The organism is Amycolatopsis sp. FDAARGOS 1241 (assembly GCF_016889705.1).
Taxonomy (GTDB): domain Bacteria; phylum Actinomycetota; class Actinomycetes; order Mycobacteriales; family Pseudonocardiaceae; genus Amycolatopsis.
Map to the genome: position 1 here is coordinate 3,950,777 of NZ_CP069526.1, position 55,897 is coordinate 4,006,673.

The 55,897-nt window shown below is 72.0% G+C and carries 51 protein-coding genes and 3 pseudogenes (2 of these 54 cut by a window edge); 22 read left to right on the top strand and 32 right to left on the bottom strand.

What is annotated here, in order from left to right; all coding sequences use genetic code 11:
* The 5 genes and pseudogenes from I6J71_RS19480 to I6J71_RS19500 all read right to left on the bottom strand — a co-directional run.
* Positions 1-705, bottom strand: the 5' portion of a protein-coding gene (locus I6J71_RS19480) for a glycosyltransferase (protein ID WP_204096005.1). 237 nt of this gene lie to the left of the window's left edge; only the first 705 of its 942 coding nucleotides appear in the window; its start codon is at positions 703-705; its stop codon lies off the left edge, out of view.
* A 306-nt stretch (positions 706-1,011) separates the two neighbouring features.
* Positions 1,012-1,278: a DUF4235 domain-containing protein gene (locus I6J71_RS19485; RefSeq protein WP_204097140.1), complete on the bottom strand. Its 267-nt coding sequence runs from the start codon at positions 1,276-1,278 to the stop codon at positions 1,012-1,014.
* Positions 1,279-1,314: 36 nt separating this feature from the next.
* Positions 1,315-2,131 (bottom strand): annotated as a pseudogene (locus I6J71_RS50845) (SDR family oxidoreductase).
* A gap of 63 nt (positions 2,132-2,194) precedes the next feature.
* Positions 2,195-2,920, bottom strand: coding sequence for a GAF and ANTAR domain-containing protein (locus I6J71_RS19495; protein ID WP_204096006.1), 726 nt, complete (start codon positions 2,918-2,920; stop codon positions 2,195-2,197).
* Between the two features lie 127 nt (positions 2,921-3,047).
* Positions 3,048-4,058: a DNA topoisomerase IB gene (locus tag I6J71_RS19500; RefSeq protein WP_239155047.1), complete on the bottom strand. Its 1,011-nt coding sequence runs from the start codon at positions 4,056-4,058 to the stop codon at positions 3,048-3,050.
* 197 nt (positions 4,059-4,255) lie between these two features.
* Between I6J71_RS19500 and I6J71_RS19505 the strand changes: the two genes are divergently transcribed.
* On the top strand, positions 4,256-4,657 hold the full coding sequence (locus tag I6J71_RS19505) for an STAS domain-containing protein (protein WP_204096008.1): 402 nt from the start codon (positions 4,256-4,258) through the stop codon (positions 4,655-4,657).
* A gap of 2 nt (positions 4,658-4,659) precedes the next feature.
* Here I6J71_RS19505 and I6J71_RS19510 read toward each other — a convergent pair whose 3' ends face one another.
* Genes I6J71_RS19510 through I6J71_RS19525 form a run of 4 tightly spaced genes read right to left on the bottom strand, consistent with a single transcriptional unit; the run spans position 4,660 to position 8,460 of the window.
* Positions 4,660-5,343: a glycosyltransferase family 2 protein gene (locus I6J71_RS19510; RefSeq protein ID WP_204096009.1), complete on the bottom strand. Its 684-nt coding sequence runs from the start codon at positions 5,341-5,343 to the stop codon at positions 4,660-4,662.
* The gene (locus tag I6J71_RS19515) at positions 5,340-6,617 is read right to left on the bottom strand and encodes a bifunctional PIG-L family deacetylase/class I SAM-dependent methyltransferase (RefSeq protein ID WP_204096010.1); all 1,278 of its coding nucleotides are present in this window, start codon (positions 6,615-6,617) and stop codon (positions 5,340-5,342) included. Before I6J71_RS19515 ends, I6J71_RS19510 begins: the two co-directional genes overlap by 4 nt.
* Positions 6,614-7,582, bottom strand: a complete 969-nt coding sequence (locus I6J71_RS19520) for an acyl-CoA dehydrogenase (RefSeq protein WP_239155049.1) — start codon at positions 7,580-7,582, stop codon at positions 6,614-6,616. Before I6J71_RS19520 ends, I6J71_RS19515 begins: the two co-directional genes overlap by 4 nt.
* 23 nt (positions 7,583-7,605) lie before the next feature.
* A complete protein-coding gene (locus tag I6J71_RS19525) occupies positions 7,606-8,460 on the bottom strand; it encodes an SDR family oxidoreductase (protein ID WP_204096011.1) in 855 nt (284 codons plus the stop codon).
* A gap of 159 nt (positions 8,461-8,619) precedes the next feature.
* On the opposite strand from I6J71_RS19525, the gene I6J71_RS19530 reads away from it, so the two are divergent.
* The gene (locus I6J71_RS19530; protein WP_239155051.1) at positions 8,620-9,357 is read left to right on the top strand and encodes an ATP-binding protein; all 738 of its coding nucleotides are present in this window, start codon (positions 8,620-8,622) and stop codon (positions 9,355-9,357) included.
* Positions 9,358-9,360: 3 nt separating this feature from the next.
* Here the strand turns inward: I6J71_RS19530 and I6J71_RS19535 are convergent, their stop codons facing one another.
* Positions 9,361-10,509: an NAD(P)/FAD-dependent oxidoreductase gene (locus tag I6J71_RS19535; RefSeq protein ID WP_204096012.1), complete on the bottom strand. Its 1,149-nt coding sequence runs from the start codon at positions 10,507-10,509 to the stop codon at positions 9,361-9,363.
* A gap of 28 nt (positions 10,510-10,537) precedes the next feature.
* The gene (locus tag I6J71_RS19540; RefSeq protein WP_204096013.1) at positions 10,538-11,164 is read right to left on the bottom strand and encodes a UdgX family uracil-DNA binding protein; all 627 of its coding nucleotides are present in this window, start codon (positions 11,162-11,164) and stop codon (positions 10,538-10,540) included.
* A gap of 100 nt (positions 11,165-11,264) precedes the next feature.
* Here I6J71_RS19540 and I6J71_RS19545 point away from each other — a divergent pair, with 100 nt between their 5' ends.
* Together I6J71_RS19545 and I6J71_RS19550 are read left to right on the top strand one after the other, a co-directional pair.
* A complete protein-coding gene (locus tag I6J71_RS19545; protein WP_204096014.1) occupies positions 11,265-11,498 on the top strand; it encodes a DUF2188 domain-containing protein in 234 nt (77 codons plus the stop codon).
* 102 nt (positions 11,499-11,600) lie between these two features.
* A complete protein-coding gene (locus I6J71_RS19550) occupies positions 11,601-12,605 on the top strand; it encodes a hypothetical protein (RefSeq protein WP_204096015.1) in 1,005 nt (334 codons plus the stop codon).
* 1 nt (position 12,606) lies between these two features.
* Here I6J71_RS19550 and I6J71_RS19555 read toward each other — a convergent pair whose 3' ends face one another.
* The 6 genes from I6J71_RS19555 to I6J71_RS19580 are packed head-to-tail and all read right to left on the bottom strand — an operon-like array spanning position 12,607 to position 21,651.
* The gene (locus tag I6J71_RS19555) at positions 12,607-14,352 is read right to left on the bottom strand and encodes a glycoside hydrolase family 15 protein (RefSeq protein ID WP_204096016.1); all 1,746 of its coding nucleotides are present in this window, start codon (positions 14,350-14,352) and stop codon (positions 12,607-12,609) included.
* Positions 14,349-15,359 carry an SDR family oxidoreductase gene (locus tag I6J71_RS19560; protein ID WP_204096017.1) on the bottom strand — a complete coding sequence of 337 codons (1,011 nt, stop codon included), beginning with the start codon at positions 15,357-15,359 and terminating at the stop codon, positions 14,349-14,351. The genes I6J71_RS19555 and I6J71_RS19560 overlap by 4 nt, the downstream gene beginning before the upstream one ends.
* 17 nt (positions 15,360-15,376) lie before the next feature.
* Complete coding sequence (locus tag I6J71_RS19565; RefSeq protein ID WP_204096018.1) at positions 15,377-15,688, bottom strand: hypothetical protein; 312 nt, start codon at positions 15,686-15,688, stop codon at positions 15,377-15,379.
* Positions 15,685-18,756: an FAD-binding and (Fe-S)-binding domain-containing protein gene (locus I6J71_RS19570; RefSeq protein ID WP_204096019.1), complete on the bottom strand. Its 3,072-nt coding sequence runs from the start codon at positions 18,754-18,756 to the stop codon at positions 15,685-15,687. The genes I6J71_RS19565 and I6J71_RS19570 overlap by 4 nt, the downstream gene beginning before the upstream one ends.
* Positions 18,757-18,769: 13 nt before the next feature.
* Positions 18,770-19,858, bottom strand: coding sequence for an enolase C-terminal domain-like protein (locus tag I6J71_RS19575; RefSeq protein WP_204096020.1), 1,089 nt, complete (start codon positions 19,856-19,858; stop codon positions 18,770-18,772).
* Positions 19,855-21,651 (bottom strand): thiamine pyrophosphate-requiring protein, encoded by a 1,797-nt coding sequence (locus I6J71_RS19580; protein WP_204096021.1) that lies wholly within the window; start codon positions 21,649-21,651, stop codon positions 19,855-19,857. Before I6J71_RS19580 ends, I6J71_RS19575 begins: the two co-directional genes overlap by 4 nt.
* A 70-nt stretch (positions 21,652-21,721) precedes the next feature.
* Here I6J71_RS19580 and I6J71_RS19585 point away from each other — a divergent pair, with 70 nt between their 5' ends.
* Positions 21,722-22,177 carry a MarR family winged helix-turn-helix transcriptional regulator gene (locus tag I6J71_RS19585; protein WP_204096022.1) on the top strand — a complete coding sequence of 152 codons (456 nt, stop codon included), beginning with the start codon at positions 21,722-21,724 and terminating at the stop codon, positions 22,175-22,177.
* A 99-nt stretch (positions 22,178-22,276) separates the two neighbouring features.
* On the opposite strand, the gene I6J71_RS19590 is transcribed toward I6J71_RS19585, so the two are convergent.
* Together I6J71_RS19590 and I6J71_RS19595 are read right to left on the bottom strand one after the other, a co-directional pair.
* Positions 22,277-23,617 (bottom strand): NtaA/DmoA family FMN-dependent monooxygenase, encoded by a 1,341-nt coding sequence (locus tag I6J71_RS19590; RefSeq protein WP_204096023.1) that lies wholly within the window; start codon positions 23,615-23,617, stop codon positions 22,277-22,279.
* Positions 23,618-23,628: 11 nt separating this feature from the next.
* The gene (locus I6J71_RS19595; protein ID WP_204096024.1) at positions 23,629-24,750 is read right to left on the bottom strand and encodes an LLM class flavin-dependent oxidoreductase; all 1,122 of its coding nucleotides are present in this window, start codon (positions 24,748-24,750) and stop codon (positions 23,629-23,631) included.
* Between the two features lie 162 nt (positions 24,751-24,912).
* Here I6J71_RS19595 and I6J71_RS19600 point away from each other — a divergent pair, with 162 nt between their 5' ends.
* A complete protein-coding gene (locus I6J71_RS19600) occupies positions 24,913-25,311 on the top strand; it encodes a DUF302 domain-containing protein (RefSeq protein WP_239155053.1) in 399 nt (132 codons plus the stop codon).
* A gap of 180 nt (positions 25,312-25,491) precedes the next feature.
* Here I6J71_RS19600 and I6J71_RS19605 read toward each other — a convergent pair whose 3' ends face one another.
* Positions 25,492-27,741, bottom strand: coding sequence for an FUSC family protein (locus tag I6J71_RS19605; protein ID WP_204096026.1), 2,250 nt, complete (start codon positions 27,739-27,741; stop codon positions 25,492-25,494).
* Positions 27,742-27,937: 196 nt separating this feature from the next.
* Between I6J71_RS19605 and I6J71_RS19610 the strand changes: the two genes are divergently transcribed.
* Entirely contained in the window at positions 27,938-28,960 is a 1,023-nt protein-coding gene (locus I6J71_RS19610) for an alpha/beta hydrolase-fold protein (RefSeq protein WP_204096027.1), read from the top strand.
* A 159-nt stretch (positions 28,961-29,119) separates the two neighbouring features.
* Here the strand turns inward: I6J71_RS19610 and I6J71_RS19615 are convergent, their stop codons facing one another.
* Complete coding sequence (locus I6J71_RS19615) at positions 29,120-29,608, bottom strand: hypothetical protein (protein ID WP_204096028.1); 489 nt, start codon at positions 29,606-29,608, stop codon at positions 29,120-29,122.
* Positions 29,609-29,691: 83 nt separating this feature from the next.
* On the bottom strand, positions 29,692-30,615 hold the full coding sequence (locus I6J71_RS19620; protein ID WP_204096029.1) for a helix-turn-helix domain-containing protein: 924 nt from the start codon (positions 30,613-30,615) through the stop codon (positions 29,692-29,694).
* A gap of 238 nt (positions 30,616-30,853) precedes the next feature.
* Here I6J71_RS19620 and I6J71_RS19625 point away from each other — a divergent pair, with 238 nt between their 5' ends.
* A complete protein-coding gene (locus I6J71_RS19625) occupies positions 30,854-32,053 on the top strand; it encodes an MFS transporter (protein ID WP_204096030.1) in 1,200 nt (399 codons plus the stop codon).
* 21 nt (positions 32,054-32,074) lie between these two features.
* Here I6J71_RS19625 and I6J71_RS19630 read toward each other — a convergent pair whose 3' ends face one another.
* From I6J71_RS19630 to I6J71_RS19640, 3 genes are read right to left on the bottom strand one after another with little or no spacing between them, the layout of a single operon-like run.
* A complete protein-coding gene (locus I6J71_RS19630; protein WP_204096031.1) occupies positions 32,075-33,133 on the bottom strand; it encodes a 4-oxalomesaconate tautomerase in 1,059 nt (352 codons plus the stop codon).
* A 34-nt stretch (positions 33,134-33,167) separates the two neighbouring features.
* Entirely contained in the window at positions 33,168-33,872 is a 705-nt protein-coding gene (locus I6J71_RS19635; protein ID WP_204096032.1) for a 4-carboxy-4-hydroxy-2-oxoadipate aldolase/oxaloacetate decarboxylase, read from the bottom strand.
* An 18-nt stretch (positions 33,873-33,890) separates the two neighbouring features.
* Positions 33,891-34,544, bottom strand: a complete 654-nt coding sequence (locus I6J71_RS19640) for a GntR family transcriptional regulator (RefSeq protein WP_204096033.1) — start codon at positions 34,542-34,544, stop codon at positions 33,891-33,893.
* Between the two features lie 163 nt (positions 34,545-34,707).
* On the opposite strand from I6J71_RS19640, the gene I6J71_RS19645 reads away from it, so the two are divergent.
* From I6J71_RS19645 to I6J71_RS19660, 4 genes are read left to right on the top strand one after another with little or no spacing between them, the layout of a single operon-like run.
* Positions 34,708-36,069 carry an MFS transporter gene (locus tag I6J71_RS19645; RefSeq protein WP_204096034.1) on the top strand — a complete coding sequence of 454 codons (1,362 nt, stop codon included), beginning with the start codon at positions 34,708-34,710 and terminating at the stop codon, positions 36,067-36,069.
* Entirely contained in the window at positions 36,066-36,962 is an 897-nt protein-coding gene (locus I6J71_RS19650) for an NAD(P)-dependent oxidoreductase (protein WP_204096035.1), read from the top strand. Before I6J71_RS19645 ends, I6J71_RS19650 begins: the two co-directional genes overlap by 4 nt.
* A complete protein-coding gene (locus I6J71_RS19655; protein WP_204096036.1) occupies positions 36,959-37,975 on the top strand; it encodes an amidohydrolase family protein in 1,017 nt (338 codons plus the stop codon). Before I6J71_RS19650 ends, I6J71_RS19655 begins: the two co-directional genes overlap by 4 nt.
* On the top strand, positions 37,972-38,859 hold the full coding sequence (locus I6J71_RS19660) for an amidohydrolase family protein (protein ID WP_204096037.1): 888 nt from the start codon (positions 37,972-37,974) through the stop codon (positions 38,857-38,859). The genes I6J71_RS19655 and I6J71_RS19660 overlap by 4 nt, the downstream gene beginning before the upstream one ends.
* Before the next feature lie 39 nt (positions 38,860-38,898).
* Here the strand turns inward: I6J71_RS19660 and I6J71_RS19665 are convergent, their stop codons facing one another.
* Positions 38,899-39,933 carry a LacI family DNA-binding transcriptional regulator gene (locus tag I6J71_RS19665; protein WP_204096038.1) on the bottom strand — a complete coding sequence of 345 codons (1,035 nt, stop codon included), beginning with the start codon at positions 39,931-39,933 and terminating at the stop codon, positions 38,899-38,901.
* 132 nt (positions 39,934-40,065) lie between these two features.
* On the opposite strand from I6J71_RS19665, the gene I6J71_RS19670 reads away from it, so the two are divergent.
* The 4 genes from I6J71_RS19670 to I6J71_RS19685 all read left to right on the top strand — a co-directional run bounded on the left by I6J71_RS19670 (position 40,066) and on the right by I6J71_RS19685 (position 44,903).
* A complete protein-coding gene (locus I6J71_RS19670) occupies positions 40,066-41,394 on the top strand; it encodes an MFS transporter (RefSeq protein ID WP_204096039.1) in 1,329 nt (442 codons plus the stop codon).
* Between the two features lies 1 nt (position 41,395).
* The gene (locus I6J71_RS19675) at positions 41,396-42,586 is read left to right on the top strand and encodes an enolase C-terminal domain-like protein (protein WP_204096040.1); all 1,191 of its coding nucleotides are present in this window, start codon (positions 41,396-41,398) and stop codon (positions 42,584-42,586) included.
* Between the two features lie 19 nt (positions 42,587-42,605).
* Entirely contained in the window at positions 42,606-44,264 is a 1,659-nt protein-coding gene (locus I6J71_RS19680) for an alpha-glucosidase (RefSeq protein ID WP_204096041.1), read from the top strand.
* 480 nt (positions 44,265-44,744) lie between these two features.
* A complete protein-coding gene (locus tag I6J71_RS19685; protein ID WP_204096042.1) occupies positions 44,745-44,903 on the top strand; it encodes a hypothetical protein in 159 nt (52 codons plus the stop codon).
* Positions 44,904-45,142: 239 nt separating this feature from the next.
* On the opposite strand, the gene I6J71_RS19690 is transcribed toward I6J71_RS19685, so the two are convergent.
* Positions 45,143-46,171 carry an LLM class flavin-dependent oxidoreductase gene (locus tag I6J71_RS19690; protein ID WP_204096043.1) on the bottom strand — a complete coding sequence of 343 codons (1,029 nt, stop codon included), beginning with the start codon at positions 46,169-46,171 and terminating at the stop codon, positions 45,143-45,145.
* 343 nt (positions 46,172-46,514) lie between these two features.
* Here I6J71_RS19690 and I6J71_RS49795 point away from each other — a divergent pair, with 343 nt between their 5' ends.
* From I6J71_RS49795 to I6J71_RS48435, 3 genes and pseudogenes are all read left to right on the top strand, one after another.
* Positions 46,515-46,928 (top strand): amino acid permease, encoded by a 414-nt coding sequence (locus I6J71_RS49795; protein WP_255570890.1) that lies wholly within the window; start codon positions 46,515-46,517, stop codon positions 46,926-46,928.
* A pseudogene (locus tag I6J71_RS49800) lies at positions 46,928-47,455 on the top strand (amino acid permease); the annotation flags it as partial. The gene I6J71_RS49795 and the pseudogene I6J71_RS49800, both read left to right, overlap by 1 nt.
* A gap of 76 nt (positions 47,456-47,531) precedes the next feature.
* Positions 47,532-48,110 (top strand): hypothetical protein, encoded by a 579-nt coding sequence (locus I6J71_RS48435; protein ID WP_239155659.1) that lies wholly within the window; start codon positions 47,532-47,534, stop codon positions 48,108-48,110.
* A 53-nt stretch (positions 48,111-48,163) separates the two neighbouring features.
* Here I6J71_RS48435 and I6J71_RS19700 read toward each other — a convergent pair whose 3' ends face one another.
* Entirely contained in the window at positions 48,164-48,565 is a 402-nt protein-coding gene (locus I6J71_RS19700; protein ID WP_204096044.1) for a hypothetical protein, read from the bottom strand.
* Positions 48,566-48,580: 15 nt separating this feature from the next.
* The gene (locus I6J71_RS19705) at positions 48,581-50,245 is read right to left on the bottom strand and encodes a right-handed parallel beta-helix repeat-containing protein (protein ID WP_204096045.1); all 1,665 of its coding nucleotides are present in this window, start codon (positions 50,243-50,245) and stop codon (positions 48,581-48,583) included.
* A gap of 97 nt (positions 50,246-50,342) precedes the next feature.
* On the opposite strand from I6J71_RS19705, the pseudogene I6J71_RS19710 reads away from it, so the two are divergent.
* Positions 50,343-51,548 (top strand): annotated as a pseudogene (locus tag I6J71_RS19710) (MFS transporter); the annotation flags it as partial.
* Between the two features lie 128 nt (positions 51,549-51,676).
* Here the strand turns inward: I6J71_RS19710 and I6J71_RS19715 are convergent.
* A complete protein-coding gene (locus I6J71_RS19715; RefSeq protein WP_370542163.1) occupies positions 51,677-52,612 on the bottom strand; it encodes a LysR family transcriptional regulator in 936 nt (311 codons plus the stop codon).
* A gap of 50 nt (positions 52,613-52,662) precedes the next feature.
* On the opposite strand from I6J71_RS19715, the gene I6J71_RS19720 reads away from it, so the two are divergent.
* On the top strand, positions 52,663-53,517 hold the full coding sequence (locus I6J71_RS19720; RefSeq protein ID WP_239155055.1) for a DMT family transporter: 855 nt from the start codon (positions 52,663-52,665) through the stop codon (positions 53,515-53,517).
* Positions 53,518-53,643: 126 nt separating this feature from the next.
* A complete protein-coding gene (locus I6J71_RS19725; RefSeq protein WP_204096047.1) occupies positions 53,644-54,270 on the top strand; it encodes a DsbA family oxidoreductase in 627 nt (208 codons plus the stop codon).
* Positions 54,271-54,301: 31 nt separating this feature from the next.
* Here the strand turns inward: I6J71_RS19725 and I6J71_RS19730 are convergent, their stop codons facing one another.
* The gene (locus tag I6J71_RS19730) at positions 54,302-54,799 is read right to left on the bottom strand and encodes an ATP-binding protein (RefSeq protein ID WP_204096048.1); all 498 of its coding nucleotides are present in this window, start codon (positions 54,797-54,799) and stop codon (positions 54,302-54,304) included.
* 238 nt (positions 54,800-55,037) lie between these two features.
* A protein-coding gene (locus I6J71_RS19735) for a M20 family metallopeptidase (RefSeq protein ID WP_204096049.1) crosses the window boundary here: on the bottom strand, positions 55,038-55,897 show its 3' portion. Its footprint extends 514 nt past the window's final position; the window shows 860 of its 1,374 coding nt (coding positions 515-1,374); the start codon falls outside the window, past its right edge — the gene reads right to left on this strand; the stop codon is at positions 55,038-55,040.

A 55,897-nucleotide genomic window follows, 5' to 3' on the forward strand; every position in this document is an offset into this window, starting at 1 on the left:
GTGCATCGCCTCGAGCAGCGACAGGCCCAGTGACGTCCAGCGGGCGGTGTGCACGAACACCCGGCGGCGCGCGATTTCGTCGTGCAGTGCGGGAGGGGGCACGTCGCCGTGCCCGCGCGCCCGGCCCCGCAGCTCTTCGGTACCCAGGCCGAAGACGTCGACGGGAGCGATCTCGGCGAACGAGTCGAGCAGGTCGGCGCCGGTCACGCGCCGGCGCCGGACCGGCTCGTTGATCATCGAGACACCGGCTGCCAGCTCGCCGGTGTAACGGTTTCCGGGGTCGGGGATGCCGTGGGGGATGACCTTCGTGGGCGCGCGGCCACAGTCCCACATCGCTTCGTTGAAGTGCGTCACGTGCACGACCGGGATGTCCGACCGCCCGGACAGCGGGTGCTCGCTCGACGCCGCGTACGGCCGGGGTGCGTTGTGCTCGACGTAGACCGCCGGCACGTTCAGCTGTTCGGCCACCGCGAATTCCTCCGGCCGCTGCAGCACGACGACGTCGGGCTCGGCCTCGGCCAGTCCGTCGAGCGGCACCTCGGACGCGGACGGCCAGTCCCGCCCGGCGAGCCCGAGGCCCCACGGCGCCTTCGCGGGTGACACGGGCAGAAGGTAGTGGTGGCGTCCGCGCACGAAGGCGTCGGTCCACGAGCCGTGGACGTGCCACAGCAGCACGCGCAGGCGCCGGGTTCGGGCTGCGATCATGGCCTCGTGGTTTCCCGGGAAAGGCGCGTTAAACGTCGGTCCTGGCGGGGTACCCGGCTACGCGCCTCGGCCGCGGGCGCGGGCGGCCGCCGGCCTCGGAGGCAGGGGTTCCGCAGGCCGCCGCTCAGTTCCCGCGGGAATGCTCGGGCGCGGCGGGGTCCCCGCTTCGCGGGTGGCCCTCGCCGTCTTCGCGGGGCGTGTCGCGACCGGCGCGCTGTGGCTCTTCCGCGGCGTCCGGTTGATTGCCGCTCGAGTCTTCGGGGCCGGCGGCGTGGTGCGGGGTGTCGCCCGCGGTTTCTCCGGGCATCAGTCGTCGCCGGGCCATTCGCCGCTCGCCTTCTCGTAGCCGACGGCGCCGGCGCGTTCCGCGGCGGCCTTGACCGCGCCGAAGATCGCGCCCTGCACCGCGGCGGCGATGAGGATCTCCTGCCACGTGCGGTGCTTGTCAGTGGCGTTGGGCGCGTCGCCCTCACCGGCGATCTTCTGCCACACGACCTTGAACACCCGGCCGGCGACGAGTCCGCCGAGGGCGCTGACGGCGAAGTTCAACGGTTTGTACAGCATCTTCTTCATGCCCGCCGGGTACCCGGGCGCACTCACGGGCGAACCTCAGGGCTTGCGCCAGCTCTGGTTCGGGAACGCGGTCCCGGCTTGCGCGCCCATCAGCATGAGCCCGCCGTCGACGACGAGTGACGAGCCGGTGATGTAGCCGGCGGCCGGCGTGGCGAGGAAGGCGACCGCGGCGGCCACCTCACGCGCGTCGCCGGTGCGGCCGAGCGGGATACCGGGCCGGTCCTGCTCGCGCGGGTCGGCGTCGGTTTGCCCGGTCATTGGCGTGGAGATCTCGCCCGGCGCGACGGAGTTGACCGTGATGGCGTGCTTCGCGAGCTCCAGAGCCAGCACCTGCGTGAGGGCACCGGCACCGGCTTTCGCCGCGCAGTAGGGCGCCGCGGGGCACGTGTTCGTGCACGCTCGTGATCGTGATGATGCGCCGGCCGTGCCCGGCCGCGATCATGTGCCGGGCGGTGCGCTGGGCGCACAGGAACACGCCGTCGAGATCGACGTCGAGCACCTGTCGCCACGTCGCGTAGCCCATCTCGAGCACCGGTTCGCGGGACCCGGTCCCGGCGCAGTTCACGAGCACGTCGACACCGCCGAGCTTCCCGGCGAGGTCGTCGATCACGTCGGCCGCGCCCGGCAGGTCGGTGAGGTCGAGCCGCTGCACCACCGCCGTCACGCCCTGTGCCCGGGCTTCGGCCGCGGTGTCCTCGGCTCCGCCGGCGTCGGAGTGGTAGGTGATCGCGACGTCGAGCCCGCCGCAGGCGAGCGCGACCGCGACGGCCCTGCCGATGCCGGAGTCCGAGCCGGTCACGATCGCGGTGCAGGGACCGTCGGTGTCGGCGGGCAGGGGCGCGGGGAAGGTCATCGGCTGCTAGCTCCGGGTCGGTGGCCCTCCGGCTACTCCGCGGCGCCGGCGGCAAACCCGGGCTCAGCCGGGGCGGCTACCTCGCGCGACGAACGCCCGCGCCACTTCGCGCAGCTTCACGTTCGTGTTCTGGGACTCGCTGACGAGCCGCTGCATCGCCTGGTCCGCATCGATCCGGTGGATCAGCATGAGCATGCCCTTGGCCTGCTCGATGACGGCGCGTGAGCGCATGGCCTCGTCGAGCTGGTCGGCGCGGGTACGGGCGAGCCGGTAGCGGTGCCGCGTGCGCAGCCCGAAAGCGACGATGGCCGTGTAGACCGAAAGCAGCCGGGCGTCGATGTCCTCGAACCCGTGGTCGGCGAATCCGAAGAGGTTGAGCGCTCCGGTGAGCTGGTCGTCGATGTGCAGCGGTGCCGCCAGGTAGCTGCCGACGCCGACGTCGCGGGCGGCGCGGGCGAACCCGGGCCAGCGCTCGCGCGCGGTGTGGATCGAGAGGCGCACGGTCTCCCCGGCCGCCGCGGCGTGCAGGCACGGTCCTTCGCCGGCGGCGTACTGGCCGCGGTCGAGCTCGAGGGCGCGCTCGTCGGTGAAGGCGGCCGTGTCGGCCTTGCCGTCCTGGATCGCGGTGATGCTGGCCATGTCAGCGCCGGGCACGGCCCGCACGGCTTCGGCGCAGATGGTGTCCAGGATGTCGGGTTCGAACTCGTCGGTCTCCAGTGAGCGCGTGAGGGCCGCCATCGCGGTGGCCAGCTCGTCGAGGTGATCGGTGCTGACGGGTCTGCCTGTCATCGTCTCCGGGGTTTCGGTCCCAGAGCGGCGCAGACCGCACGAACGCATGCCACGGCCCGGGCCGCTGCGTTCTCAACGGATGTTCCGGAAAGATTACCGTGGGCCCGCCGCGCGCGGGTGCAGGTGGTCAGCCGTGGTTGCCGAGCAGCCGCACGGTCGCGCGCTCCAGGACCGCCCGGGCTTCGTCACCGTCGAGCTTCGCGGCGCGCCGCGCGGCCGCGGCGATGGTCCGGCGGGACCGGTAGGCCGTCACCAGGCGCGGATTCACATAGGACGAGCGGCACACGGCCGGGGTGTTGCCCAGCGCCTCGGAGACCTCCCGCATCACGGCGGCCTCGGCGCGTTTGCGGCCGCGCTCGGACCGGGGCGGTTCGGCCGAGGCGAACGCCGTGGCCGCGAGCACGGTGGCGTTCCAGGTACGCAGGTCCTTGGCCGTGCAGTCGTCGCCGGCGAGCTCCTTGAACCGATCGTTGACGTCCGCGGCGTGGATCTCGTGCGGGCCCGCCCGCGTGCGGCAGACCAGCAGCCGGTCGCTGCCCGTGCGGCTGCGCAGCAGCGCGCGGATCACTTTCGCCAGGTCCGGGTCCTCGATGGACACCGTCCGGGCGAGGCCGCCCTTCGCCGGGTACTCGAACACGCAGGAATCGCGGCGAACACAGACGTGCTCCCGCAGCAGAGTGGCGACGCCGTGCGTGCCGTTCTCCTCCGCGTACTCCTCGCCGCCCGTGCGGAAAATGCCCCGGTCGAGCAGGCGCAGCGCGGCGCCCAGCACCCGCCGGCGCCCGAGCCCGCGCGTCGCGAGGTCCTCGTCCACACAGGCCCGCCATTCGGGCAAGCGCTTCGCCATCGCGAGCACGCGGTCGTGTTTCTCCTCGTCACGTTCCTTGCGCCACTGCGGGTGGTAGAGGTACTGGCGGCGGCCCGCCGCGTCGGTCCCGACGGCCTGGATGTGCCCGCCGGGTTCGGGCGAGATCCAGACATCGCGCCAAGCCTGCGGGATCACGAGGTCTTCGATGCGGGCGAGCGGGGCCGCGTCGGTGAGCCGCTCGCCGGACGGAGCGGTGTAGGAGAACCCGCGGCCACGGCGCCGGCGCCGGATGCCGGGCGAGGCGGGGTCGCCGTGGCGGAGCTTCGTCACTCGCGGCGGATACCCCTGCGCCACGATGAGCAACCACCGTCCGGCGATCACCGCGCCCAGGGCGTACGCTCGGTGTCCGCGGTTCAACCAGAAGCCGCCTGCCATCGTCTCTCCCGGGTGTGGCCCGGGAGACCGGAGACGGAGCAGGCCGGATCTGTGGCCCGCCGCCTCCCACGACGCGTCGAAGGAGGCGCGCCATGACCCACCCCGTGCCCAGCACGTCGTTCGTCCACCTCGCGCGGTCACCGAGCGTGCTGGTGATCACCACGGCCGAAGCGAGCATGGTGACTGTCCGCGGTGACGTCGACCTCACCATCACCGGCCGGCTCGCGGCACAGCTGGCCGAGGAGCTCGATCTCGCACCCAACGCGCTCATCGTCGACCTGCGCGAGGTCACGTTCTGCTCGTCCGACGGCCTGAGCACACTCGTCGGCGCGCACGAAGCCGCGCGCGCGGCCGGTGTGCCGTACACGATCGTCACGGACCAGCACGCCGTACTGCGCCCGATCCGGTTGCTCGGCCTCGACCGGCTGCTGCCGATCCACGGCACGCTGCGCGAGGCGCAGGAGTGGCTCGGTCTCGTCGGCCGGCTGCGCTGAGCTCAGCTGCCGGTCAGTTCCCGCAGCAGGTCGGCCAGACCGCCCGGCGCGCGGCCCTGCCGGCGCGGGCTCGTGAACACCACCGCCGCCGGTTCGTGGCAGCGGTGGAACCCAGCCTCGCCGAGGCGCTGCCACAGCGCGTGGTCCTCGCCGGTCGCGATCGGACCGAACCCGCCGACGGCGCGGTAGGCGTCCGCGCGGACGGCGAGATTGGCGCCGTAGACGTTCGGTTCGTCGCGGGCCACGATCCCGCGGTAGCGGGCGGCGGCGTCGCCGCTGCCCGGGAACGGCTGGGAGAGCCGGGCCGGACCGGCCGACGCGTGCCAGCCGCGGCAGGCACGATCCAGGTGGCGCCGCAGCCACGCGGGGGAGACTTCGGTGTCGGCGTCGGTGTTCAACAGGAGGACCTTCGCCGGGTCGTGCGCCGGTAGCGCGTCAAGGGCCGCGCGGCAGCCGAGGTCACGCACGGCACCGATCGCGGTGGGCTGGGAATTCGGCACGACGCGGGCGCCGCTTTCCCGCGCGATCACGGCCGTTTCGTCGGTACAGCGGTCGGCCACGACGACCACGGCGCGCTCGATCGTCGCGGGAAGCCTGGCGAGCGAGCGGCCCAGGGCGGCGAGGCAGCCGGGCAGGAGCAGGGCCTCGTCGCGAGCGGGCACGACCACGGCGACAGCGTCGATCACCGGCGCCTCAGCACGTGCAGGAGGAACTCCTCGTCGTCGTGCGCCACCACGGCTTCGAGCCGCGGGTGCTCGAGCAGGCGGCGATGGGCGGCCCGACCGTCGCGCGGGGCTTCCGGCGCCCAATGACGCCAGTGGACAGCGGCGATCTCCCCGCCGGGCGCGAGGGACTCGGCAGCGCGCTCGACGGTGCGGTCGAGGTCCGCGTCGCCGAGGTAGTACAGCAGTTCGCCGAACACCACGAGGTCCACCGGCCCGGCCGGTAGCACGCCCGGTGCGGCTCCCTCGTGGACGTCCACAGAGGACATCCCTGCCGTGGCTTCCCGCGTTCGCCGTACGGCCTCGGGAACCGGGTCCGACGCCAGCAGGCGAGTGCACCGGCCGGCGAGCTCGCGCGTGAGCGCGCCGGTCCCGCAGCCGGGTTCGACGACCGTGCCGTAACGCTCGCAGGGCAGCGAAGCCAGTAGGAGCCCCCGTTTGCGGCGTTCATACCAGCTGGTGGCCACCTCCCACGGATCGGGCGAGCCCGCGTACAGCTCGGCGAACCGGCGCACGGGTGCCGACCGGGCAGGCGGCACGCGGAAGAACGTCTCGTGGGGACGGTCGAAGTGGGCCAGCACCTCCGGGGCCAGGATCGGCTCTTCCCCGCGCGGTCCGGGTTTCAGCTGCGAGCCGAACTCCCGGATTCCCGCCGCTTTGGCGGCGCGCTCGCCGGCGGAGAGGCCGTACGCGCGGGCGAGGTGCCACGGGAGGCCTGGGGAGTCGGGGCGGCACCAGTGCCACAGCCAGATCGGGTACGCCCAGCAGTGCGCCGTGAGGGGTGCGGCGGCCACCGCCGCGCGCCCGGCGGCCTGGTGGTCGGGGTGTGGATCCTCCGGCCACGGCATCAGGCACAGCTCGCGCTCGGCCGCCCGCTCTCTCAACGCCTCGGTGAGCTCGCCGATGTGCCCGGCCAGCCCGGAATCCGGGAGCCCGAGCCAGATCGGCTCGACGCCGGTCAGTCCCTGGGCGTCGAGCGACCGCGCGAGTTCCACCCGCCGCGTGCGCCCGAGCAGACGGCGTTCGTCCGGCCCGGCGCCGGGAAACGCGGCCTCGCCGTCGGTCGCGACAACAAGCGTCACGGCGGTACCCGCGGCGTGCAGGTGCTGCACAAGGCCGCTCGCGCCGAGCGTCTCGTCGTCGGGGTGGGCCGCGACGACGAGCGCGCTGCGGAACTCCTCATCCCGCCACGGCTCGAACTCGCGTGTCCACTCGGCTTCGGCCACGATCTGCGTCACGGCCGCACCTCCAGCACCCGGCGGCCCAGCGCGGCGAGATCACGCTCGCCGTGGTGCTGGCGGACGAAGACCTGCAGGTCGGCCAGGCGCTGCGCGAACGCCCGGTCGCGGCCCAGCGGCCCGGGCCCGGTGATGCGGGGCGCGCGGTCGAGGACCTCGCGCGCCGCGTGCTCCACACTCGCCCGGCAGGTGTCGTTGAGCAGCGCGGGATCCGGTGCGTCTTCGAGGATCCCGGCGGTGGACCCCAGGAGGGCATCGGCCGATGCGACCGCGGCGTGCAGGGCGCCGAGGTGGGCGAGCTGGTGCTCGTCGGTCTTGCCGCGCAGGATTTCCCGCACCGAGTCGAGGATCCCGGCCGCACCACCGAGCCACACGGCCGCGACTCCGGTGCCACCGAAGACGAAGCCGGGCCGATCGACGTACCAGCCGGGCGGGCCGAGCACGGCCTCACCGGCCACCGGAACGTCGTGGATGACGACGTCGCCGCTGTCGGAGGCGTCCATGCCGAGCGCCTGCCACACCTCGGGGTGGCGTTCGACACCGGGCCGGCCGAGGTCGATCTCCACGAGCCGGTCCCGCGCGGCGACCAGTGCCCGGTCGAGTGTCGTGAGCCCGGAGCAGAACCGGACCGTCCCGGAGAGCCGGCCGTTGTCGAGCACCGCGCCGGTGCCGGCGGATTTCGCCGCCCACACGCCATACAGCGCGCCGGGTTCCGGTTTCCGGCCGGCCTCGGACAGGATCGCCACGGCGTCGGTGTGGCCCTCGGCCAAGCGGGCGAGGGCGAGGTCGCGGCGGCCGAACGCCGCCAGCGCGCGCCACCGCCGGAGCAGCCCGCCGTGGCCGGGCACGGGCAGGTCCAGGGCGCCGCTCGTGTGCAGTGCGCGCAGTTCGGCGGCGACCCACTCGGCGGTCCGGGACTCCGGAACCGGTTCCGGTGGCGCCGCGCCCATCAGCAAGGAGGTCATCGGGGTAGTCCTTGTCGCCGGGGTCAACCGGGCGTGGTCTCGCCACCGAGCGCGGCGATGACCTCACCGCTGTAGTACGAGGACAGCCGGTCGGCGGCCAGGAAGACGTACGAGGGCGCCAGGTCGTCCGGGTGCGCCGCGCGGTTGAACGGGACTTGCGAACCGAACTTCTCGACTTTCTCCGGCGGGAAGGTCGAGGGGATCAGCGGCGTCCACACGGGACCGGGTGCCACGCAGTTCACGCGGATCCCGCGGTCGGCCAGCGCCTGGGCCATCGAGTACGTCCACGCGTGGATCGCGCCCTTGGTGGCCGAGTAGTCGATCAGGGACTTGTTGCCGCGCAAGCCGTTGACCGATCCGGTGTTGATGATCGACGAACCCTCGCCGAGGTGCGGCAGCGCCGCGGCCGTCACGCGGAAGTAGCTGTGCATGTTCACGTCGAAGGTGCGCTGCCACTGCTCGTCGGTGAGGTCCTCGGGCGAGTCGACGGGCCACTGCACCGCGGCGTTGTTGACCAGCAGGTCGAGGCCGCCGAGCTCGTCGAGCGTGCGGGTGACCACGTCGTGGCAGTGCTGCGCGTCGGCGAGGTCACCAGGCAGCAGGACGCACTTGCGGCCCGCGGCCTCGACTCGGCTCGCGGTGTACTTCGCGTCTTCGTCCTCTTCGAGGTAGGCGATGGCGACGTCGGCGCCCTCCTTGGCGAAGGCGATCGCCACGGCCCGCCCGATGCCCGAGTCGCCGCCGGTGATCAGCGCGCGCCGGCCGGCCAGGAAACCGTGGCCCTCGTAGTCGTCCATCGTGTCCCGCGGCCGCGGCTCCATCTCCTCCGTAACACCGGGCGGCTCCTGCTGCTGCGGCGGGCGCTGTGTGTCGGACATGCGATCTCCTGTGCGGTCATGGGTCGTTGCGCTTTGTGGTTACCCCGGTGACGGCCGTCCCAAAGCCGCGGACCGCGCAGGCTCGGTGCGCGTGTTTGGTCCGCGGGACGGGGGGTTATCAGCAACGGTGCCCCCGGATGCCCGGAAGTGGGAGGCGGAGTGATCGCGGAGAACCTGCACGCGGTCCTGGGCCGGTGCGACCGGTTCTGGCTCCTCAGTGTCTCAGGTACGTTGGGTGCGGCTTCGCGACCGGATTTGCGCGACTCGCTGCTCAAAGCCGCCGCCGACGCGTCCGACGGTCTGATCGCCGACATCTCGGGGTTGGACATTTGCAACCCGGACCAGGCGGGCGTGTTCGCGCTCGTCGCGCGACGGATCGAGGAGTGGCCTGCGGTACCGTTCGCGCTCGTGTCCGAGCGGGCGGACCACCGGAAACTCCTGCGCGAGCGCTCGGTCGACCGGTTCGCTTGCCTAGCCCCGGATCTCGGCGCCGCGGCCGAACGGATGGCGCGCCCGCGGCGGCAGCGGGCGCGGTGCGAGATCGAGAGCTCGCAAGGCGCGGGCCACGACGCGCGCGCGTTCGTGCGGTCCACGTGCGCTGCCTGGGGCGTGCCGGAGCTCGCAGACGACGCGGCGCTGATCGCCAGCGAGCTGGTGGAGAACGTGGTCCAGCACACCGGCTGCGAGCCCTCGCTGAGACTGGACCTGCGCCGTGGTTGGTGCGCTGTCGAGGTCCCCGACGACGACCCGGCGCCCGCGTTCCTGCGCGAGAGCGTCGCGGCCGAGCCCGGCCTGGGGCTGCGGATGGTGGCGCAGCTGGCCCGCGTGTGGGGCAGCAGCCCGGCGTGGCGGGGCGGCAAAGTCGTGTGGGCCGTGCTGCCTGCCCGCGCCGGGTGAGCGCTACAGCGGCGGGATCGCGCGGTGCTCGCGGATCAGCTCACTGCCGCGTTCGTAGTCCTGGTCCGCGTTGCAGGTGAGCACGCCGACGGCCGTGCCGCCGCGTTCGTACCAGACGGTGAACCCGCCGTCGCGCGACGCCGGACAGGCGTGGTCGAAGCCGTCGCCCCAGGCTGCGTACTTGAGCACGTGGTCGCCGATCTCCGACCAGAAGCCGGGAACCGCGTCCCACGACGCGGCCTCGCCCGCTGCGGACCGGCCCGCGACTTCGCCCATGGCGAGGCCTTCGCCCCAGTGCTCGACGGCGAGTGCGCGACCGGCCGAAGGGTTGTGGGCGAAGGCGACGTCGCCTGCTGCGTAGACGCCGGGGCGGCTGGTGCGCAGGTGCTCGTCGGTGTGGACGCGGCCGCGCTCGACCGCCAGGCCGGCCTTCTCGGCGAGCCCGATGCGCGGGCGGATGCCGGTGGCGAGCAGCACGAGGTCAGTGTCGAGGGCCGGGACGAGTTCCGTGTGGACGCGGTGGCCTTCGGTGACGGACTCGAGCCGGGTTTCGCGCAGCACACTGACGCCCTCGGCCTTGAGCCAGTGCAGGATCAGCTCACCGGCGTCGCGGCCGAGGCGCTGCTGCTGCGGAACGGACTCGGGACACAACACGGTGACCTGCACACCCAGCCGCGCCAGCGAAACCGCCGCTTCGCAGCCGATGAACCCGGCCCCGACCACCACGGCGCTGCGGGCAGACCGGGCCGCCGACCGCAGTTCCCGCGAGCTGGCCAGGGAACGCAGGCAGCGGACGTCCGGGTGATCGGCACCGGGAACGGGCGGGCGCATCGGCTCGGCGCCCGTCGCGAGCACGCACCGGGTGAAGGGGTGGACCGCGCCGGACGCGGTGCGGACCTCGCGCTCGCCCAGTTCGACGACGGGATCGCCCAAAGTGACTTCGACGTCGTCGCCGGGACCCTCGAGCGCGATGTCGCCTTCCCCGGATTCGCCACGCAGGAAGTCCTTCGACAGAGGTGGCCGCGCGTACGGGGGGTTCGGGTCCGCGGAGAGCAGGCGCACCCGGCCCCTCCCGCCCGCTTCGCGGAAGGCCCGCGCGGCCGAGACGCCGGCCGGGCCGCTGCCGATCACCACCAGGGATTCGTTCGTCATGCCCTTCGGCTACCCGGCCACCAGGTTCTCACACCGCCCGCGCCGCCTCGAGATCGGCGACGAACTCCGCGCGGGCCGCCTCGCGGTCGGGTGCGCGCAGGACCGACGAGGGGTGCACGGTGACCACGGCGGCGTCGAACAACCCGGCCAGGTCGTCCGGCGGGGCCAGCGGCTCTCCCCGGTGCCGGGTGAGCCGGAACGAGGACCCGTACACCGACTGGGCCGCGGTCGCACCGAGCAGCAGCACCAGCCGCGGCCGCACGGCTCGCAGCTCCGCCACCAGCCACGGGCGGCACGCCACGACCTCGGTCCGCGACGGCTTCTCGTGGATCCGGCGCTTGCCGCGCTCGGTGAACTTGAAGTGCTTCACCGCGTTCGTGAGGTAGAGCGCGTCGCGCTCGAACCCGGCTTCGGCCAGCGCCGTGTCGAGCAGCCGGCCCGCCGGGCCGACGAACGGTTTGCCCTGCTTGTCCTCCTGATCGCCCGGCTGTTCCCCGGCGACGAGGATGTCCGCCCGGCGCGGCCCTTCGCCGAAGACAGTCTGGGTGGCGTCGCGGTGGAGCCCGCAGCCGGTGCAGTCCGCGGCGGCCCGGCGCAACCGGGTGAGGTCCGTCGAATCCGGGGGTGCGGCTCCGTCCGCGCGCGTAGTCGGCATGGATAGTGGATACCCGGCCCGGGCCGCGCCGACACGTCAGGTGTGTCGTCGCTCGCGGTGGGTACCCGTCGCATTCGGACACCGGGAGGAGGAGCGCCCCATGGACGGCGACGTCGAGACGTTCCGCGAAAGCGGCCTGTGGAAGAACAAGATCGACGGCCACCAGCGCGCGTCGAACACGTTCACCGACCGCGAGCGGGCCGTCACGACGGGCCGGCACATGGCGAAGGCGCGCCGGGTCGCGCACCGCGTGCGCGACGAACTGGGCGCGCTGGTCAGCCACGACGACTACCGGGCGAGCCGCAAGGGCGTCCGGATCGACCCTGGTGCGTGACTGTCCATCCGGGACGGTCGTGGCGGGGACGGCCGGCGGATAACGGTTCGGGGCCACGGGTGTGACGGGCGGGCGGCGGGGTACTCCGACCGGAGACTGGCTGTGCTGGACATCGGGTCGAGCTCGGCCCAGCTGCAGGTGGTGGACGTGTCCGCCGGAGCTCCGCCGCTGCCCGCGCACGCGGTGAAGAAGCCGACGTTGCCGGCCGAGGAGCTGATGGTCAACGGCGCGCTGAGCGAAACCGGGATCGAACGGGCGGCGGAGGCGGTCGGCCGGGCCGTGGACGCGGCGGTGCGGATGGGCGTCGACGAGCTCTACCCCTTTGTCACGGCGGCGATCCGCGACGCGGCCAACCGGGACGAGGTCATCGAGCGCATCGAGGCCGAATCGGGTATTCGCCCGCAGTTCCTTTCAGGCGAGGAAGAAGCCCGTCTGACCTACCTCGCCGCCCGCCGCTGGTACGGCTGGTCGGCGGGGCGGCTGCTGCTGATCGACATCGGCGGCGAATCGATGGAGCTGGTGCTGGGCCGTGACGCCGAACCCGAACTCGCGCTGTCGTTGCCGTTGGGCGCGGGCCGGCTGACCCGCGAGTTCATCACCGCCGACCCGCCGACGGGCAAGCAGGTCAAAGCTGTGCGCCGGTACATCCAGGACACACTGCCGGAGGTGCTCGATCGCCTGCGCTGGGAGGGCCGGCCTCGGCGGGTCGTCGCGACGTCGAAGACCTTCAAGCAGCTGGCCCGCCTCACCGGCGCGGCACCACAGCGCAAGGGCCCGTTCGTCGAGCGCGAGCTCAGGGTGGCGAAGCTGCGTGAGTGGATCCCGCGCCTGACCGAGGTCGGCGCGGCCAAGCGGGCGGGCTTCCGCGGCATTTCGCACTCGCGGGCGCGCCAGGTCGTGGCCGGCGCGCTCGGCGCCGAGGTGACCCTGTCGGCGCTGGATGTCAAACGGGTCGAGGTCTGCCCGTGGGCGCTGCGGGAAGGGATTCTGCTGTGCCACCTCGAGCGCGTGGCGGAAACGCCGTCCCTGCCGCTGACGCCGCTGTCAGGGCACCCGGACGCGAAGGTCCGGCCCTTGCACGCCGCCGAGGAGCAGACTTCGTCGTGACTCAGCCGGGATCGCCGGCCAGCCGGTGGGCGGTTTCGAGCAGCAGCGCGTGGACGAACGCCTGCGGCAGATTCCCGCGTAGCTGCCGCTGCCGTACGTCGTACTCCTCGGCCAGCAGGCCCGCCGGGCCGCAGGCGGCGCGGGTGCGTTCGAACCAGCGGAATGCGCGGACGCGGTCACCCTGGTGCCAGCAGGCGAGCGCCATGGTGAACCCGCACAGCAGGAACGCCCCTTCAGCCTCTCCGAGCGGTCGGTCGTCGGGCGCGAAGCGGTAGACGTAGCCGTCTTCGCACAGGTCCGCGCGCACTGCGTCGAGCGTGGCGAGCGTTCGCGGGTCGGCGGCGGGCAGGGCACCGCGAACCGGGGGCAGGAGCAGGGCCGCGTCCGTGCCGCGCACACCGGGGGAGCGCTGCCAGGCGCCCCGGTGGTCGATGCAGCGGCGGGTGGTCTCGCCGAGCAGCCGGTCGGCGAGCCCGGACAACCGCGCGGCGTGCGGTGGCGACCGGTGCCCGGCGATCGCGCGCAGACCCGCGACGCAGGCGAGCCGCGAATGGCTCCACCAGTCGTTGTGCAGTTCCCACACCCCGGCCTCGGGTTCGTCCCAGCGGCGGGTGATGAGGTCGACGCAGACGTCCACCGCGCGTTCGGCGTCGGGCGTCAGCCGGTCGTGCCGGGCCGCGGCCGCGTAGAGCTGCAGCAGCTCGCCGAGCGTGTCCAGCTGGAACTGGTCGTTCACGTGGTTGCCGACGACCGGGTTCCCGCCGGGGTAACCGGGCAGCCGTAGCGCGGTTTCGCCCGGTGGGGGCCGACCGTCGGTGCGGTACGCGGGCAGTAGGGCGTCCCCGTGCTCCAGCACCCGCGCGGACGTGAACGCCACCGCGTCGTCGAGCAGCGGGTGCCCTTCGGCGACCGACGCGGCGAGCCCGGCGTAACACTGGTCGCGCAGCCAGACGTAGCGGTAGTCGTAGTTGCGCCCGGCCTCGGCGCGTTCGGGCAGGCCCAGCGTCGCGGCGGCGACCATGCCGCCGCCCGCGGTGGTGAGGCCGCGCAGCACCGCGTACGTGTGCCTCGCGTCGCGCGGGGCGGCGGTGTCGTCGAGGCGCGGCACGGCCCGCCGCCACGTGTGTTCGGTCGCCGCCCACAACTCGTCGGCGCCAGTGGGGTCCGGCAGGCGATCCGGACTGATCTCGAGGATGAGGTCGTGGCTGGTCCCGCCCGGCAGCTCGAGGTCCAGGACCAGCCGGGCCTCGTCGTCGGGCCGGGCGTGGGCGCCACCGCGCCAGCGGAGGCGCAGGTCACCCGTGCGCGCGGTCCACACGCCGTGCGCGTCGCACGACAGCTCGCGCATCGACCGGCCGCCGAACCCGTCGCGCAGGTCGAGCTGCACCCGCATCCGGACGTCCCGCTCCACGGCCTCGATCCGCCGCAGCACCACGACGCGGCGCGGGTCGGCGGGATACGCGAGCGCGTCGCGGCATTCCACGACCGTGTCGGTGCCGACCCACCGGTGGTGCCAGATCAGCGTGCCGGGCTCGTAGTAGCCACCCCACACGCACGTGCCCGCCGGGCTGACGGAGTAGCTCCCGCGCCCGCCGACGAGTGCCGACACCACGGCGCTGTCGGACCACCCGGGCGCGCACAACCAGACGAGGTCGCCGCGGGGGCCGCACAGCGCCCCGCGCTCGCCGTCCGCAAGCAGGGCGTACTCACGCAGGACGTGCGGGGAGAAGTCCTGCCAGTCGCTCATGCCCGCGCCCACCGCCACACGCCCAGCGCCGTCGCCGCCAGCGTGCCGCCCGCGGCGGCGAGCAGGCCGTGGTGGCGGCTGGCCCACAGCTGGACGCTGCGCGGCGAGGACTGCTGGTCGAACTCGCCGTGGGCGCCGAAATCGTGGCCGCGCGGGCCGTCCGCGGGCTGCCACAGGTTCGAGGGCTGATCGGCGGGGGTGGGCTGCTGCGTCTGCTGGGACTTCACGCCGGTTCTCGCGAGGTACCGGTCGAGTATCCCCGGCGCCACGGCGTTCGCGACGAGCGTGGCGACAGTGCTGCCGCCGACCCAGTACTCGCGCCGGCGCGGGTGGTCGGCCGCGTACAGCACCGCGTCGGCCGCCACTTCGGGCTGGTAGATCGGCGGCACGGGCTGTGCGTGCCGCGGCAGCCGCGACAGCACCCACGAGAACTGCGGCGTGTTGACGGCCGGCATCTGCACCATCGTCACGTGCACACCGCTGTGCTCGGCCAGCAGTTCGCAGCGCAGCGCCTCGTGGAAGCCCTGGATCGCGTGCTTGGCACCGCAATACGCGCTCTGCAACGGGATCCCGCGGTAGGCGAGCGCCGAGCCGACCTGCACGACGGTGCCCCGGTCCCGCGGTTTCATCCGGTTCAGCGCGGCCATCGTGCCGTGCACGTACCCGAGATAACTGACTTCGGTCACCCGCCGGAACTCCTCGGGCCGGACGTCGGAGAACCGCGCGAAGACGGACGTGAACGCGACGTTGACCCAGGTGTCGATCGGGCCCAGCTCCTGCTCGACGCGCGTGGCTGCGGCGTCCACCTGGCCGAAGTCGGCGACGTCCACTTCGATGGGCAGCGCGGTACCGCCCGCTCGCCGGATGTCCTCGGCTGCCGCGCTCAGGCCCTTCCGTCCGCGGGCCAGCAGCGCGACCCGGGCGTGGCGTGTGCCGAACGCCCGGGCCACCGCCCGGCCGATCCCGCCGCTGGCGCCCGTCACGACAACCACGGGTTGGTCTGCCACGGGAAACCTCCGATCCGTCACTTGCTCGCGGCCCGGGAGGCGCTCGCCCACGCCGCCGCCACCACCGCGTTGACCACCGCCGGCCGCCGCCACCGCGTCGAGGCCGCGGCGAGCCCGGTCATGCTGAGGCTGTGCGCGCTGTCCGCGAGCCACGCCCACCGCGCGGCGACGCTGTCCGGCCACGTGAGCCCCACGGCTGCCTGCACGAAATGCCGGACCGCGAGGATCCGCAGCACCGCCGCCACTTCAGGCTGCTCAGCCACGCGCGAGGCGGCGAGCAGCACCGCGCCCCAGGCGATTCGCGAGGCCGCGACTCGGCGGACGCTCACCGTGGTTTCCCCCGCCGTGCCATCACGACCCCCGCCGCGGCGAGGGCGAAGGCGCCGGCCACCGCGGTTCGCTTGCCCCGTCGCGGCCGCTCCGGCTCGGGGACCTCGTCGAGGCCCGAGGCCAGCAGCTCGGCCAGGTGCGTCCCCTCGCGGCCGCCGCTGTCGAGTTCGTGGAGCTGGGTGCGGCAGCTGAAGCCGTCGGCGAGGACGACCGTGGCGGGATCGGCGGCGCGGACCCGGGGGAGCAACACCCGCTCCGCGCAGGCCTCGCTGACTGCCCGGTGCCCCTGCTCGAAGCCGAAGTTCCCGGCGAGGCCGCAGCAGCCGGAGCCGAGGTGTTCGGCGTCGACACCCGCGGCTTCGAGCAGGCCCTTGTCCGCGTCCCAGCCCAGGACCGCGTGCTGGTGGCAGTGGACCTGGGCGATCGCGGAGCCGCCGATCCGCGGCGGGCGGTAGCCGGAGGAGTGCTCGGTCAGCAGCTCGGCGAGCGTCACGGTCTGATTCCGCAGCCGCCGGACGTCCTGGTCACCCGGGAACAGGTCGGGGGCGTCCGAGCGGAACACGGCGGTGCAGCTGGGTTCGAGACCGACGACCAGCCCGCCTTCGTGCAGGTGCGGCGCCAGCTCCCGCACGGTCCGCCGCAGGATCCGCTTGGCCATGCCCAGCTGGCCGGTGGAGATCCACGTGAGGCCGCAGCACACCGGAGCCGTCGGCATCGTCACACGCCACCCGGCGTCCTCCAGCACGCGGACGGCAGCGCGGCCGATCCCCGGGTGGAAGTGGCCGGTGAACGTGTCGGGCCACAGCAGCACCGTGCCGCGCGCGCCGTCGCCAGCCGGGCGGTGCCGGGTGAACCACTGCTGCAGGGTTTCCCCCGCGAACGCGGGGATCTCGCGGTCCTCGATGCCGGCGGCCAGCGTCGCCAGCCGCGCGAGGCCGGGCGTGCGCGTGAGCGCGTTGACCAGCGGCCCGGCCCGCAAGCGGCTCACAGCCTGCGCCACCGCGGGCAGCCAGCCCATCGTGAAGTCCGACCGCGGCCGCCGCCACGGGCGGCCCTCGTAGTGGTGGGCGAGGAACTCGGCCTTGTACGTGGCCATGTCCACGTCGGCCGGGCAATCCGACTTGCAGCCCTTGCACGCCAGGCACAGGTCGAGCGCGTCGCGTACCTCCGCGGAGCGCCAGCCGTCGCCGATCGGGCTATCCCCGTGGCCGTGCAGCATCTCGAACAGCAGCCGTGCGCGGCCGCGCGTCGAGTGTTCCTCCTCGCCGGTCACCTGGTACGACGGGCACATCACCTCACCCGAGGACGTGTCGGGCTGCCGGCACCGGCCCACGCCGACGCAGCGGTTGGCGGCCTGAGCGAACGAACCGCCGTCGTCGGGGAAGCGGAAGTACAGGTCCTGTGGGTCCGCCGGCGACCACGCACCGCCGAGGCGGAGGTTCTCGTCGAGCCGGTACGGCGCGACGACCTTGCCCGGGTTCATGCGGTCGTCCGGGTCGAAAATCGCCTTGACCCGCCCGAACGCCGCCACGAGGTCGGTGCCGAACATCTTCGGCAGGAGCTCGCCGCGCGACTGCCCGTCGCCGTGCTCACCGGAGAACGAACCACCGAGTTCGGCCACCAGGTCCGCCGCGCGCTCCATGAACCGCCGGTACGTCGCGACGCCGTCGGTGGTGTAGAGGTCGAACGGGATCCGGGTGTGCACACAGCCTTGTCCGAAGTGGCCGTACAGACTGGGCCCGGTGTCGCTGGCGTAACCGAATTCCTCGTACAGCGCGGTCAGCCGGCGAAGGTACTCACCGAGCCGCTCGGGCGCGACGGCCGAGTCTTCCCAGCCCTCGAAGGTGTCGGCCCGGCCCGGCACGTGGGCCGTCGCGCCGAGCCCGGCTTCGCGGACCTGCCACAGCTCGGTCTCCCGCGCCGGGTCGTCGAGGAACGCGACGTCGGCTTCGTGGGGGCTGTCGTGCAGGGCGGCCAGCATCCGCTCGGCGCGGCGGTCGACCTCCTCCGTGGTGGCGCCGCCGAATTGCACCATGAGGAACGCCCGGCCCTGGGGCATCTCCGCCAGCGCCTGCGGGTTCATGTCCTTGAGTTGCTGGTCGCGAATCAGCTTGTGGTCCACGCCCTCCAGCGCGATCGGCTCGTGCGGCAGGATCTCGGGCACGGCGTCGGCGGCCGTCGCGATGTCCGGGTAGCCGAGCACGACCAGTGTCCGCTCGGGCAGCACCGGCACCAGTTTCAGCTCCGCGCGCAGCACCGTGACCAAAGTGGACTCCGAACCGACGAGCAGCCCGGCGACGTCGAAGTGGTTCTCCGGCAACAGGGAATCGAGGTTGTAGCCCGAGACCCGCCGGGGGATCTGTGGGAAGCGGTGGCGGATTTCGGCGGCGTACTCGTCGCGCAGCCGGCGCAGCTGCCGGTAGATCGCGGCGCGCGGATCGCCGCGGTGCTCGATCTCGGCGTATTCCTCGTCGGTGGTCTCGCCGCACCAGAACCGCGTGCCGTCGGCGAGCAGGACTTCGAGCCGGGCGACGTTGTCGACGACCTTGCCCGTGCGCTGCGCGGTAGCGCCGCAGGAGTTGTTGCCGATCATGCCGCCGAGGGTGCAGTTCATGTGCGTGGCCGGTTCCGGCCCGAACCGCAGGCCGGTGTCGGCGAGCTGCCGGTTGAGCTCGTCGAGCACGAGCCCCGGCTGGACCACGCACGTGCGGGCGTCCTCGTCGACCGACTCCAGCCGGGTGCAGTATTTCGACCAGTCGAGCACGAGTCCCGCGCCGGTGCATTGACCGGCGAGGCTGGTGCCGCCGCCGCGCGAGAGCACCGGCGCGCCGAACTCCCGCGCGACCGCGAGCGCCTCGACGGCGTCGTCCGGAGAGCGCGGCACGACCACGCCGAGCGGCACCTGGCGGAAGTTCGACGCGTCGGTCGAGTAGGCCGCACGGGTGCCGTCGTCGAACCGGACTTCGCCGCGCACGCGCGCCCGCAGGGCGTCGCCCAGCGCGGCGAGGTCGAGGTCGGGTGCCGGCGGGTGCCGGACGACGGGGTCCGGCACGTGCACTTGGGTCATCGGCGGTCCTCCTTCAGACCGGGTACTCGGCCGCGACGTCGGCCCGGTAGGTCAGGCCGTGGCCGGGGGCGGATCGAGACGGGGTGACGGTGCCGCCGCCGGGATCGAGGCAGCCGTCGAACAACAGGTTCTCGACGCGGTCGTGGTCGGCGAACCACTCGAGGTGCCGGAAGTTCGGCGTCGCGACGGCGGCGTGCGCCGCGAGGTTCGGCGCGCAGTGGCCGGACACCTCGCGGTTCGCGGCGGCCGCCAGCGCGGCGGCGCGGCGCCACTCGGTGAAACCGCCGCAGCGCGTGACGTCAATCTGCAGGCAGTCGACGACCGGCACCAGTCGCGCGAAACCCGGCAGGTCGTAACCGTATTCGCCCGCAGCGATGTCGGGCCCGCCAGAGCTGCGCAGGCTCGCGAGGCCGGCGAGATCGTCGCTGGAAACGGGTTCCTCGAACCACGTGACGCCTGCGTCCCGCAACGGTTCGAGCAGCCGGCGCGCCAAGCCGGGGGAGTACGCGCCGTTGGCGTCGACGTACAGTGCCGCGTCACTGCCGAGGACGTAGCGCGCGAGCTCCACGCGCTTGAGGTCCCGGTCGACGCGAGTGCCCCACGCCTCGCCGATCTTGATCTTCACGCGTGGGATCCGCTGCCCCGCGACCCAGCCTTCGAGCTGGTCGGTGAGCTCCTCGTCCGTCATCGAGGTGAATCCGCCGCTGCCGTAGAGGTCGACCTCGTCGTGCACCCGTCCGAGCAGGCCGCTCACCGGCACGTCGAGCGATCGCGCCGCAGCATCCCACAGCGCGATGTCCACTGCGGACAGTGCGCACGACACCAAGCCGGGCCGGCCGAGGTTGCGGATCGCGCGCTGCATCGCCGCCCAGCACGCCGGGACGTCGGCGAGCGGCGCGCCCAGGACGGCGGGCGCGAGGGTGTGCTCGATCAGCGGCACGCAGGCCGCGTCGGCGTAGGTCCAGCCGAGCCCGCGCACGGGGCCGGCCGCCACGTGGACGACGACGATCGTGGTGCTGTCCCACGACAGTGTGCCGTCGGCTTCCGGCGCCGGGGTCGGTACTTTGTGCGCTCGCGCGGTGACGCGTTCGACCGAGGTCATCGGTTCGGCCCGCCCGGCAGGAACTCCTGCACCTTCGTCTTCACGCCCTGCACCACGAGGTGCAGCGCCTCCGGATCACCCTTGAGCACGGCCTCGGTGGCGGACTTCATCTGCTCGAACGTCACGTGCGGCGGGATCGGCGGCACCTCCGGGTCGCACCGGACGTCGAGGACCGCGGGCTTGGCCGCGCTGAGCACGGTGTCCCAGGCCGAGCCCAGCTGCCCGGGTTTGTCCACGGTGACCGCGGTGAGGCCCAGCGACAGCGCGAAACCGGCGTAGTCGACGTCGGGCAGGCTCTGCGACTCCTCGAACTTCGGGGCGCCGGTCATCGCGCGCAGCTCCCACGTGACCTGGTTGAGGTCATTGTTGTGGAAGACGCAGATCACGCAGCGCGGATCGGTCCACAGGTGCCGGTAGCGGGCGATGGTGATGAGCTCGGCGAGGCCGTTCATCTGCATTGCGCCGTCGCCGACGAGCGCGATCACCGGCCGGTCCGGATGCGCGAACTTGGCGCCGATCGCGTACGGTACGCCGGGACCCATCGTGGCGAGCGTGCCCGACAGCGACCCGCGCATGGTGCCGCGGATGCGGAGGTTGCGCGCGTACCAATTGGTCGACGAGCCGGAGTCGGCGGTCACGATCGCGTTGTCCGGCAGCCGGCGCGAGAGCTCGGAGACCACGGCCATCGGGTTCACCGGCACGGCTTCGACGGCGGCTTCGCGGTCGACGGTCTCCCACCACGACGCGACGCTGCGCTCGATCTTCTCGCGCCACGAGCGGTCTTCGCGGCTCGCCAGCTTCGGCAGCAGTGCGCGCAGGGTCTCGGCGGCGTCGCCGACGAGGTTGACCTCCGTCGGGTAGCGCAGGCCGATGAACCGGCCGTCGAGGTCGATCTGCACGGCCCGGGCCTGACCGAAGTCGGGCAGGAACTGCGAGTACGGGAAGTTCGAGCCGACGATCAGCAGCGTGTCGCAGTCACGCATCAGCTCGTAGCTCGGGCGAGTGCCGAGCAAGCCGATGGCGCCCGTGACCCACGGGAGGTCGTCGGGCAGGACATCCTTGCCCAGCAAGGCTTTCGCCACGCCCGCACCGGTGACCTCCGCGACCTGGCGGACCTCCTCGGCCGCCCCGCGCGCGCCCTGCCCGACCAGGATCGCCACCTTCGCGCCGGCGTTGAGCACCTCGGCCGCTGCGTCGAGGTCGCCTTCGGGCGGGACCGGTCGCGGCCACGAGGTGCCCGGTGGCGAGGAGGGCACCTGCTTGAACACGTGCTTCGGCGGGCTGTACGGCTCTTCCTGCAGGTCGGCGGGGATGATCACCGCCGTCGGACAGCGCCCCGAGACCGCGGTGCGGAAAGCCCGGTCGAGCGCGTTGGGCAGCTGCTCCGGCACGGTGACCTCGACGAGGTATTCGCTCGCGACGTCCTTGTACAGCGCCTGGAGATCGATCTCCTGCTGGTAGCTGCCGCCCCTCGCGCTGCGCGCCGTCTGCCCGACGATCGCCACGACGGGCACGTGGTCGAGTTTGGCGTCGTAGAGGCCGTTGAGCAGGTGGACAGCCCCCGGCCCGGAGGTCGCCAGGCACACGCCGGGCCGGCCGCTGAACTTCGCGTAGCCGACCGCCTCGAACGCCGCCATCTCCTCGTGGCGTGCCTGCACGAACCGCGGGTGGTTGTCCGCCTTGCCGAACGAAGCGACGATGCCGTTGATGCCGTCGCCCGGATACGCGAACACCTGCTCGACGTCCCACTCGCGCAGCCGCTGCAGCACGTAGTCGCCGACAGTCTGGGTCATGACAGCTCCTCGGTGCGTCGGATTCGCCTGTGAGGTCGCTGTACCCGTTTTCGGGCCCTACCATGCTTGCGTGCCGCAAAGTTTCTCCAGCGATTCCGCCGCCGCGCTCGCCGCGTTGCGGGCGATGGTCACCATCGCCGACTCCAGCGTCGAGCACGCGACCGGGCAGCTGACGCTCACGCAGTTCCGCGCCCTGCGCGTGGCGGCCGACCGCACGCCGGTCACGATGGGCCGCGTCGCCGACGAGCTGACGATGAACCCGTCGACGGTCACTCGTGCGTGTGATCGCCTGATTTCTCTGGGATTGCTCCAGAAAGCGCAGAACCCGTTGAACAAACGCGAGATCTTGCTCGCGCCGACGGCGAAGGGCCGCCAGGTCGTGGAGCGCGTGGACGAGGAACGGCGCCGCGTGCTGGACGCGGTGCTCGACCAGCTGGCACCCGAGGTGCGCGTGGCTGTGGTCTCGGCGTTGGGACGATTCGCGGAAGCTGCCGACGGTGCAGGAACAGTTGCGTCAAGCAAATGACCTTCGGCGCTCGCGCCGAACGCACGGAGGGAGGTACCGTCACGGCGACGGCACCTCCCTTCGACTCACGCCCGTGCGGGATCCGCGGCGAGCGCGGGCTCACGGCTGCGAAAGCCCCAAGTGATCCCGCAGCGTCGGCCCGGAGTACTCCGTGCGGAACACTCCCCGTTCCTGCAGCAGCGGCACCACCTTGTCCGCGAATTCGTCCAGCCCGCCCGGCGTCACGTGCGGCACGAGGATGAACCCGTCGGCCGCGTCCTGCTGCACGAGGTCGTTGATGGTGGTGGCGACGGTGTCGGCGGAGCCGATGAAGTTCTGACGGCCCGTGACCTCGATGATGAGCTCCCGCGATGTCAGGTTCTTGGCCTCCGCGAGCTGCCGCCATTCGTGCGCCGTGGCCACGGGGTCGCGGTACTGCCGCACGCTCGCGCGGCCTTTCGAGAACAGCTCCGAGCCGACGACCGGGTCGAAGGATGGCAGCGGGCCGTTCGGGTCGTGGTCCGACAGATCGGTGTTCCAGAGCTGTTCGAGGAACTTGACCGCGGTCGCCTCGCTGACCTGGGCGAGCCGCACCTCGTGAGCCTTTTCGTGCGCGTCGGCGTCAGTGTCGCCGAGGACGAAGGTGGCGGCGGGGAGGATGACGAGCTGCTCGGAAGTGCGGCCGTACTTCGCGAGGCGGTCCTTGACGTCGCGGTAGAACGGCCGGCCGGTTTCGAGCGCGGCGTAGCGGGTGAAGATCGCGTCGGCGGTGGCCGCGGCGAACTCGCGGCCCTCGTCGGAGTCGCCGGCCTGGATGATGACCGGGCGGCCCTGCGGGCTGCGCGGCACGGGGAAGCGGCCGTCGATCGTGAAGTGCTCGTCCTGGTGGGAGAACGCGCCGGCGCGGGCGTCGGACAGGAAGCGGCCCGACGCCTTGTCGGCGAGCACTTCGTCGCCTCGCCAGGAGTCGAACAACTCCCACGCCGTGCGCATGAACGTCTCGGCGCGCGAGTACCGCTCGTCCTGCGGGAGGAACCCGCCGCGGCGGAAGTTCTCGCCGGTGAAGGCGTCCCACGACGTCACGACGTTCCACGCCGCCCGTCCGGCCGAGAGGTGGTCGAGCGACGCGAACTGCCGCGCCACCTCGAACGGTTCGTTGAACGTCGAGTTGATCGTCCCCGCGAGACCCAGCCGTTCCGTGACCGCGGCCAGCGCGGCGAGCACGGTGAACGTGTCGGGCCGGCCCACGACGTCGAGGTCGTAGATGAGCCCGTTCTGCTCGCGCAGCCGCAGGCCCTCGGCGAGGAAGAAGAAGTCGAACTTGGCGCGTTCGGCCGTCTGGGCGAGCTTGACGAACGAGCTGAACTCGATGTGACTGCCCGCTTCCGGGTCGCTCCACACCGTCGTGTTGTTGACGCCGGGGAAGTGCGCCGCGAGGTGGATCTGCTTCTGCTCCGTCATCGGGTCCCTCCTCAGGCGGCGTAGCGATTCGCGGGCCGCGGCAGGCCGAACCGGCCGCGCAGCGTGGCGGCGTCGTAGTCGTGGCGGAACCCGCCGCGCTCGCGCAGTTCGGGCACCAGGCCGCGCGTGATGGCGGTGAGGTCGCCGGGGATCGAGCCCGGCCGCAGCCGGAAGCCGGTGAGGCCGGCGGCGTGCCAGTCGAGCAGCAGGTCGGCCAGTTCGGCGGGAGTACCGGTGAAGACGTGCGCGTCGGAGGTGTATTCGGCCCCGGCCAGGTCGTCGAGGTGCGCCTTGCGGCCGGCTGCCGCGCCCGGCTTGTCGTCGAGGAAGACGACCAGGTCCGCGAACACCTTCAGGCGATCGTCGAGCGCGCCGACGATGTCGCCGGCCTGCGAACGGTCCCGCGGAGTCACGTACACCAGGTCCGCGGCACGCTCGGCCAGGCGATAGGCGACGTCGTTGTGCGCAAGCGCGGCGACGAGCGGCTGGCCCTGCGGCGGCCGCGGCGTGATCGACGGGCCCTTCACCGAGAACCAGCGCCCCTCGAAGTCGATGTAGTGCAGTTTGTCGCGGTCGACGAACCGGCCGGTGGCGACGTCGCGGATCTCGGCGTCGTCCTCCCAGCTGTCCCACAGGCGGCGCAGCACCTCGACGTAGTCGGCGGCCTCGTCGAACAGGTCCTCGGCCGGGCCGGGGGAGCGGCGCCCGAAGTTGGCGTACTCCTCTTCGTGACGCGACACCTGCACCCGCACCCCCGCGCGGCCGCCGCTGACGTAGTCGAGCGTCGCGATCGCCTTCGACAGGTGGAACGGCTCCGTGTGGGTGACCACGGCCGTCGGCACCAGCCCGATGCGGGAAGTCAGCGGCGCGACGCGCGAAGCGATCAGCACCGCGTCGAGCCGGCCCTGCACGACGTCGGTGCGGTCCTCGAACGGGCCGCGGGCGCCGGTGCGCAGCGACAGGAAGTCCTCGAACGTGACGAAGTCCAGCTTCGCCGCTTCGGCCTCCTGCACCAGGCCGCTCCAGTAGCCGGCAGTGAGCAGTTCGGCCGGCCGCGCGGCCGGTTCCCGCCACGCCGCCGGGTGCCAGCCCGCGCCCTCCAGCGCGATCGCCAGGTGTGGTCCTGCCGTCATGCGCCCGTCCTTTCCGCTCGCCCTGCCCTTCGAGTGTGCTCCCGGGCACGTCGGGCGGGCAGCCGTGATCAGCCATTGGGAAACACGGGGTTTTCCCGCCTGATCGGGAATAACGCGAGCGGGTAGCGTTCTGGGGGGAACGGCGCGCACGAGGGAGTGGTGATGGCCGGAGAAGGCGTGGTGACGGTCGCTAGTGGCCGGCCGGTGGGCGAGACCGTGGACCGGCTGGTGGAGCTGGCCGAGGCGGCGGGGCTGGTGGTGTTCGCGCGGATCGACCACGCCGCCAACGCGGTCGCCGCGGGCCTGACGCTGCGCCCCATGCAGCTGCTCGTGTTCGGGCACGGCCGCGGCGGTACCCCGCTGCTCGCCGACGGACCCACGAGCGGCCTCGACCTCCCGCTCAAGGCTCTGGCCTGGGAAGACGAGGACGGCCACACCCACGTCACCTACAACGACACGACCTGGCTGGCCCAACGCCACGGCCTCGGTGAAGCCAGTGCGGCCGCCGTCGCCGCCCTCGGCAAAGCCCTGCCGACGCTCGTCGCGAAGGCGACCGAGTAGCGCTGTGCCGGGCGGCAGTCGCTGCCCGGCGCAGCAGCTTTGCAGCAAGCCGGCAGGTTTTCGGCCTCCGGGAAACCGTGCTGGACCGGGCGGCTCGCTCGCTCGGCGTTCACGTGACCCGGGCCAACGGGGTCGCGGAGCGTTGTGCTGCTTCGCCAGGGCGGGCGTTCCGCCGGTTGCTCAGGTCAGCAGTGTCGAATGCCGCGCGGCCACCGTGACCGGGCCGGCCAGGCCCGGCTGGAGGCGGCGGGCCGCGTCGAGGTGGTCGGCGGTCCAGATCATCTTCACGGCGGCCGCGGTGCCCTGGTGGTCATCGCCGGCGAGGTCGCGGTGGACCGCGGTCAGGAGGCGTGCGTCGGCGGCCGGGTCGCGGGAGACGACGGCCGGGAGAGCGGCCGCACCGGTCAGGGTGCGCGCGGCGGCCTCGTACCAGCGGGCCAGGTCGTCGCTCGCCGCGAGGACCTCGGTGCGCGCGGCCGTGCGGTCGCCCGATGGGCCACCTGTGTCGCGGCGCCACAGGTCCAGCACCGCCTCCGCGGTCAGCCGCAGCACCGCGACGGCCGTGATCAGCGCCGCGACGTCGGCCAGCGGCACGTGCTTGGGACCGCGTTCGGTGAGGAAACCGCGGAACGCGTCGTCGAGGCGGCGCGCGGCCGCGGCGGCCCGGCGGTTCTCACCGGCGGGCTCAGCGGTGTCGGGCACGGCCTCGTCGCAGCGGCTCACGCCGTACTCGACGGCCACGCGCAGGTAGCGCGCGGCTTCGGCGAGCCCGTCGGCGACGGCGCGGCGCAGCTCCGCGGCCGCCCCGCGCGGCCAGAACACGATGCCCACCACCAGGCTCACGGCGCACCCGATGGCCACGTCCTCCACGCGCACCAGCCCGAGGCGCAGGCCCGCGGGCTGGATGAGCGAGAACAGGAGCAGCAGCGCCACCGTGAACCCGGCCTGCCCGGCGGCGAACGAGATCACCGCGGGCGCGAGCCCGGTGAACACCACCGCGATCGGCAGCAGCACCCAGAACACGGCCGTGTCGTGGCCCAGCAGCAGGATCAGCGCGCTGCCGACCAGGATCCCGGCGACGGTCCCGAGCAGCGCGCGCACCGTGTTCTGGCCGGTGCTCAGCGCGTTGGACCGCAGGACAGCCATGGTGCCGAACGCGACCCAGAACGAATGCTCCACGCCGGTCAGCCCGGCGATGAGCACGGCCAGCCCGAGCGCGATGCAGCCGCGCAGGCTGTTGTGCATCGTGACCGAGTTCCACACGACGTGCGCGCCGGTGCGCTCCTGCAGGGACGACAGCGCCGAGCCCGCGCCGTCGGGCCGCCGTCCGATGAGGTGCTCCCACCAGCTGCGCCGCCGCGCCGCGACGGTCAGTTCGATGTTCTGCGCGATCGCCGTGATGGCGAAGCTCATCTCCTGCGCGCGGAAGCTCGGCTCGAGCGAAGTCACGAACTCCGCGGTGTCCGGGTCGGGCAGCGCGGACGTGACCGCGCGCTCCATCGCCGCCCGGGCTTCGCGAACGCGCGCCAGTTCGCCCGCCAGATCATCGGGGGCCGAGGGCGCGGACTGCAGCAGGCCGGCCCCGTGGTCGAGCAGCAGTGCGGCCGCGAGCTTGACCTCGGCGACTGCGTCGCCCGCCACGCCGTGACCCTCGGCGACGGGCATCCGCGCGAGGATCGAGTCGAGCCAGATGACCTCGTCGATGAGCCGCACGAGCGTGCGCGTCGAGGTCGTCAGGCCCGTCGGCCGGTAGGGCGTGCCGAAGAACGAGCGGCGCAGCGCCGTGACCGCTGCGGTCGACTCGGCGACGACGTCGTCCACCTCGGCGACCAGGTTCGGCAGGAACCCGCAGCGCACGCACTCGACCTCGGTCCGCAGCCGCTGCGCCAGCAGTGCGCACGCGCGGGCCGTCGCGATCCGCAACGGGTTGCGCACCGGGGAGGGCCACAGCACCGCGATCGCGGCCATCGACACAACGCCGGCCAGGGCCCAGCCGAGCAGCCGGTCGGGCAGCGTCGACACCGGTCCCGGCAGCGTCGCGGGCAGGATGAACGACACGAGCAGCGAGTTCGTCGCACTCGCCAGCACGGAGCTCACCACGGCCGAGAACAGCACGACGAACGCGACCACGACCGTCGTCGCCGCGGCGAGCCAGACGATCCGCGACACGAGCGTGCCCAGCGTGATGAGCGCGGCCCCGGCCAGCACCAGCGCGCCCTGGGCGAACACGCGGTCGCGGATCGGGCCGCCGAAGTCGACGAACAGCAGCAGCGCCACCGAGCCGACGGACGCGAACAGCGCCGTCACCGGGTTGCCGATGACCAGGTTGCCGATCGCGAACAGGCAGGGGAGCACGATCGCCGCGCGGCCGGTGCGGCGCAGCGCCGAAAGGTTGTTGTCCCGCTCCCGCAGCCACTCGAGAACCGCCATCGCGCCGTGCCTTTCCGTTGTGGGGCACAGCGCCCGCACGGGCGAGCATGGTCGGCGGAAACCGCGCGTGTCAAGAACCGGGGGGGGGGGGGGGGGGGGGGGGGGGGGGGGCACGCGCCCGGCCCGGGAATCCACAGTGGAACGCGCGCGCCGTGGATCTCCGCCGACGAATGCGCGAACCTGGTTGACTGTCCTCATGCTGCCCTGGGACGCCCCGCTCGCCGGCCGCCTCGACCGCCATCCGTTCACCTCCGAGCTGTTGCGCGGCAATCCGCTCGGCGACCCCCACGAACGGCCGTTGTGGGTCTACGTCCCGCCCGGCTACGACGATTCCGCTGAGCGGTACCCGGTGATCTACGTGATCCAGGGCTACACCGGCCAGGTGACGATGTGGGCGAACCGCACCGCGTTCCGCCCGTCCTTCCTCGAAACCGCGGACGCCGTGTTCGCCGCCGGTGCGCCCGCCTGCGTCGTCGTCTACGTGGACGCGTGGACGGCCTACGGCGGTTCGCAGTTCGTCGACTCCCCGGGTACCGGGCGCTACCACTCCTACCTGTGCGACGAGATCGTGCCGTGGGTCGACGCGCACTACCGCACCATTCCCGAGCGCGAGTCGCGCGCGATCAGCGGCAAGTCCTCGGGCGGGTTCGGCGCGATGATCACGCCGATGCTGCGGCCCGACCTGTTCGGCGCCTTGGCCACCCACGCGGGCGATGCGCTGTACGAGCTGTGCTACCTGCCCGAGTTCGGCAAGGCCGCCCGCGCGCTGCGCACCTACGACCACGACGTTTTCCGCTGGTGGGACGACTTCCGCTCGCGCCCGGCGTTCACCAAACCCGGCGACGAGTCACTGCTGGTCGCCTTCGGCGTGGCGGCCTGCTTCTCCGCGCGTGCGGACGGCACGCCGGAGCTGCCGTTCGACCCGGTCAGCGGGGTGGTCGAGCCGCAGGTGTGGGAGCGCTGGCTCGCGTGGGACCCGGTCCGCATGGCGCCCGGCCACGCCGCCACCCTGCGCGACCTGCGCGCGGTGTGGATCGACGCGGGCACCCGCGACGAGTGGTTCCTCGACCTCGGCGCCACGGCCTTCCGCGACGAGGTGCTCCAGTCCGGCCTGCCCCCGGACCGCCTCCACTTCGAACTGTTCGACGCCGGCCACGCCGCCGTCGACTACCGGTACCCGCTCGCGCTGAAGTGGCTCGCGGAACGGCTCGCCCGCTGACGCTCCCTGCTGCCGGCGTCCACTCTGGACGAATACCGGCCTCAGTGGGCCGGTACGACGGAGATCGGCCGGCCACACGGTGAGGTCTCTGGCGATCCGGTCCCGGTCGATGCCGGTGATGCGGCCGGCACGGTGAGCCGGCAATCGGTTGGCAGTGGGTCAGAACGTTTCGAGGGCCTGCCGGAGGTCGGCACCGTTGCGCACGACGATCGCGTCGCGCTGGGAGTCGTCAGGCAGATGCCGGCGCTGAGCCTCGGCTGTCAGCATCGCCGGCCCGCCGGGGGCCAGGATGACGGCGCCGGCCCGGACGGTGAACTCGGCGAGCAGGTCGAGCGGTTGCCCCGCGGAGAAGCGGCTGATCATGAAGCTGAGGAAGGTCCCCGGCGGCACGTCGGCGTAGATGTCGGCCTCGCCGCCGTCTGGGGTGTGCACCTGCCAGAAGTGATGCTCGGAGCCCGCCCGGTCGACGTGCGGGCGAAACACGTCGAAGGCTGACGAGGGCATCGGGGCCGCGTTGCCGGCGTCGAAGCCCTGCGCGAACAGGTCGTAGCTCACGGCACGCAGGCTGGCGGCCGCGCTCCAGTCGCTCTTGGCCAGAAGTTCGTGGACAGCGACGTGACCACCCGAGGTGGGGCTCTCGCGGAACACGGTGTTGAGGGGTAAGGCGTGGTTGCCGTGGAGCGTCTGGGGCACTTGGCCCCTGTACTGCAAAGGAAATGCGACTCAGAACGCTAATGCGCAGCGTCGGAATGTTCGGCGTGGACAGGGTCTTCCGGGGCGTCCGTGCCCCAGCTGGCCAGCAGGCGCAGCGCTTCCTCCGACGGCGTGGCCGGTTCCGCGTGGTAGATGGACAACGCCTGCTCCTGGTCACCGGGTAGCACGAACGTCTCGTAGCGGACGCTCAGCTCGCCCACGAGCGGGTGGCGCAGCCGCAGGGTGTCGTGGGTTTTGCGTTTGACGTTGTGCGCGGCCCACAGCGTGCGGAACTCTTCGCTCTTCACCGACAGTTCGCCGACCAGTTCGGTGAGCAGGGGGTCGTTCGGGTGCCGCCCGGCGTCGAGCCGCAGCTGTCCGACGACGTCGGCGGCTTTGGCCGGCCAGTCGGCGAACAGGGTCTTCGCTCCCGCGTCGAGGAACACCACGCGCGCCCAGTTGCGGTCCTGCGGAGCGCGTTGGGCCCAGTCACCGAACAGTGCCGACGCGGTGCGGTTCCACGCGAGCACGTCGGTGCGCCGGCCCCACACGTAGGCGGGCACGGTCTCGATCGCCGACAGCATCTCCTGCAGCACCGGACGGACCTGCTGCCGCCGGGGTGCGGCGGGCCGCCGGTGCGCCGGCTTCGGCTTGGCCAGGTGCAGCAGGTGCGCGTGCTCGGTTTCCGACAGCTTCAGCGCCGAGGAGATCGCGGTGAGCACCTCGAGCGAGACGTTGCGGCCGTTGCCCTGCTCCAGCCGCGTGTAGTAGGCCACGGACACCCCGGCGACCTGCGCCAGCTCTTCGCGCCGCAGGCCGGGCACGCGGCGCCGGCGGCCGTACTCGGGCAGCCCGACGTCGGACGGCTTGAGCCGCGCGCGGCGGCTGCGCAGGAATTCGCTGAGCTCGGCACGCGGGTCGAGGCGTCCTTCGTCCGGTCCGGGTCGGGAGTCGGTGGCCATGCCCTCAGTATCACGTCGGAGCCCGCCCGGCGCGGCTCGCAAGCCTGTCCCTGCCAGGGGTAGGCACGCGGGACGTACGAGAAGCCGGCATCTGGGTAACCCCGCGCGCGCGACGCACTCTGTGAACGTCCCCGGAGGAACCCCCCGGGACACCCGACCGCGGAGCGACGGGGCTCCGCGGCCCGTCCACCCGTTCGCCCGGGGCCAGCACGCCTCGTCAGTAGCTCCTGGAAAAGTGATGACCGAAACGACAGCCTCAGCTTCGCCCGCCGCGGTGCGCGGACGGGACCGCCTTCCGGGCAGGGCCCTCTTCGGGCTCTTCGTCGCCGGGTTCATCGGCATCCTCACCGAATGCCTCCCGGCGGGTTTGCTCCCCGAGATCTCCCGGACCCTGAATACCAGCGTCGCCGCCACCGGCCAGATCGTCACGATCTACGCGGCGGCGACCGCGGTCGCGGCGATCCCGCTGTCGCGGCTCACCGCGAAGTGGTCGCGCAAGTCCGTGCTGCAGGTGGCGCTGGGCATCGTCACCGTCACCAACGCGCTGACTGCGCTGTCCACCGCCTACACCCTCACGATGATCATCCGGTTCGTCGCCGGCCTCGGCACCGCGCTGGTCTGGACCCAGCTGGCCGGTTACGCCGCGCGGCTGTCGCCGGCGAACGTGCAGGGCCGCGCCATCGCCATCGCGCTGGCGGGAACGCCGATCTCGCTGGCCATCGGTGTCCCCGTGGGCACCTGGCTGCGGACCTTCGACGGCTGGGAGACCGCGTTCTGGGTCTCGGCCGCGCTGGCGCTGGTGAACATGCTCTGGTTCGTCGTGTTCCTGCCCGACCTGCCGGGGCAGGCCGACCACGAGCGCTTCACCCTGCGTCAGGTCGTGGCGATGCCGGGGCTGCGCACGATCCTGTTCGCGCTCACCACGTACATGGTCGCGCACAACATCCTCTACACCTACGTGACCGATTTCCTGAGGTCGGCAGGCATGGCAGCGCAGGCCGGCTGGGTGCTGTTCGCCTTCGGGGTCGCGTCGGTCCTGAGCGTGGTCGTCGTCGGCGCGCACATCGACCGGCACCTGCGCAAGCTGATCGTCGCCAGCACGCTGCTGTTCGCGGTGAGCGTGCTCGTCCTGGCCGTGCTGGTAGGGGTGCCGGTGCTGGTCTACGTCGCCGCCGCGGCGTGGGGCCTGGCGGTCGGCAGTTCGCCGAGCCTGTTCATCGGCGGCGCGATCAACGCCGGCGGCGAGGCGGCCGACGTCGCCCAGTCGATCGTGATCTCGTTCTTCTCGGCGTCGATCGCCCTCGGCGGTCTGGTGGGTGGCCTGCTCATCGACGGCCTGGGGACGGGTTCGCTGACCTGGTCCTCGCTGGTGCTCCTGATCGCCGCGGCGATCGCGGTGCTCGGCGGCCGCAAGCACGCCTTCCCGAAGGGCGCCTGAGCGGCGCCCCCCGGGCCGGCGTCAGCGCGGGAAAACCGTGCCGTCGAAGAGTTTCCGGGCCGTGCGCACGACCCCGCTGCGGAGCACCCGCGGCGGGGTTTCGCTCGTGTCCACCTCGACCTCGACCTGCAGGTGCCCGGTCGGGTGCTCGACGTCGATCCTCGCCGAGGGGGGCAGCTTCGCTAGCTCGTGGCCGACCGCCCCGTCGATCAGCAGCGCCGTGGCGACGCTGACCGCGCCGAGGACACCGATCGACGTGTGCGGTTCGAGCGGGATGAACGTGCGAGTGCAGATCGTGCCGCCGTCCACGGGCGGGGCGACGAGCGTGGTCTTGGGCACGGAGCTCTCGCGCACGTCGCCGAGGCCCATCAGCTCGCCGGCGTGCAGCCGCAGCGATTGGATCCGCTCGCGCAGGGCGGCATCGGCTTTCAGCTGCTCGACCGGTTCATACCCGGTGAGCCCGAAGTCCGCCGCCCGCGCGACGACGACCGGCATACCGTTGTCCACACAGGTCACCGGCACACCGTCCACAGTGTCCACCAGGCGGCCGGTCGGCAGCAGCCCGTGGCCCGTCGACCCCGCCGTGTCGGCGAAGTCGAGCACGACCGGGGCGGCGGTGCCGGGGACTCCCGAGATGGCGGTGTCCCCGCCGTACTCGACGACCCCACCGGGGGTGGGGAAACGCGCCACGGCCGTGCTGCCGGAGTTGACCATCCGGATCCGCACGATCGTCTCGCCGTCGGAAGCCGGCACGAGCCCGCGTTCGACCGCGAACGCCCCGACGCCCGCGAGCAGGTTGCCGCAGTTCTGCTTGTCGGTCACGGTCGCCTCGGCGACGCCCAGCTGCAGGAACAGATAATCGACATCGGCGCCAGGGGACTGGCTCGGCGACACCACCGCCACCTTGCTGGTGAGCGGGTGCGCGCCGCCGATCCCGTCGATCTGGCGGGGGTCCGGGCTGCCCATGATGCGCAACAGCAGGTCGTCGCGCGCTCGCGCCTCGGACGGCAGGTCCTCGGCGAGGAAGTACGCGCCCTTGGACGTGCCGCCGCGCATCAGCAGGCAGCGGACCCCGGTCATGCCGCCACCACTGACGGGAGTACGCCGGCCGTGCTCACGCCTGTTCCTTCGCGTACTCCTCGGCGGTCACATAGCGCACGCCCAGCTCGGCGAGCTTCTCGCGCAGGTGGTAGCGGTCCAGCCCCAGCTCGCCACCGGCCAGCGCGGCGCGGGTCGCCTCCTCCTTGGCCAGGCGCGCCTTCGACGCGGTGATGCCGCGCTCGACGTCGCCCTGGCGCACGCACAGTACCCCGTCGTCGTCGGCCAGGATCACGTCGCCGGGGCGGATGGTCTCGCCGCCGACGGTCACCGGCACGTTCACCGCGCCCGCGGTGGCCTTCACGGTGCCCTGCGCGCTGATCGCACGCGACCACACCGGGAAGCCCATCTCCTTCAGCTCCGCCACGTCGCGCACACCGGCGTCGATCACGAGCCCGCGCACGCCGCGCGACACCAGCGACGTGGCCAGCAGCTCGCCGAACATCCCGTCGGTGGACGGCGAAGCCGTGGTGACGACCAGGATGTCGCCGGGCCGGCACTGCTCGACCGCGGCGTGGATCATCAGGTTGTCGCCGGGCCAGCACAGCGCAGTCACGGCCGAGCCGCCGATGCGCGAGCCGCGGTGCAGCGGCCGGTGTTCGGTGCCCAGGTAGCCCGTGCGCCCGAGTGCTTCGTGCACCGTGGCGACTCCGAAGCCGGCCAGCTCGTCGATCTTCGCGCCGGGCGCCCGCGGGACGTCGGTCACCACCACTGTGTTCATTCGGCTCGCTCCATCGCTTCAGTTTTCGGTGTCGCGCAGCGCGGTGATCACGCTGCGCAGGTGCGCCCGGGCCGCCTGTTCGGCGGCGTCCGGGTCGCGGCGGGCGATCGCGTCGATGATCGCCAGGTGCTCGGGCAGCGACACGTGCGGCCGGCCCGCGCGCATGGCGAGCCGGAACTGGTGGCGGACGATCTGGGCGTGGAGCCGCTCGAGCAGCTCCGCCGCCACCGGCTGGCCGGCGATCTCCCGCACCGCGCGGTGCAGCTCGCGGTTGAGCTCCGAGTACTTCATCGATTCGCCGTCGTCGACGGCCGCCTGCAGGCGCACCGCCAGCTCACGCAGCGAGCCGATCTGGTCGTCGGTCACCTTCTCCGCGGCCTTGGCCGCACACAGGCCTTCGAGCACCATGCGGCACTCGGTGATGGCCACGGCCTCCTCGATCGACACCACCCGCACCCGGGCCCCGCGGTGCGGAATGCGCTCCACCAGGCCGTCGGCGGTCAGGTCGATCAGGGCGGCCCGCATGCTCGCGCGCGTGACGCCGAACGTGTCGGCCAGCTCGGCCTCCACCAGCCGCTGCCCCGGGACGACGTCTCCCGCCATCAGGGCGGCCCGCAGCGCATCGAGCGCGGCCTGCTTCCCGGCCTCCCCTTCCTTCGGCGTGGTGGGCATCCCGGCTCCTCTCTTCGATGGATGACGCTAAGCATCCCATACGAGATTGTCAACAATTTCGTAGACGACTCTTGTGACGATCGGGGCCTCCGGGTTACGTTCCCCGTGCCGACCCCCGCCGGCCGCGAAGATGCGCCCGGTACGACAGGAGATGATCACGACGATGTCCGGACCGGCAACGTCACCGCCCGCCGACACGGGGGCCAAGACCTCGACCCGCAACGCCGTCATCGGCGCTTCCTTCGGCTTCTTCGTCGACATGTTCGACGTGTACCTGCCGGTGGTCGCGCTCACCCCGGCGATGAACTACTTCCTCCCGCCGTCGGTGTCACCGGGCAGCCGGGCCGTGATCACGTCGCTGATCTTCGTGGCCACCCTGATCGGCAGGCCGCTCGGTTCGCTGATCTTCGGCCGGCTGGCCGACAAGGTCGGGCGCCGCCGCGTCACGCTGTGGTCGATCACCGGCTGCGGCATCTGCACCCTGCTGATCGCGCTGCTGCCCGGCTATCACGCCGTGGGCCTGCTCGGCGTCGTGCTGATGGTGGTGCTGCGCCTGATCGACGGCGTCTTCCTCGGCGGCGAGTACACCGGCGCCACGCCGCTCGCCATGGAGGCGGCGCCCACTGGCAAGCGCGGCTGGTACGGCGGCCTCGTGGGCATGGGTTTCCCCATCTCGTACTGCGCGATCTCGCTCGTGACCTTCGTGATGCTGCGCATCGCGCCTTCGGGTGGCCCGAACTCCGCCTACTCGCAGTGGGGCTGGCGGGTGCCGTTTCTCGTGGGCGCGGCGCTGTGCGCGGTGTTCTGCGTGTACTTCTCGCGCACCGTCGAGGAGTCCGAGACGTGGAAGTCGGCGAAGAAGTCGCGCACGCCGATCCGCGACGTGCTCGTGGGTTCTTCACGCAAGCAGTTCATTCAGGTGTTCATCATCATGAGCGGCATCTGGTTCGCGTCCAACCTCGCCTCCGGTCTGCTGCCGAGCGCCTTGCAGTTCCAGGCACACGTGTCGGCGACGCAGGTGACGGCCGCGCTCGTGATCGTGCAGGCGATCCACTCCGTGTTGTTCCCGTTCCTGGGCCTGCTCTCGGAGAAGATCGGGCGGCGCAAGTTCCTGGCCTGGTCCGGTGTCGGCATCGGCGTGGTCTGCTCCGCCGCGTTCGCCACGATCAGCCTCGGCTGGTGGTCCGGCTTCGGCGCGGTGCTGCTGCTGACGCTCGTGATCCGGCTTTCGGGCGGCAGCACGTTCGCCGTCACGCCCTCCTACCTGTGCGAACGGTTCCCACCCGCCGTGCGCGGCAGCGGCTTCGGCCTCGGCTACAGCATGCCGCTGATCCTGACCTCGTTCTACGCCTACTACCAGGGCTGGCTCGAGCACCTCATGCCGGCGGGCTTCACAGCCGCGGCGCTGCTCGTGCTCGGCGGCGCGCTCGTGCTCGTCGGTTCGCTGCTGGGCCCGGAGACCAAGGACGTCGACCTCGGGGTCACCACGGCCGGGCAGCCCGAGGCGAAGGCCGTGACGGCATGACGGCCACCGTCGCGCTGCTGGGCCTCGGTGAGGTCGGCTCCGTGCTCGCGGAGGACCTTGCCGGGGTGAAGCTGACCGCGTGGGACGTGGCGCTGGCCGACGGGGCGAGCGCCGCCTCCCGCACCGCGAAGCGCTTCAGCCTGGTGTCCGGTGTGGACGCTCACGATGCCGTGCGCGAAGCCGATCTCGTGATCAGCGCGGTCACGGCGGCCAACGACCTCGTGGCCGCGCGGTCGGTGGCCGACGGGCTGCCCGCCGGCTGCTGGTTCCTCGACCTCAACTCCGCCGCACCGGGCCAGAAGCAGGCGGCGGCCGAGGTGGTCGAGGCCGCCGGCGGCCGGTACGTCGAGTCCGCCGTGATGTCCCCGATCCACCCCAAGCGGCTCGCCGCCCCGATGCTGCTCGGCGGGCCCCACGCGGCCGAGTTCGTGGAGTTCGCGCGCCCGCTCGGGTTCACCGGGCTGGAGGTCTACGCCGACGTCGTGGGCCGCGCGGCGGCCACCAAGCTGTGCCGCTCCGTGGTGATCAAGGGCGTGGAAGCACTGCTCGCGGAGTCGCTGCTGGCCGCGCGGGAGTGGGGAGTGGAAGGGCGCGTGCTCGCGTCGCTGTCCAACCTGCTGCCCGCCGACGATTGGCAACAGCTGGCCGCGTACATGATCTCCCGCTCGCTCGAGCACGGTGTCCGCCGGGCCGAGGAGCTTCGGGAGGCCGCGGTGACCGTGGCCGAGACCGGCGTCGAGCCCGTGATGGCCGAGGCGATCGCGCGCCGGCAGGACTGGGCCGCGGCGCACCGGCCGGCGGACCTCGGCGAACTCGAAAAGCAGCTGCTGCCGTTGCTCGACGCCGTCCGCACGCGAATGTCCGAAGAAGACCCGAAAGGCGACCCTGAGTGATCATCGACTGTCACGGCCACTACACCACCGTGCCCGCGGCGCACACGAGCTGGCGCGAGGCGCAGCGCGCAGCCTACGACGCGGGCACTGCGGCCCCGGCCTACCCGGAGATCTCCGACGACGAGCTGCGCGAATCGGTGCAAGGCCAGCTGGGGCTGATGGCCGACCGCGGGGTGGACCTCACCGTGTTCTCGCCGCGGGCGTCGGCGATGGGCCACCACATCGGGGACGAGGCCGTGAGTGCCGAGTGGGCTCGGGTGTGCAACGACCTCGTTCACCGCGTCGCCACCCTCTACCCGGACGAGTTCATCGGCGTCTGCCAGCTGCCGCAGTCGCCGGGGGTGCCGATCGAGAAGTCCGTCGCCGAGCTGCGCCGCTGCGTCGAAGAACTCGGGTTCGTGGGCGCCAACCTCAACCCCGACCCCAGCGGCGGCCACTGGAGCGCGCCGCCGCTGGTGGACAAGAGCTGGTACCCGTTCTACGAGGCCATGGTGGAGCTCGACGTGCCCGCGATGGTGCACGTGTCCGCTTCGGACAACCCGAGCTTCCACGCCACCGGCGCGCACTACCTCAATGCCGACACCACGGCGTTCATGCAGTTCCTGCAGTCCGACCTGTTCAAGGACTTCCCGGATCTGCGCTTCGTGATCCCGCACGGCGGGGGAGCGGTGCCGTACCACTGGGGCCGCTACCGCGGGCTCGCCGACATGCTCGGCCGTCCCGAACCCGACGAGGGTGTGCTGCCGAACGTCTTCTTCGACACGTGCGTGTACCACCAGCCCGGCATCAACCTGCTGTTCGACGTGATCAACGTCGACAACGTGCTGTTCGGCTCGGAGATGGTCGGCGCCGTGCGCGGCATCGACTCGCGCACCGGGCACCACTTCGACGACACCCGCCGTTACGTCGATGCGCTCGGACTGTCCGATGAGGACAGGACCAAGGTGTACGAGGGCAACGTGCGCCGCGTCTACCCGCGCCTGGACCAGGCACTGAAGGCGAGGGGCCGGTGACCGCCTTCACCGCCGACGAGGGCTGGCTGTCCTACGACCCGGATCCGTCGAAGCCGGAGTTCTTGTTGCCACCGGGCACCGTCGACGTGCACACGCACGTCTTCGGCCCTGGCGACACGTTCCCGTACGCGCCCGAGCGCAAGTACACGCCGACCGACGCGAGCAAGGAGCAGCTGTTCGCGCTGCGCGACTTCCTCGGCATCGACCGGCAGGTCATTGTGCAGGCCACGTGCCACGGTGCCGACAACAGCGCGCTCGTCGACGCATTGGCCGCCGCGGGCGAGCGCGCCCGCGGCATCGCGACGATCCGCGGCGACGAGCCCGACGAGGAGCTCGCCCGGCTGCACGCGGCCGGCGTGCGCGGCATCCGGCTCAACTTCGTCCGCCGGCTCGTGGACCCGAAGCCCGACGCGTACTACCACGACCTCGCCGCCCGGATCACGCCGCTGGGCTGGCACCTCGTGGTGTACTTCGAGGCTGCGGACCTCGCCGAGAAGTGGGACTTCTTCACGTCGCTGCCGACCACGGTCCTTGTCGACCACATGGGCCGCCCCGACGTGACGAAACCCGTCGACGGCCCCGAGTTCGGCCGGTTCCGCACGCTGCTGCGCGAGCACCCGAACTTCCACGTCAAGGTCACCGGCCCGGAGCGGCTCACCGTCGCGGGCCCGCCGTACGACGACGTGGTGCCGTTCGGCCGGGCGCTGGTCGAGGAGTTCCCCGACCGCGTCCTGTGGGGCACGGACTGGCCGCACCCCAACATGAAGAGCCACATGCCCGACGACGGCAAGCTCGTGGACTTCGTGCCGCGGATCGCCCCGACGGACGAGGCGCGGCGGAAACTGCTGATCACCAACCCGATGCGGCTCTACTGGGGCGAGTGACGTGCGGGCCGGCCGGACCGTCCGCTGTGGACGGTCCGGTCAGCCCAGCCGCGTCGCCGCGCGCGGGGGAGCGGTGTCGCTCGTCCCGGGCGAGACCGTCATCGGCCAGACCTCCTGCACGGGTTCCCCTGGCGAGGCCATCCGCGCGAGCACGATCTCGCCGAGCCGCCGGCCGTATGCTTCCAATGACACTTCGAACGTCGTCAGCGCCGGAACGAGGTAGTCGCACACCGGGTTCTTGCGGAACCCGACCACGGCCAGGTCCTCGCCGGGACGCACCCCCGTTTCGGCGAAGCGCTTGTACAGGCCCAGCGCGAGCGTCTCCTGCGCCAGCATCACCGCCGTCGGCGCCGGGTCCATCGCGAGCAGCCGCTCCGCCAGCAGCCCGCCGCCCTCGGGCGTGTCGGGCAGGCGGATCTCGGCGGCCGGCTCGAGACCGTGCGCGGCGAGCGACTGCCGGTAGCCCCGCGTGTACTCCCACGTGCTGTTCACGTCGCCGTCGTCGTAGGCGAGCGCGATGCGCGTGTGCCCGGCCGCCACGAGCCGCTCCACGGTCTGCGCGGCGACGCCTTCGAAGTCCAGGTCCAGCCACGCGTGCCCCTCGGGCCCGCCGCGGCCGAGCGCCACGAACGGCACGCCGCGGTCGGTCAGCAGTTCCACGCGCGGGTCGACACGGTGGGTGTTGGAGATGATGTACGCGTCGGCGATGTGCCGGTCGACGGCGTTGACCAGGTACCGGTAGGGGTCCTTCGCCGGCCCGACCGGCAACAGCACGAGGTCCAGGGAGCGCTTGGCCAGCACCTGCTGCAGGCCGTTGCAGACGGTGAAGTAGAACGTCTCACCCATCTCCGTGCGGGCGGTGGTGGTCTGCATGACGAGCGCGACGGTGCCGGTCGCGCCGCGCCGCAGCGTGCGCCCGGACTGGTTCGGCTGGTACCCGAGGCGCTCGGCCGCGGACCGGACACGCTCGCGCGTGGCCTCGCTGACCTCGCCGCGCGAGTTCATCGCCCGCGACACGGTGCTGATCGACATGCCGAGCTCGGCCGCCAGCTCCCGGATCCCCACCCGGCCCATGCGTCCCCCAATCGTTTCCGTCGAGAGCACAGTATCCCGGTTCGAGCAGGCGGCTGGCATCCCGGAAACGTTTCCGGTAACGTTTCCGGTGGGCGCGCCGACGCGTCCGGTTGCCGCAAGGGCGGAGGATCCATGCTCGAATCACGGGTGGTGCGGAAGCTGTCGACGAGGCTGCTGCCCGTCCTCATCATCGGTTACTTCCTGGCGATCATCGACCGCGCGAACCTGGGGGTCGCCGCGCTCACGATGAACGCCGACCTCGGGATCGGCGCCGCGGCCTTCGGGTTCGCCGCGAGCGTGTTCTTCGTGCCGTACGTGGTGCTGGAAGTGCCGTCGAACCTGGCGCTGGCCCGGTTCGGCACCCGCTGGTGGATCGCCCGGATCCTCCTGACCTGGGGCATCATCTCCGCAGCCCACGCGCTGGTGTGGAACGTCCCGAGCCTCTACGTCGCCCGCGCGTTGCTCGGGGCGGCCGAAGCCGGGTTCTTCCCCGGTGTGATCTTCTACCTCACGCTGTGGTTTCCCGCCGCCTACCGCGGCCGCATCATGGCGACGTTCACCGCCGGCATCCCGGTGGCCCTGATCATCGGCACGCCCTTGTCCGGCCTGATCCTCAACCTGGAAGGCTGGATCGGCCTGCACGGCTGGCAGTGGGTGTACCTCATCGAAGGCATCCCCGCCGTGCTCATGGGCGTGCTGATCCCGTGGCTGCTGCCGAAGAGCCCCGAGACGGCGAAGTTCCTCGACGCCGAGGAACGCGCGTGGCTCACGGACACCCTCGCCCGCGAAGCCGCGGAACGCGAAGCGCTGGGCGGAGCCGGCAGCACGCGGCGCAAGGTCCTCAAGACGCTGCTGAGCCCGAAGGTGCTGATGTTCGCGGTGGCTTACTACGGTCTGACGAACCTCAACGGGGCGGTCAGCACGTTCCTCCCGCAGATCCTCAAGCCATTCGGGCTGAGCAACACGACGACGACGTTCGTCGCCGCCATCCCGTACGTGTTCGGGCTGATCGGCATGCTCGTGCTCGGCCGCCTGGCCGACCGTCCGGGCAAGCGTGCGGTGAGCCTGTACGTCGCGCTCGGTGTGTTGTTGGTCGGGCTGGTGGCGTCGGCGGCGTTCGACGCGCCGGTGGTGAAGCTCGTGGCGCTGTGCGTGGCGGCCTTCGGTGTGTTCGGGGTGCTGCCGACGTTCTGGGGGCTGCCGACCGCGATCCTCACCGGCGCGGCCGCCGCGGGCGGCATCGCGCTGATCAACGCGCTCGGCAACCTGTCCAGCGTCGTCAACCCGGCCGTGATCGGCGCCATCGACGCGAAGACGGGCAGCTTCGACGGGGGCCTGCTGTGGCTCGCCGCGATGGCGGTGGTCGCGATCCTCGCGGTCACGGCGATCCTGCTCGTGTGGCGCCCGCAGCGCCAAGCGCTGGTGTCCGCGCCCGGCTCCGCGCCGAAGCAGGAGGTCTGACGTGCGCATCACCCAGGTCCGGCTGCGCCGCCTGAAGGGGACGCTGCCCACCAACGGGGACCTGTGGGAGGAGCGGCTCGTCCGCCCCCTGGACGTCTACCCCGAGTACCGCACTCTCGACGACCACGAGGGCGGCGTGCAGCAGCCCGGCGGCTTCGCCATCACCACGTACTTCGTGGAGATCGAGACCGACGAGGGACTTCTCGGACGCGCGGGTCCCGTACCCGAGACCGTGGCGTGGCTGGTGGCGAAGGAACTGCGCCCGCGCCTGCTCGGGCGCGACCCCATTGCGGGCGAGAAGCTGTGGGACCAGCTGCACCGTTCGCAGGTGCACGGCCGCGGAGGCCAGCCGATGCTGGCGATCAGCGCGGTGGACAACGCGTTGTGGGACCTGCGCGGGAAGTGGCTCGGGCAGCCGGTGTACCGCCTGCTGGGCGGGCCGACCCGCGACGAGCTGCCGGCGTACGCGTCGATGCTCGGGTTCTCCGTGCAGGACCTCGACCGCGTGCGCGAGCGGGCCGTGGAGTTCCGCGACCGCGGGTACCGCGCGCAGAAGTGGTTCTTCCGCCACGGCCCGGCGAGCGGTTACGAAGGCCTGCGCGCCAACGTCGCGCTCGTGCGGACGCTGCGCGAGGCCGTCGGCGAGGACTACGACCTGATGTTCGACTGCTGGCAGGCCATGGACGCGACCTACGTGACCGAGCTGGCCTCGCGCATCGCCGAGTACCGGCCGCGGTGGCTCGAGGAAGTCGTGCTGCCCGACCGGATCGACGGCTACCGCCTGCTGCGGCAGCGCCTGTCGATCCCGCTCGCGGGCGCGGAGCACGAGTACACGCGCTGGGGTTTCCGGCGGTTCGTGGACACGGGCGCGCTCGACGTGCTGCAACCCGACCTGTACTGGTGCGGCGGGCTGTCCGAGGCGCTGAAGATCGCGGCGTACGGCACGGCGCACGACCTCATGGTCATCCCGCACGGCCACTCGGCGACGGCGACGCTGCACTTCTCGCTGGCGCAGTCGCCCGCGCACACTCCGTACCAGGAGGACCTGGTGAAGTGGAACCAGGTTCACCAGCTCTTCCTGGCCTCTCCGGTCAACCCCGTGGCCGGGCTGCTGACCCCGTCGGACGCGCCGGGACTGGGCATGGACCTGGACACCGGCCCCGCCGAGGCCGACGACATCGTTTTCGCCTGATCCTCGAGGAAAGCAGGGCATGAGCACACCTCGCTGGTGGCAGACCGCCACCGTGTACCAGATCTACCCGCGCAGCTTCGCCGACTCGAACGGCGACGGCATCGGCGACCTGCGCGGCATCATCGGCCGGCTCGACCACCTGAGCGCGCTCGGGGTCGACGTCGTGTGGCTTTCGCCGGTGTACCCGTCGCCGCAGGACGACAACGGCTACGACATCAGCGACTACTACGACATCGACCCGGTGTTCGGCACGCTCGCCGACTTCGACGACCTGCTGGCGCAGGCGCACGCGCGAGGCATCCGCGTGGTGATGGACCTCGTCGTGAACCACACCTCCGATGAGCACCCGTGGTTCGTCGAATCGCGTAACCCGGCGAGCCCGAAGCACGATTGGTACTGGTGGCGGCGCGAACCCAACAACTGGGGTTCGCGCTTCTCCGGCCCGGCGTGGGAGAAAGACGAGCGCTCGGGCGAGTACTACCTGCACCTGTTCTCGCGCAAGCAGCCGGACCTGAACTGGGAGAACCCCGAGCTGCGCCGCGAGATCCACCGGATGATGCGCTGGTGGCTCGACCGTGGTGTCGACGGGTTCCGCATGGACGTCATCAACTTCATCGCCAAGCCGGTGTCCCTGCCGGACGCGCACCTGGCCGACGGCGACCTGTACGGCGACGCGGAATCCCTGTACGCCAACGGCCCCCGGCTGCACGAGTTCCTGCAGGAGATGCACCGCGAGGTGTTCGCCGGCCGGGAGGACCGCCTGTTGACGGTGGGGGAGACACCCGGCACGTCCGTCGAGGAGGCGCAGCTGCTGACGGACCCGGCCCGGCGCGAGCTGGACATGGTGTTCCAGTTCGACCACGTGGAGCTCGACCAGGGCCACGACAAGTGGGACGTGCGGCCGTTCGACCTGGTGGAGCTGAAGCGCACCCTCGCCCGCTGGCAGACGGGCCTGGCCGAGCGCGGCTGGAACAGCCTGTACTGGAACAACCACGACCAGCCGCGCGTGGTCTCCCGCTGGGGCGATGACGGCGAGTTCCGGACGCTGTCGGCCAAAGCGCTCGCCACCGTGCTGCACCTGCACCGCGGCACGCCCTACGTGTACCAGGGCGAGGAACTCGGCATGACCAACATGCCGTTCACGTCCATCGAGGACTTCGCCGACATCCAGTCCGTCAACCACTACCGCGAAGCCACTTCCGTGCGGGGTCAGTCCCCGTCGGACGTGCTTGCGGCGCTGCGCCTGCGCTCGCGGGACAACGGCCGCACCCCGATGCAGTGGGACGCTTCGCCGCACGCCGGGTTCACCTCCGGCACACCGTGGCTGCGCGTGAACCCGAACCACACGACGATCAACGCGGCGTCCCAAGTGGACGATCCAGCGTCGGTGTTCTCCCACTACTGCGCGCTGATCGAGCTGCGGCACTCCGAGCCGCTGGTCCGGACCGGACGGTACGCGCTGCTCGAACCCGGCCACCCGGCGCTGTTCGCCTTCACCCGGGTCGACGGCGACCACGGGCTACTGGTGCTGGCCAACTGGTCGGGCGCGCTGCTGGACGTGCCCGCCGCCGCTGTTTCGGGCTGGTCGAACGCCTCGCTGGTCCTGGGCAACTACCCGGGCCCGGCCTCGGTGGGCGCCCGGTTGCGTCCGTGGGAGGCCGTGGTCTTCCGCCGCTGAACGCCGGTGGTGCCGGCGGCCGGCAGTGTCACGCCCGCCGGCACGAGCCGGGCGAACCAGGCGGGTCCGAGCGGGTGAGCCAGGACCACGGCGAGCGGCGTCAGAACCGTGGCGGTGCACAGCGCGCAGGTCCGGACCCGCTCCCGAACTCTTCGGGTGCTGTCTTCGTGCTTGCGGATCTGATGGAGCAGTTCGAGAAACGTAAGGCGCTTGTCTCGCGGCGGAATCGTGGTCATCGGCTGGCTCCGGCGTGGTCGAGCGTGCGCAGCGCGAGCACTGGAGCCTCGCCGTGCGCCCGCAGCCGCCCGGACGAAGCTGTCGGGTGTGGGGCTGCGGCTGACGATTCTCGCGAACGTCGTGCCCAGCTTGACCGCGCCTCGGGCAGGAGCGAGTGCCAGGCCGCCCCGGATCACCCCGGCGACCGGGTGGCGCAGGTCCTCCACCCAGGGAGCGCACCGACGGACCTCGTTCAGTTTCGGGGTGGAGGACCGTGCCGCCGAGCCCGCTCCGCACGTCGAGCGGGCGCGCGGTGGCGACGAGGCCGATGCGGCGCAGGATGGCGCTGCCGAGCACGACCGGGCCGCAGTGCTGCCCGTGGAAGTCGTAGCTGTGCCGTTCTCCCGAGCCGAGGTGCGGTGAACGGTCCGGGCGTGGGTCCACGCAGCTCCCGCTGTACACAGTGGACCGGATGGCCGCCAGGTGCGAGCCCAGGCACGCTCGCTGATCCCGCGGACGACCACGCGGCTGTCCGTCACGCGGCCGTCGACGTCGAGGATGGTCAGCACGAGGTGCTCAGAGGTGAAACGAGCCGCAGGCCGGGCACGCGGTCGCGCCTCTCGTACGGTTCGAGCGGTGCCGGCAGCGTTGCACCGAGTGGGTCACTCGGCCGGTTTCCACCCGAGTTCCGGACCGAGCCGGGTGGCGATGTCGGTCAGGATCTGGACGTAGTCGTCGTGCTCGAAGTCGAACGGGAGCGCGAAGACGACTTCCGAGACCTCCCGGAACGAACTGTCCGCGTAGAGGCGGTCGGCGATCTCGGCCGAGGTGCCCACCAGGTCTTGCGCGAAGGTCATGCGGGCGGGACTGTGGATCTTGCCGACGCGGGGCAGCCGGGCGGCGGCGTAGGCCTCGTACTTGGCGCGCTGCTCGGGTGTCGCGCTGTCGGTCGGGATGACGACGAGGCCCTGGGAAACGCGTGCGTCCGCGCCGAGCGGGTGGTGGGCGCGGAATTCGCGGATCAGGGACGCCTGGATGGCCGCGAAGTCGACGGGTTCGACCTGGTCGGCAACGCTGACGACGTTGCTGGTCAGGAAGTTCATGCGGTGCTCACCGGCCCATCGCGCGGACCGGAGGCTGCCGCCGCCGTACCACAGGCGGTCGGCCAGGCCGGCGGAATGGGGCTGGACGCGGTCGGAGTACTCCTCGATGCCCTCGGTTCCGCTGAATTCGGTGGCCTGTTCGCCGCGGATGAAGCGGAGCAGCCGCTCGACGCGTTCGTAACTGAAGTCCTCGGCGTCCGCCGTGTCCGGGTACAGGGCCGGCGCCAGTTTGTCGTAGTGGCGCGGCGGGCCGACGCTGAGGCCGGGCTGCAGCCGGCCGCCGGAGAGGACGTCGACGGTGGCGAGGTCTTCGGCCAGGCGCAGCGGGTTCTCCCAGCCGAGCGGGATCACGGCCGTGCCGAGGTGGATGCGGCTGGTGCGCTGCGTGGCCGCGGCGAGCACCGCGACCGGCGACGAGATGCCGAACTGCAGGTGGCGGTGGCGCACCCAGGCGCTGTCGAAGCCGAGCTGCTCACCCAGCTCGATGATCCGCAGCGTCGACTCGTGGCCGGCGCGGGGATCGGCCTCGTCGAACAGCCCGATGGTCAGGAAGCCGAGCTTGCGCAACGGTTCCGAGGTGAGCGGCACGGCGGTTTCCTCCTGGGTCCGGGTCCTGCCCGTGACCAACCCCGGCGCGGGTGCGATTGTTCCGGGTCCGGTGTGGCCTGAGCCACTGATGCCGGTCGGTCACCGGAAGTCCGGTTTTCTCGAATGAAACTGACCTGTAACGGGGCGTCGGTTCCACTCCGCTTTCCGGTGGGCCAGAATCGCGCGTTGTGATCGCGTCAGTGATGCGTTCAGGAGCTTGCCTGAATACGCGAATACCGCTAGTCCCGCGAATCAATCGGACAAACAACTCGTAAACCGGATCGAGGCGACGCAATGGTTGAACCCGCTCAAAAAGCCGCCCCCCGCAGGAGCGCGACCGGGCTTGCGCAGATCGGTCGGTTTCCACGGCCTGATGTTCGTCTCGCTCGGCTCGATCATCGGCTCGGGCTGGCTCCTCGGCGCGCTCAAGGCCGCCAAGGTCGCGGGTCCCGCGTCGCTCGTGTCGTGGATGCTCACCGCCGTCATCATGGCCACGCTCGCCCTGGTGCACGCGGAGCTGGGCGCGGCCTATCCTGTGGCCGGCGGCACCGCCCGGTACCTCGCGCTCGCATACGGGGTGCTCGGCGGATTCGTCGGCGGCTGGGTGGCGTGGCTGCAGGCCGTGGCGCTCGCGCCGGTCGAGGTCGAGGCCAGCCTGGAGTACCTCGACAACGTCACGTGGATCAAGCAGCACCTGAACCTCCTCAGCCCGTCGGGCACGCTCACCGCGAGCGGGTTCGCTGCGCGACGCTGCTGATGGCGATCTTCACGCTGATCAACCTCGCCGGCGTGAAGCTGTTGTCGGAGAGCAACTCCGCCACGGTGATCTGGAAGACCGCGGTGCCGGTGCTGACCGTCGTCGTGCTGCTGTCGCTGCGCTTCCACCCGGGTAACTTCACCGCCGGTGGCGGATTCGCCCCGCACGGCGCCCACGGCATCTTCGCCGCCTTGCCCGTCGGCGTGGTGTTCGCGCTACAGGGCCTCGAACAGGCCGTGCAGGTCGGTGGCGAAGCGCGTGACCCGCAGAAGGATCTGTCGCGCGCGATCATCGTCGCGATGGTGATCGGCACGATCGTGTACCTGCTGCTGGAGGTCGCGTTCATCGGCGCCCTCGACCCGGCCGCTCTGCTCAAGGGCTGGGACAATCCGATCGCCCAGGGCTCGTTCGGCCCGTACGCCACGTTGGCGACCCTGGCGGGCGCGGGCTGGCTCTCGTATGTGCTCTACGCCGATGCCTTCGTGTCGCCGGCCGGCACCGGCATGCTCTACCTCGGCACGTCGGCGCGGCTGTCCTACGCGATGGGGCGCGAGCGCACGCTGCCGAAGGGGCTGGGCAAGCTGAACCTCCGGGGTTGTGCCGGTGTGGTCGATCGTGCTGTCGTTCGTGGTCGGCGAGATCGCGTTCCTGCCGTTCCCGAGCTGGCAGTCGCTGGTCAGCGTGATCACCTCGGCCACCGCGCTGATGTACGCGTTCGCGCCGGTCTCGATGATCGCCCTGCGCGGCCGCGACCCGGACCGCGCGCGTCCCTACCGGGCGCCGATGCCGAGGGTGCTCGCGCCGGCGGGGTTCGTGGCCGCGAACCTGATCATCTACTGGAGTGGCTTCGACACCACGTGGAAGATCATGATCGCGGTGGTGATCGGCTTCGTCCTGTTCCTCGTCGCGCGCGCCACGAGCTCCGCCGTGGAGCGGCCGCCGATCGACGGGAAAGCGGCGCAGTGGATCGCGCCGTGGCTCGCCGGGCACGTCCTCATCGGCCGGCTCGGCCGCTACGGCGACTCCGGCAACCTCAACGCGCTGCCGGAGTGGCTTGACCTGCTCGTGGTGATCGCGTTCAGCCTGGCGATCTTCTCCTGGGCGGTGAACGTCGCGGTGCCGAGTGACAAGGTGCGGGCCGCGATCGAGCGCGAGGCGCTCGAGCTCGCCGCTCAGTCCTGACCCCGTGAGCCGCCGGGTTCCCTCCTCGCGCGGGGGCTCCCGGTGGGCCGCGGTCAGAAGGGCAGCTGCCCGAGCGCGTGCACGAGTTCCTTGCCGGTCTGCACGGCGCCGTCGTGCGCGCCGGCGAGCAGGCCCGCCGCCAGCTGGGCTAAGGTGCCCTTCAGGGCCGTGAGGCCGCGGCGCACGATCCCGCGGTCCGGCTCCGGCTTCACGACCTCGGCGAGCACTGCGTCGGCGTTCTCGGCGGCGTCGCGGGCGTCCGGCCCGGGCAGGCCGAGATCACCCAGGCGCCGCACGACGTCGGCGACGACGCGGGCGACGTCTTCGAACCCGGGTGCGATCTGCTTGCTCACGGACAGGTTCTGCACCACCTTCTCGTTGCCCCACGCGAGCTGCGAGCTGCGCACGCCGCCGTGGATGACGGGGCCGTGGTAGTGGTGTTCTTCGGTGGGCACGGGGTTGCCTCCTGGTCAGTCGCGGGTCTGGTGTACGACGGTGTTGCCCCAGGTCAGCACGGACTGGATGACGTCGCCGTGGATGACGGGGCCGGTGTAGTTGTTGATGATCCGCGGCGGCTCGGGGTCCGGCTCGACCTCGACCACCCGCAGCGGGGAGCGCAGGCGCTCGAGCACGGCGCGGCCCTGGTGGTGCACGGCCAGTCCGTCAGGCCCGGGCACCTCGCAGTCGCGCACGAGCGCGGTGGCCGAGCCGATCAAACCGATCCCGGCGACGGTGGTGCCGGCGAACGAGCTGTCCGCGACGTCCACAGTGGACTTCTCCGCGGCGTAGACGCCGAAGTTCACCGGTCCGGTCACCGTGAACCGCCGCGCCGTCACGGTCGCCTCGCTCAGCACCCCCGCACCGCCGAGCGTGACACCGGCGGCGCGGCAGTCGTGGAGCACGAGGTGCGCCTTGCCGAGTGCGCTGAACGCGACGTGACCGCCGGACCCGCCGCAGTCCGTGGCCCGGACGCGTGAGCTGTCCTGAGCGACCACGCCGACGAGCCCGATCTCCTGCAACCGCGCCCCGGCCAGTTCCGCGTAGGCCGTCCCGTTCGTCTCCACGGCGGTGGGGCAGCGCGTCACGTGCAGGCCGGTCAGCTCTGCCTGCGCTTGGCCCAACAACCGCACGGCTGCGTTCTTCAGGTCTTCCAGCACCGTGTCGGTGACTCGGCTGTGCGCGTTCTGCACGACGATGCCCAGGTTTCCCTCTGCGAAGCGACACCGGTGCACCGCCGGCGAACCTTGGGTGTCGACGAACAGCCCGAACTTCTGCGTCCGCAGCACCGAGATCTCCTCGAACCGGCCCAGGCCCTGCGTGTTCACCTCGATTCCCGCCACGCGGCAGCCGGTGAACGCGCACCGCCGCACGAGCGGGTCCGAGCCGCCCGTGACGAGCAGACCGGTGTCCGCGTCCTCGACCGTCGTGCCGGTGATCGTGCCGCGGGACTGCTCGCCGTAGGAAATGGCGGTGGTTCTGGCCGAGTCGATGCGGCAGTCGGTGACGTCGAGGTGCCCGTGCTGGTCCGCAGCGAGCGCGGAGTTTCCGGTGCCGGCAAACCCGCATTCCGTGGCGGCGACGCGCCCGCCTCGGACGAGCACGCCGTGGATGCGGCATCGATCGAACCGGCTGAGGAGAACGGCGACGTCGGCGCCGCCGGTGGCCGCGAGCCCGTTGTTCGAGGAGTCCGTGAACACGCACCGCTTGACCGTCCCGCGTGAACCGGTGAACACGGCCCGGCCGTAACGGAACTCGCTGTCCGACGCCGCGACAGCCGTTCCGGGTGGTGCGTGAAGAGCGGGGGAGCCGTCCTGGGCGGTCACGGTGCACCCGGTGATCGTCAGCGAACCGGCCGCGCAGCGCACCACGTCGTTGTCGCGGCCGCTGACGATGAGGCCCTCGAGCCGGACCACCCCGGACGTCTCGACGGCCGTGCCGGTCGGCGGGCAGATCTCCACGGTCCCGGGCCGGCTCGCGAAGACGTGTACTTCGCCGCTCACGAACAGGTTCTCGGGGTAGCGCCCGGGATCGATCTCGACCCGCGCGTCACGCCGCCCGGACACGGCGCCCAGCGCCGACGCGATGGTCTGGTGCGCTCCCCGCCTGCCCGGGGAAACCCGGACTTTCCCCGCCATGGCGCCCCCTCCCGTGACCGCCGAGCATAGCGAGCGCCGGTGGCGGCCACGTGCCGCACGGGGAAAATCGCTTGACCGTTTCGGAAGACTCGCGCACGTGGGGAAATCGGGGTGGGGGCGGTTGCGGGCGGTCGCGGTTTTCGGGTCGACGGCGGAAGGCTTGGTGCTGGCGGCGATGCCGCTACTCACGGTGTCGATCACGACCGATCCGCGCGAGATCTCGTTGGTGACGGTGGCCGGGCAGGCGCCGTGGCTGCTGCTGTCGCTGTTCGCCGGCGTGGTGATCGACCGCGTACGGCGGACGGCGGTGCTGGTGGGCGCGTACGTGGTGCTCACCGCGGCCGCCGTGACGCTCGCCGTGGCCGGCTCCGCGCACGCGCTGACCCTGCCCGTGCTCCTCGTGGTGGCGTTCGTGATCACGACGGCTCAGGTGTTCGGTGACGGGGCGAGCGGCGCGGTCGTGCCGGAGGTCGTCGGCCCGGGACGGCTGGCGGCGGCGAACGCGAGATTGCAGGTGATCGACCGCGGTCTGGTGCAGTTCGTCGTCCCACCGGCGACCGGGGTGCTGCTCGGGGCCGGCGCCGGACTCCCGGCGTGGGCCGCGGGCGCGGCGGCGCTGGCGGCGTTCGCGCTGGCTCGCGGGATTCCTTCGGCGCCGCCGGTGAAATCGCCGGCGCACCCGCTGCGTGACATCGCCGAAGGACTGCGCTACCTCGTGGGCACGCCGCAGCTGCGGTCGATCACGATCACGGTCGCGCTGGGTTCGTTCGCCGCGAGCGCGGTCAGTTCGATGCTTGTGCTCTTCGCGACGCAGGAGCTGCACGTGGGCCCGGTCGGCTACGGCGGGCTGCTCGCGTGCCTCGCCGTCGGCTGGGTGGCTTCGTCGTTCGTGGTCGACCGGATCGTGCGCCGGCTCGGGTACTCGTGGGCGATGCGCCTCGCGCAGGGCTGCGGCGTGGTGGCGCAGCTGGCGATCGCCGTGCTGCCGCCCTGGCCGCCGGCGGTCGGGGCGGTACTGGTGTTCTTCACGGCGACGACGCTCGTGTGGAACGTCTGCTCCCAGTCCTCTCGTCAGCGGTTCACGCCGTCGCCACTGCTGGGCCGCGTGCTCACCAGCCACCGCGCGCTCGCGTGGGGCCTGACCCCGCTCGGCGCGCTCACCGGCGGCTTCGTGGCCGCGCACGGTTCGCTGCGCGCGGTGTGGGTGCTGGCCGCGGGGATCCAGCTTCTCGGCACGGCGGTGGTGTGGTGGCAGCTCTCGCCCGCCGCCTTCCGCGCCGCGGAGCGGGCTCGGACAGAAGCGCCGGGACAGCTTCCCGGCCGGGCGGGGGGAAATGGCTGGGTAGCCGTCGGGGTAGGTCTGCAGGTAGTCCGGGTGCTCCGGCTCGGCCTCCCGGAAGCAGCCGCCGGCGAGGATCGCCTTTTCCGTGGTCACGGCGGGCCGTCGTCGCCGTGGCGCAGCAGCCTGAGAACCAGCGCGAGCGGCGGCCACGCCGCGCGGCCGCGGCGCGTGCAGGCGAACGCGCGCAGCCGCACGTCCGGTCCGGTCAGGGGCAGCAGCGCCACCTCCGGCCGCGTCGGGCGCGCGATCGGCAGCAACCCCACGCCCGGCCCGGCGACGATGAGGTCCTCCACGAGGTCGAGGCTGTCGGCCAGGTGCGTCACGCGGGGGCTGAACCCGGCCATCGACGCAAGCGTGCGGACGACGTCTTCGTCGGCCCGGTTGCGCGAGTTGCCGATCCAGTCGTGGTCGCGGAACGCCTCGAACACGGCCGGCGTGCCTGGCCCGGTCACCAGGCCCGCGTCCGCGGCCGGCACACCGAGCCCCCATTCAGCCGTCCACAGAGGACGGACGTCGACGGATCGGTCGGCCGTGGCGGGCGCGAGGTCGTAGTCGTAGGTGAGAGCCAGGTCCACGTCGTCGGTCAGGAGCTGCTCGAGCGCTTCGGCCGGTTCGTACTCGCTGATCACCAGCCGCACCCGCGGGTGCGTGCGCGCGAGTGCGTCGGCGACCGGCAGCAGCGAGACCCGGATCGCGGTGGCGAACCCGGCCACGCGCACGGTGCCCGCCGGTTCTGCGTGCGGATCGAGGTCGGCGCGCGCGGCCTCCACCGCGGCGAGGATCGTCACGGCGTGCTCGGCCAGCCGCTGCCCGGCCGGGGTGAGCCGCACGCGGCGGCCATCCGGTTCCAGCAGCGGCGCTCCGGTTTCACGGGCCAGTGCGGCGATCTGTTGCGAGACCGTCGACGTGGTGGTCTCGAGCACATCCGCGACCGCGCGCATCGAGCCGAGCCGCGACAGTTCGAGGAGGAACTGCAGCCTGCGGGTGTCCATGTGCCCATTGTCCAGGATTTCCGGACGGTACATTCATGATCGGCACGTGGACACGGACGGTCCGGGTCGGTTCTCCTGGATCCGTGCTCTCCTCCTCCACCCGCGCCGGCGCCGCGCTCGCCGTCGCGGCCATGCTCTGCGTGCAGCTCGGGCTCGCTCTGTCGGTCGGTCTCTTCGACCGCGTCGGACCGGAAGGCGCCGCCTGGCTGAGGCTCGCCTGGGCCGGTGTGCTGCTCTTCGCGCTGGTCCGCCCGCGCCCGTCGGCGTTCCGCCGGTCGACGCTGCTCGCCTGCGTGGTGCTGGGAGTCGTCACGGCCGGCATGACGATGCTGTTCATGGCCGCGGTCGCGCGCCTGCCGCTGGGTACTGCGAGCGCACTGGAGTTCCTCGGCCCGCTGACGGTCGCGATCACCCGCGGCCGTGGCGGGAAACGGGTGTGGCCGGTGCTCGCCGCCGCGGGTGTGGTGCTGCTGACCGAACCGTGGCACGGCGGGGCGGACCTCGCCGGGGTCGGTTACGCCCTCGCCTCGGCCGTGTGCTGGGCGAGCTACATCCTGCTGACCCAGCGCGTCGGCGACGAGGTGTCGGGTGTGCGCGGCCTCGCGGTGTCCATGCCCGTGGCCGGGATTGTCGCGACACTCGTGCAGGAGCCTGCGGTGTTCGGGCAGCTGTCGTGGGAGCTGCTGCTCGCCGGGCTGGGGCTGGCGATCCTGCTGCCGGTGGTGCCGTTCAGTTTCGAAATGCTGGCGCTGCGGCGGCTGAACGCCTCGGCGTTCGGCACGCTGATGAGCCTCGAACCCGCGATCGCGATGACCATCGGGCTCGTGGTGCTGCACCAGATCCCGGACGCCGCCGCGGTGGCGGGTGTCGCGTTCGTCGTCGCGGCGGGTGCCGGCGCGGAGCGCACGGGCGCGCGTGATCCGGTGAAGACGCCGTGAGGCCTGTGCGGTCCGGGTTCCCCTCGGCGGGCCGGGGGTGCGGCACGCTCGGCATCACCTCGGAGGTGGCCGGTTACCTGGGAGTGCGTACTTCTGGATCTCCCGCGCGGTCCTTAGGCTGAGGCCATGCACGTGGAGATCTGGAGCGACGTCATCTGCCCGTGGTGCTACCTCGGGAAAGCCCGGTTCGAGACGGCCCTCGCCGCCTTCGAGCACCGGGACGAGGTGCGGGTGACGTTCCGCTCGTTCGAACTGGACCCGTCGCGAAGCGGTGTGGAGCCGGTACAGCGGATGCTGGCGGCGAAGGTCGGCCCGCAGGCCGCGGCGATGGAGGAGCGGGTGGCCGGTCTGGTCCGCGCCGAAGGCCTCGGCTACCGACTCGACCGCGAGGTCGGCAACACCTTCGACGCCCACCGGCTGCTGCACCTGGCGCGCGAGCGCGGGCTCGAGCCCGAGCTGGTGGACAAGCTCTTCGAAGCGAACTTCGCCGAAGCGCGCCCGCTGTTCACCGGCGACACCCTGCTGGACGTCGCCGCCGAAGCCGGGCTGGACCGGGACGAAGCGAGCCGGGTGCTGGCCGACACGGACGCCTACGCGGACGCGGTGCGCGCGGAAGAACAGGACGCGGCCGGCCTCGGTGCGACGGGCGTGCCCTTCTTCGTGCTGGACCGCCGCTTCGGCATCGCGGGCGGCCAACCCGTCGACGTGTTCACCCGGGCGCTGGCGCAGGCGTGGCAGGCCCGCGCCGCCTGATGCTCCACTGTGGATCGTCCGGCGGGGACGGTCAGCCGGACCAGCCGCTGAGCCGGTTCAGCAACCGTTCCAGCACCTCGGGATCGGCGGCCACCGGTTCACCCGACACCGGCTCGTCCACGAGCGTGCGGCGGTCCTGCCGGCGCGGCAGCCGGACCTGTCCCGCCGACATCCCGGTCGGCAGCGGCATTTCGCACCACGTCACCCGTCCTCTGCGGGTCGGCTCGACGCCGATGCGCTCGCCGGGCTCGGTGCGTGGCGGATCGGGCGCGATGAGATCGTCCTCGATCTCGATCACGAGCACCTCGCCGCGGATCTGCAGCCGCACGGTGAGGAACGCCGGTGCGCTCTTCGGGCTCTGGTCCACGATGTCCCCGACCAGCCGGGACGCGGTCGCGGTGACCTGGTCCAGCATCGACAGGAGGGACCAGTCCGTCAGGATCAGGCGGACGAACAGCTCGGTGCACGGAACCGCACTGGGCTGAGCCACCAGTCGGAGATCGTCCACCTGGGTGGTGCGCGCGCTCAAGCCTCACCTTCCTCGTCGGCCTCGCTGCTGCCCGCTGGTGCGGGACCGGTTGGGGCATCATGCCATCGACCTCCCGCCGGTTCGCGGCGGGAGGTCGAACCACGTGTCCGGAGGGTCACCGCTCCGGATTCACCCGGTGATCACCCCAGGTCACAGCTTCGCGGTGTCCAACGGAGAACTTCGAGAAGCCGGCGGGTTCTTCGTGATCCGCGTCCGCGGCGGTCTCGCTGCGCACGGATCAGGACTTTTCGCCCAGGTCCCAGTAGAGACCGGTCATGATCGCGACGGCCTCGCGGGTCAGGGGTGCAAGCACGTGCTCGTCGGGCGCGTGCTGCGCGCACGCCGGGTAGGAGTGGGGGAGCCAGATCGTCGGCACACCGAGCACTTCGGCGAACGCGTCGTTGGGGATCGTCCCTCCGAGGTTCGGCAGCAGCACGGGCGCGGCACCGGTGGTGCGCCCGACCGACTCGACGGCCCAGCGCACCCACGGGTGGTCCGGGTCGGTGCGCGTCGGCGGCCGGCTTTCGGTGACGGCGACCTCGATCAGGTCGAAACCGTGCTCCACCAAGTGGTTCCGCACCGCCGCCGCCAGCCCGGCGAGGTCCGTGCCGACGACCGACCGAAGCTGCAACGTCGCCTGCGCGTGGCCGGGGATCGCGTTGACCGGGGACGCGGGGTTGCCGGCCAGGAACGCCAGCACCTCCACGGTGTTCCAGCCGAAGAGCCGTTCGGCCGGCGTGAGCCCCGGCTCGCCCCAGTCCTCGTCCACCACCGGGTCGTCCGCGCCGCCGCCGACCGGAACGGCCTTGAGCGCCGCGCGAACCGAGTCCGGGATCGCCGGGGGACGCAGGCCCGGTACCAGGATCCGGCCCTGACCGTCCACAAGGGACGTGATTGCCGCCGAGAGCGTGGTGGCCGCATTGCGGAGAACACCTCCCCAGTTGCCGGAGTGGTGGTCGCGGGGGCGCACGTCCACGGTCAGGGTGAACTGTGTCACGCCACGCGAGCCGAGGTACAGCGTCGGCCGGTCCGCCCGCACACGCGGGCCGTCGGAGGCGATGAGCACGTCGGCGCGCAGCTCGTCACGCAGCTGCGCGC

Bases quoted from the DNA above. Each gene is read 5' to 3' on its own strand.
- I6J71_RS19485 (WP_204097140.1), bottom strand. From the start codon at position 1,278: ATGAAGAAGATGCTGTACAAACCGTTGAACTTCGCCGTCAGCGCCCTC.
- I6J71_RS19495 (WP_204096006.1), bottom strand. From the start codon at position 2,920: ATGACAGGCAGACCCGTCAGCACCGATCACCTCGACGAGCTGGCCACC.
- I6J71_RS19505 (WP_204096008.1), top strand. From the start codon at position 4,256: ATGACCCACCCCGTGCCCAGCACGTCGTTCGTCCACCTCGCGCGGTCA.
- I6J71_RS19520 (WP_239155049.1), bottom strand. From the start codon at position 7,582: ATGACCTCCTTGCTGATGGGCGCGGCGCCACCGGAACCGGTTCCGGAG.
- I6J71_RS19525 (WP_204096011.1), bottom strand. From the start codon at position 8,460: ATGTCCGACACACAGCGCCCGCCGCAGCAGCAGGAGCCGCCCGGTGTT.
- I6J71_RS19535 (WP_204096012.1), bottom strand. From the start codon at position 10,509: ATGACGAACGAATCCCTGGTGGTGATCGGCAGCGGCCCGGCCGGCGTC.
- I6J71_RS19540 (WP_204096013.1), bottom strand. From the start codon at position 11,164: ATGCCGACTACGCGCGCGGACGGAGCCGCACCCCCGGATTCGACGGAC.
- I6J71_RS19545 (WP_204096014.1), top strand. From the start codon at position 11,265: ATGGACGGCGACGTCGAGACGTTCCGCGAAAGCGGCCTGTGGAAGAAC.
- I6J71_RS19555 (WP_204096016.1), bottom strand. From the start codon at position 14,352: ATGAGCGACTGGCAGGACTTCTCCCCGCACGTCCTGCGTGAGTACGCC.
- I6J71_RS19570 (WP_204096019.1), bottom strand. From the start codon at position 18,756: ATGACCCAAGTGCACGTGCCGGACCCCGTCGTCCGGCACCCGCCGGCA.
- I6J71_RS19575 (WP_204096020.1), bottom strand. From the start codon at position 19,858: ATGACCTCGGTCGAACGCGTCACCGCGCGAGCGCACAAAGTACCGACC.
- I6J71_RS19580 (WP_204096021.1), bottom strand. From the start codon at position 21,651: ATGACCCAGACTGTCGGCGACTACGTGCTGCAGCGGCTGCGCGAGTGG.
- I6J71_RS19590 (WP_204096023.1), bottom strand. From the start codon at position 23,617: ATGACGGAGCAGAAGCAGATCCACCTCGCGGCGCACTTCCCCGGCGTC.
- I6J71_RS19595 (WP_204096024.1), bottom strand. From the start codon at position 24,750: ATGACGGCAGGACCACACCTGGCGATCGCGCTGGAGGGCGCGGGCTGG.
- I6J71_RS19600 (WP_239155053.1), top strand. From the start codon at position 24,913: ATGGCCGGAGAAGGCGTGGTGACGGTCGCTAGTGGCCGGCCGGTGGGC.
- I6J71_RS19605 (WP_204096026.1), bottom strand. From the start codon at position 27,741: ATGGCGGTTCTCGAGTGGCTGCGGGAGCGGGACAACAACCTTTCGGCG.
- I6J71_RS19610 (WP_204096027.1), top strand. From the start codon at position 27,938: ATGCTGCCCTGGGACGCCCCGCTCGCCGGCCGCCTCGACCGCCATCCG.
- I6J71_RS19620 (WP_204096029.1), bottom strand. From the start codon at position 30,615: ATGGCCACCGACTCCCGACCCGGACCGGACGAAGGACGCCTCGACCCG.
- I6J71_RS19625 (WP_204096030.1), top strand. From the start codon at position 30,854: ATGACCGAAACGACAGCCTCAGCTTCGCCCGCCGCGGTGCGCGGACGG.
- I6J71_RS19630 (WP_204096031.1), bottom strand. From the start codon at position 33,133: ATGACCGGGGTCCGCTGCCTGCTGATGCGCGGCGGCACGTCCAAGGGC.
- I6J71_RS19635 (WP_204096032.1), bottom strand. From the start codon at position 33,872: ATGAACACAGTGGTGGTGACCGACGTCCCGCGGGCGCCCGGCGCGAAG.
- I6J71_RS19640 (WP_204096033.1), bottom strand. From the start codon at position 34,544: ATGCCCACCACGCCGAAGGAAGGGGAGGCCGGGAAGCAGGCCGCGCTC.
- I6J71_RS19645 (WP_204096034.1), top strand. From the start codon at position 34,708: ATGTCCGGACCGGCAACGTCACCGCCCGCCGACACGGGGGCCAAGACC.
- I6J71_RS19650 (WP_204096035.1), top strand. From the start codon at position 36,066: ATGACGGCCACCGTCGCGCTGCTGGGCCTCGGTGAGGTCGGCTCCGTG.
- I6J71_RS19665 (WP_204096038.1), bottom strand. From the start codon at position 39,933: ATGGGCCGGGTGGGGATCCGGGAGCTGGCGGCCGAGCTCGGCATGTCG.
- I6J71_RS19670 (WP_204096039.1), top strand. From the start codon at position 40,066: ATGCTCGAATCACGGGTGGTGCGGAAGCTGTCGACGAGGCTGCTGCCC.
- I6J71_RS19680 (WP_204096041.1), top strand. From the start codon at position 42,606: ATGAGCACACCTCGCTGGTGGCAGACCGCCACCGTGTACCAGATCTAC.
- I6J71_RS19705 (WP_204096045.1), bottom strand. From the start codon at position 50,245: ATGGCGGGGAAAGTCCGGGTTTCCCCGGGCAGGCGGGGAGCGCACCAG.
- I6J71_RS19715 (WP_370542163.1), bottom strand. From the start codon at position 52,612: ATGTACCGTCCGGAAATCCTGGACAATGGGCACATGGACACCCGCAGG.
- I6J71_RS19725 (WP_204096047.1), top strand. From the start codon at position 53,644: ATGCACGTGGAGATCTGGAGCGACGTCATCTGCCCGTGGTGCTACCTC.